At 46.4% G+C, this 57671-nt stretch carries 49 protein-coding genes, 1 pseudogene and 1 riboswitch (1 of these 51 running past the window's edge); of the genes and pseudogenes, 25 read left to right on the top strand and 25 right to left on the bottom strand.

The features are described 5' to 3' along the window. From ABDW16_RS16500 to ABDW16_RS16485, 4 genes are all read left to right on the top strand, one after another. Positions 1 to 1216, top strand: the 3' portion of a protein-coding gene (locus ABDW16_RS16500) for a molybdopterin cofactor-binding domain-containing protein (RefSeq protein WP_343671164.1). The gene continues 1079 nt to the left of window position 1, outside the view; the window shows 1216 of its 2295 coding nt (coding positions 1080–2295); the start codon falls outside the window, past its left edge; it ends in the stop codon at positions 1214 to 1216. 64 nt (positions 1217 to 1280) lie between these two features. Further along, positions 1281 to 2474: an XdhC family protein gene (locus tag ABDW16_RS16495; RefSeq protein ID WP_343671163.1), complete on the top strand. Its 1194-nt coding sequence runs from the start codon at positions 1281 to 1283 to the stop codon at positions 2472 to 2474. Beyond that, positions 2474 to 3079 (top strand): nucleotidyltransferase family protein, encoded by a 606-nt coding sequence (locus ABDW16_RS16490; RefSeq protein WP_343671162.1) that lies wholly within the window; start codon positions 2474 to 2476, stop codon positions 3077 to 3079. Before ABDW16_RS16495 ends, ABDW16_RS16490 begins: the two co-directional genes overlap by 1 nt. After that, positions 3072 to 4220 carry a cysteine desulfurase family protein gene (locus tag ABDW16_RS16485; protein WP_343671161.1) on the top strand — a complete coding sequence of 383 codons (1149 nt, stop codon included), beginning with the start codon at positions 3072 to 3074 and terminating at the stop codon, positions 4218 to 4220. The genes ABDW16_RS16490 and ABDW16_RS16485 overlap by 8 nt, the downstream gene beginning before the upstream one ends. A 3-nt stretch (positions 4221 to 4223) precedes the next feature. On the opposite strand, the gene ABDW16_RS16480 is transcribed toward ABDW16_RS16485, so the two are convergent. From ABDW16_RS16480 to ABDW16_RS16470, 3 genes are read right to left on the bottom strand one after another with little or no spacing between them, the layout of a single operon-like run. After that, positions 4224 to 6416: a molybdopterin cofactor-binding domain-containing protein gene (locus ABDW16_RS16480; protein WP_343671160.1), complete on the bottom strand. Its 2193-nt coding sequence runs from the start codon at positions 6414 to 6416 to the stop codon at positions 4224 to 4226. A 25-nt stretch (positions 6417 to 6441) separates the two neighbouring features. Next, on the bottom strand, positions 6442 to 7134 hold the full coding sequence (locus ABDW16_RS16475; RefSeq protein ID WP_343671159.1) for a hypothetical protein: 693 nt from the start codon (positions 7132 to 7134) through the stop codon (positions 6442 to 6444). Between the two features lie 21 nt (positions 7135 to 7155). Continuing rightward, positions 7156 to 7635, bottom strand: a complete 480-nt coding sequence (locus ABDW16_RS16470; RefSeq protein ID WP_343671158.1) for a (2Fe-2S)-binding protein — start codon at positions 7633 to 7635, stop codon at positions 7156 to 7158. A 404-nt stretch (positions 7636 to 8039) separates the two neighbouring features. Here ABDW16_RS16470 and ABDW16_RS16465 point away from each other — a divergent pair, with 404 nt between their 5' ends. Further along, positions 8040 to 8921, top strand: coding sequence for a helix-turn-helix domain-containing protein (locus tag ABDW16_RS16465; protein WP_343671156.1), 882 nt, complete (start codon positions 8040 to 8042; stop codon positions 8919 to 8921). Between the two features lie 92 nt (positions 8922 to 9013). Here ABDW16_RS16465 and ABDW16_RS16460 read toward each other — a convergent pair whose 3' ends face one another. Next, positions 9014 to 9592: a DapH/DapD/GlmU-related protein gene (locus ABDW16_RS16460; RefSeq protein ID WP_343671155.1), complete on the bottom strand. Its 579-nt coding sequence runs from the start codon at positions 9590 to 9592 to the stop codon at positions 9014 to 9016. 218 nt (positions 9593 to 9810) lie between these two features. On the opposite strand from ABDW16_RS16460, the gene ABDW16_RS16455 reads away from it, so the two are divergent. Then, positions 9811 to 10677: a sugar phosphate isomerase/epimerase gene (locus ABDW16_RS16455; protein WP_343671153.1), complete on the top strand. Its 867-nt coding sequence runs from the start codon at positions 9811 to 9813 to the stop codon at positions 10675 to 10677. A gap of 40 nt (positions 10678 to 10717) precedes the next feature. Here ABDW16_RS16455 and ABDW16_RS16450 read toward each other — a convergent pair whose 3' ends face one another. From ABDW16_RS16450 to ABDW16_RS16420, 7 genes are all read right to left on the bottom strand, one after another. After that, complete coding sequence (locus ABDW16_RS16450) at positions 10718 to 11752, bottom strand: site-2 protease family protein (RefSeq protein ID WP_343671151.1); 1035 nt, start codon at positions 11750 to 11752, stop codon at positions 10718 to 10720. 182 nt (positions 11753 to 11934) lie between these two features. Next, positions 11935 to 12285: a DUF6717 family protein gene (locus ABDW16_RS16445; protein ID WP_343671149.1), complete on the bottom strand. Its 351-nt coding sequence runs from the start codon at positions 12283 to 12285 to the stop codon at positions 11935 to 11937. 12 nt (positions 12286 to 12297) lie between these two features. Next, positions 12298 to 13092, bottom strand: a complete 795-nt coding sequence (locus tag ABDW16_RS16440) for a DUF1266 domain-containing protein (protein ID WP_343671148.1) — start codon at positions 13090 to 13092, stop codon at positions 12298 to 12300. A gap of 141 nt (positions 13093 to 13233) precedes the next feature. Continuing rightward, positions 13234 to 14859 carry a hypothetical protein gene (locus ABDW16_RS16435; RefSeq protein WP_343671147.1) on the bottom strand — a complete coding sequence of 542 codons (1626 nt, stop codon included), beginning with the start codon at positions 14857 to 14859 and terminating at the stop codon, positions 13234 to 13236. 174 nt (positions 14860 to 15033) lie between these two features. Continuing rightward, entirely contained in the window at positions 15034 to 15249 is a 216-nt protein-coding gene (locus tag ABDW16_RS16430) for a DUF2892 domain-containing protein (RefSeq protein WP_343671146.1), read from the bottom strand. A gap of 194 nt (positions 15250 to 15443) precedes the next feature. After that, the gene (locus ABDW16_RS16425) at positions 15444 to 16667 is read right to left on the bottom strand and encodes a hypothetical protein (RefSeq protein WP_343671144.1); all 1224 of its coding nucleotides are present in this window, start codon (positions 16665 to 16667) and stop codon (positions 15444 to 15446) included. Positions 16668 to 16677: 10 nt separating this feature from the next. Further along, on the bottom strand, positions 16678 to 17088 hold the full coding sequence (locus tag ABDW16_RS16420) for a hypothetical protein (RefSeq protein ID WP_343671142.1): 411 nt from the start codon (positions 17086 to 17088) through the stop codon (positions 16678 to 16680). A gap of 224 nt (positions 17089 to 17312) precedes the next feature. Here ABDW16_RS16420 and ABDW16_RS16415 point away from each other — a divergent pair, with 224 nt between their 5' ends. From ABDW16_RS16415 to ABDW16_RS16405, 3 genes are read left to right on the top strand one after another with little or no spacing between them, the layout of a single operon-like run. After that, a complete protein-coding gene (locus ABDW16_RS16415; RefSeq protein WP_343671140.1) occupies positions 17313 to 18869 on the top strand; it encodes an FAD-dependent oxidoreductase in 1557 nt (518 codons plus the stop codon). Then, positions 18856 to 19350: a CinA family protein gene (locus ABDW16_RS16410; protein WP_343671138.1), complete on the top strand. Its 495-nt coding sequence runs from the start codon at positions 18856 to 18858 to the stop codon at positions 19348 to 19350. The genes ABDW16_RS16415 and ABDW16_RS16410 overlap by 14 nt, the downstream gene beginning before the upstream one ends. Before the next feature lie 11 nt (positions 19351 to 19361). Then, entirely contained in the window at positions 19362 to 19928 is a 567-nt protein-coding gene (locus ABDW16_RS16405) for a hypothetical protein (protein ID WP_343671137.1), read from the top strand. On the opposite strand, the gene ABDW16_RS16400 is transcribed toward ABDW16_RS16405, so the two are convergent. Then, positions 19882 to 20760 (bottom strand): alpha/beta hydrolase, encoded by an 879-nt coding sequence (locus tag ABDW16_RS16400; RefSeq protein ID WP_343671136.1) that lies wholly within the window; start codon positions 20758 to 20760, stop codon positions 19882 to 19884. The genes ABDW16_RS16405 and ABDW16_RS16400 overlap by 47 nt on opposite strands. A gap of 91 nt (positions 20761 to 20851) precedes the next feature. Here ABDW16_RS16400 and ABDW16_RS16395 point away from each other — a divergent pair, with 91 nt between their 5' ends. Then, positions 20852 to 21577, top strand: a complete 726-nt coding sequence (locus tag ABDW16_RS16395; RefSeq protein ID WP_343671134.1) for a DUF4197 domain-containing protein — start codon at positions 20852 to 20854, stop codon at positions 21575 to 21577. Between the two features lie 64 nt (positions 21578 to 21641). Here ABDW16_RS16395 and ABDW16_RS16390 read toward each other — a convergent pair whose 3' ends face one another. The 6 genes from ABDW16_RS16390 to ABDW16_RS16365 all read right to left on the bottom strand — a co-directional run bounded on the left by ABDW16_RS16390 (position 21642) and on the right by ABDW16_RS16365 (position 28492). Further along, positions 21642 to 22976: an NAD(P)/FAD-dependent oxidoreductase gene (locus ABDW16_RS16390; RefSeq protein ID WP_343671133.1), complete on the bottom strand. Its 1335-nt coding sequence runs from the start codon at positions 22974 to 22976 to the stop codon at positions 21642 to 21644. A 268-nt stretch (positions 22977 to 23244) separates the two neighbouring features. After that, the gene (locus ABDW16_RS16385) at positions 23245 to 23778 is read right to left on the bottom strand and encodes a ferritin-like domain-containing protein (protein ID WP_343671132.1); all 534 of its coding nucleotides are present in this window, start codon (positions 23776 to 23778) and stop codon (positions 23245 to 23247) included. A 180-nt stretch (positions 23779 to 23958) separates the two neighbouring features. Then, a riboswitch (TPP riboswitch) is annotated at positions 23959 to 24057 on the top strand. Between the two features lie 12 nt (positions 24058 to 24069). Next, the gene (locus tag ABDW16_RS16380; protein ID WP_343671131.1) at positions 24070 to 24930 is read right to left on the bottom strand and encodes a hypothetical protein; all 861 of its coding nucleotides are present in this window, start codon (positions 24928 to 24930) and stop codon (positions 24070 to 24072) included. Beyond that, a complete protein-coding gene (locus ABDW16_RS16375) occupies positions 24920 to 25567 on the bottom strand; it encodes a hypothetical protein (RefSeq protein ID WP_343671130.1) in 648 nt (215 codons plus the stop codon). Before ABDW16_RS16375 ends, ABDW16_RS16380 begins: the two co-directional genes overlap by 11 nt. Then, a complete protein-coding gene (locus ABDW16_RS16370) occupies positions 25548 to 25934 on the bottom strand; it encodes a hypothetical protein (protein ID WP_343671129.1) in 387 nt (128 codons plus the stop codon). The genes ABDW16_RS16375 and ABDW16_RS16370 overlap by 20 nt, the downstream gene beginning before the upstream one ends. Positions 25935 to 26101: 167 nt before the next feature. Continuing rightward, positions 26102 to 28492 carry an ABC transporter permease gene (locus ABDW16_RS16365; RefSeq protein ID WP_343671128.1) on the bottom strand — a complete coding sequence of 797 codons (2391 nt, stop codon included), beginning with the start codon at positions 28490 to 28492 and terminating at the stop codon, positions 26102 to 26104. Positions 28493 to 28820: 328 nt separating this feature from the next. Between ABDW16_RS16365 and ABDW16_RS16360 the strand changes: the two genes are divergently transcribed. The 12 genes from ABDW16_RS16360 to ABDW16_RS16305 all read left to right on the top strand — a co-directional run bounded on the left by ABDW16_RS16360 (position 28821) and on the right by ABDW16_RS16305 (position 49595). Further along, entirely contained in the window at positions 28821 to 29333 is a 513-nt protein-coding gene (locus ABDW16_RS16360) for a hypothetical protein (protein WP_343671126.1), read from the top strand. 148 nt (positions 29334 to 29481) lie between these two features. Next, on the top strand, positions 29482 to 31329 hold the full coding sequence (locus ABDW16_RS16355) for a phage baseplate assembly protein V (protein WP_343671124.1): 1848 nt from the start codon (positions 29482 to 29484) through the stop codon (positions 31327 to 31329). 23 nt (positions 31330 to 31352) lie between these two features. Next, positions 31353 to 32747, top strand: coding sequence for a DUF3289 family protein (locus tag ABDW16_RS16350; RefSeq protein WP_343671122.1), 1395 nt, complete (start codon positions 31353 to 31355; stop codon positions 32745 to 32747). Then, positions 32747 to 33220, top strand: a complete 474-nt coding sequence (locus ABDW16_RS16345) for a hypothetical protein (protein WP_343671120.1) — start codon at positions 32747 to 32749, stop codon at positions 33218 to 33220. The genes ABDW16_RS16350 and ABDW16_RS16345 overlap by 1 nt, the downstream gene beginning before the upstream one ends. Beyond that, entirely contained in the window at positions 33220 to 33891 is a 672-nt protein-coding gene (locus ABDW16_RS16340) for a hypothetical protein (RefSeq protein ID WP_343671119.1), read from the top strand. The genes ABDW16_RS16345 and ABDW16_RS16340 overlap by 1 nt, the downstream gene beginning before the upstream one ends. Further along, on the top strand, positions 33888 to 37838 hold the full coding sequence (locus tag ABDW16_RS16335; protein WP_343671117.1) for a PAAR-like protein: 3951 nt from the start codon (positions 33888 to 33890) through the stop codon (positions 37836 to 37838). The genes ABDW16_RS16340 and ABDW16_RS16335 overlap by 4 nt, the downstream gene beginning before the upstream one ends. Then, complete coding sequence (locus ABDW16_RS16330; protein ID WP_343671116.1) at positions 37835 to 38926, top strand: hypothetical protein; 1092 nt, start codon at positions 37835 to 37837, stop codon at positions 38924 to 38926. The genes ABDW16_RS16335 and ABDW16_RS16330 overlap by 4 nt, the downstream gene beginning before the upstream one ends. A 106-nt stretch (positions 38927 to 39032) precedes the next feature. Beyond that, on the top strand, positions 39033 to 40865 hold the full coding sequence (locus ABDW16_RS16325; RefSeq protein WP_343671115.1) for a 7TM diverse intracellular signaling domain-containing protein: 1833 nt from the start codon (positions 39033 to 39035) through the stop codon (positions 40863 to 40865). 302 nt (positions 40866 to 41167) lie between these two features. Beyond that, positions 41168 to 44194, top strand: coding sequence for a TonB-dependent receptor (locus ABDW16_RS16320; protein WP_343671114.1), 3027 nt, complete (start codon positions 41168 to 41170; stop codon positions 44192 to 44194). Between the two features lie 19 nt (positions 44195 to 44213). Beyond that, positions 44214 to 45680, top strand: a complete 1467-nt coding sequence (locus ABDW16_RS16315; RefSeq protein WP_343671113.1) for a RagB/SusD family nutrient uptake outer membrane protein — start codon at positions 44214 to 44216, stop codon at positions 45678 to 45680. 100 nt (positions 45681 to 45780) lie between these two features. Continuing rightward, positions 45781 to 48123, top strand: coding sequence for a glycoside hydrolase family 3 N-terminal domain-containing protein (locus ABDW16_RS16310; protein ID WP_343671111.1), 2343 nt, complete (start codon positions 45781 to 45783; stop codon positions 48121 to 48123). Between the two features lie 47 nt (positions 48124 to 48170). Further along, the gene (locus ABDW16_RS16305; RefSeq protein ID WP_343671110.1) at positions 48171 to 49595 is read left to right on the top strand and encodes a glycoside hydrolase family 30 beta sandwich domain-containing protein; all 1425 of its coding nucleotides are present in this window, start codon (positions 48171 to 48173) and stop codon (positions 49593 to 49595) included. Between the two features lie 67 nt (positions 49596 to 49662). On the opposite strand, the gene ABDW16_RS16300 is transcribed toward ABDW16_RS16305, so the two are convergent. Next, entirely contained in the window at positions 49663 to 50292 is a 630-nt protein-coding gene (locus ABDW16_RS16300) for an HAD family hydrolase (RefSeq protein ID WP_343671108.1), read from the bottom strand. Between the two features lie 45 nt (positions 50293 to 50337). Here ABDW16_RS16300 and ABDW16_RS16295 point away from each other — a divergent pair, with 45 nt between their 5' ends. Both ABDW16_RS16295 and ABDW16_RS16290 read left to right on the top strand, forming a co-directional pair. Then, positions 50338 to 51051, top strand: a complete 714-nt coding sequence (locus tag ABDW16_RS16295) for an SMUG2 DNA glycosylase family protein (RefSeq protein ID WP_343671106.1) — start codon at positions 50338 to 50340, stop codon at positions 51049 to 51051. A 72-nt stretch (positions 51052 to 51123) separates the two neighbouring features. Continuing rightward, the gene (locus ABDW16_RS16290) at positions 51124 to 52089 is read left to right on the top strand and encodes an acyltransferase domain-containing protein (RefSeq protein WP_343671105.1); all 966 of its coding nucleotides are present in this window, start codon (positions 51124 to 51126) and stop codon (positions 52087 to 52089) included. On the opposite strand, the gene ABDW16_RS16285 is transcribed toward ABDW16_RS16290, so the two are convergent. After that, positions 52084 to 52740 (bottom strand): NAD-dependent epimerase/dehydratase family protein, encoded by a 657-nt coding sequence (locus ABDW16_RS16285; RefSeq protein WP_343671103.1) that lies wholly within the window; start codon positions 52738 to 52740, stop codon positions 52084 to 52086. The two genes, ABDW16_RS16290 and ABDW16_RS16285, sit on opposite strands and share 6 nt — an antisense overlap. A 121-nt stretch (positions 52741 to 52861) precedes the next feature. Here ABDW16_RS16285 and ABDW16_RS16280 point away from each other — a divergent pair, with 121 nt between their 5' ends. Beyond that, positions 52862 to 53227, top strand: a complete 366-nt coding sequence (locus ABDW16_RS16280) for a hypothetical protein (RefSeq protein ID WP_343671101.1) — start codon at positions 52862 to 52864, stop codon at positions 53225 to 53227. Position 53228: 1 nt separating this feature from the next. On the opposite strand, the gene ABDW16_RS16275 is transcribed toward ABDW16_RS16280, so the two are convergent. The 5 genes and pseudogenes from ABDW16_RS16275 to ABDW16_RS16255 all read right to left on the bottom strand — a co-directional run. Further along, positions 53229 to 54923: an ATP-binding protein gene (locus ABDW16_RS16275; protein WP_343671100.1), complete on the bottom strand. Its 1695-nt coding sequence runs from the start codon at positions 54921 to 54923 to the stop codon at positions 53229 to 53231. 1 nt (position 54924) lies between these two features. Beyond that, a complete protein-coding gene (locus ABDW16_RS16270; RefSeq protein ID WP_343671099.1) occupies positions 54925 to 56049 on the bottom strand; it encodes a sensor protein KdpD in 1125 nt (374 codons plus the stop codon). Then, on the bottom strand, positions 56042 to 56632 hold the full coding sequence (locus ABDW16_RS16265; protein ID WP_343671097.1) for an N-acetyltransferase: 591 nt from the start codon (positions 56630 to 56632) through the stop codon (positions 56042 to 56044). Before ABDW16_RS16265 ends, ABDW16_RS16270 begins: the two co-directional genes overlap by 8 nt. Positions 56633 to 56640: 8 nt before the next feature. Continuing rightward, positions 56641 to 57195 carry a potassium-transporting ATPase subunit KdpC gene (gene kdpC, locus ABDW16_RS16260; protein ID WP_343671096.1) on the bottom strand — a complete coding sequence of 185 codons (555 nt, stop codon included), beginning with the start codon at positions 57193 to 57195 and terminating at the stop codon, positions 56641 to 56643. Positions 57196 to 57206: 11 nt separating this feature from the next. Continuing rightward, positions 57207 to 57671 (bottom strand): annotated as a pseudogene (locus ABDW16_RS16255) (potassium-transporting ATPase subunit B); the annotation flags it as partial.

The following is a 57671-nucleotide window of genomic DNA, read 5'->3' as shown; positions in this document are numbered from 1 at the left end:
CCTTGCACATGCCACGCTTGAACCACCCAATGCCACAGCCGTCGTGAAGAACGGTACCTGCGAAATATGGGCCCCTACACAGAACCCCCAGGGTGCAAAAGACGCAGTCGTTGAAGCATTGGGACTCCCTGCTGATAAGGTAAAGGTAAATGTGACCCTGCTGGGCGGCGGGTTTGGCAGGAAGTCCAAACCAGACTATGTTGTGGAAGCAGCTGTGATAGCACAGGCTTCCGGCCTTCCTGTAAAAGTTCAGTGGACAAGGGAAGATGATATACACCACGATTACTTCCATGCAATGAGTGTACAACGCATAGTTGCCACCATTGATCAGCACAATAAACTGAGCGGCTGGAACCATCACATAGCCTATCCATCCATTGGTGCTACAGAAGATCTGAAAGCGCTGCAACCGGGTGATGGTGAGCTGATGCAGGGGCCAACGGATTTCCCCTTTGATGTACCAAATATCAAAGTAGAAACGCACGACGCTGCGGCACATGTCCGTATAGGCTGGTTGCGTTCTGTTCGTAATATCCCACAGGTATTTGCTATTGGCACCATGCTGGATGAGGTAGCGGTGGCAAGGGGAATGGATCCCGTTGCCAATGCATTGGACTTGTTAGGGCCAGACCGCAATATCACCTTTAGCGAAGAAATGGTGAAAGGTGCTTATCCCAATTATGGAGAAGATATTGCTGATTATCCATGGGAGGTGAGCCGCATGAAAGGGGTTATTCAGCGCGTCGCTACTGAATCCGGTTGGGGGGAGCAATTGCCTGCCGGTACCGGGATGGGATTTGCCGCCCACAAAAGTTTTCTGACCTACGTGGCCTGTGTCGTAAAGGTACAGGTCGATGCCAATAACCGGATCACCATACAGCAGGTTGACTATGCAGTGGATTGCGGTGTCGCGGTAAACGTTGACAGGGTTCGGTCCCAGTTCGAAGGTGGTGCGCAGTTTGCCGCCAGTCTGGCTTTGAAAAGCGCTATTACAATAAAGAATGGCCAGGTAGAGCAAAGTAACTTTGATGGTTACCAGATCATCAGGATGCCGGAGTCGCCCCGGGAAATACGTGTGCATATTGTGGAAAGCCAGGCAAAGCCCACAGGTGTGGGAGAACCACCGGTTCCTCCTTTCACGCCGGCATTATGCAATGCAATATTTGCAGCTACCGGGAAACGGATTTATAACCTGCCCATTGACCTGGGGGCCTGATAAAAACACAAGCAGGGCTATGTGCCAAATCATATCGCATCCGTCCTTTTAAACCGCTTTGGAGATGAAAGAAATTACAGCGATCATCCAGTCATACCAACTGGCTAAGCAATCCAATGAAAGGGTTGCACTCGCCACCGTAGTACATGTGGAAGGGTCTTCTTACCGGAAGCCAGGTGCCAGAATGCTGGTCACTGAAAAAGGGCAGATCACAGGCGCTATCAGTGGCGGTTGCCTGGAAGGAGATGCTTTGCGAAAGGCACTCCTTGCGATCGTTCAGCAAAAGAACAGGATCGTTACGTATGATACCACTGATGATGATGTCACCTTTGGTGTACAGTTAGGATGCAATGGTATCGTGCATATTCTTTTCGAATATATTGATTTTGCTGACCCGGACAACCCCGTGGAGTTATTACAACAAACGCTTGAGGCAGATCGGAAACCTGTTGCATTGTGCACATTTTTTTCTCCTCATTCTTCGGTGGATCAGCCGGGAACAGCATTGCTGTTCACAGGCGATACCCTGCACGGAAAGCTAACGGATGTTACAGCAGCGTTGAAAAAGGATGCTACCATTGCATTGAACGATAAAATATCTGCTATCAGGCAATATGTCCTCGGGAATCATGTTTATAGCTGCCTGATAGAAGTGATACAGCCACGGATCTCACTGATCGTTGCCGGTGCCGGAAACGATGCATTGCCTGTAGTAGCGGCAGCAAAGAGTCTTGGCTGGCAGGTCGTGGTTGCAGATGGAAGGTCTACGCATGCCAGCATCGCGCGTTTCCCGGAGGCAGATCGCATTATAGTGGGTAGTCCGGCGGATATTGTTCCACAACTTCGGATTGATGAATGGACAGCTTTTGTGCTGATGACGCATAACTACAATTTCGACAAGGCTATGCTGGAATCGCTGTTAGATCAGCGAACACCTTATATTGGTTGCCTGGGACCGAAAAAGAAGCTGGACAGGATGCTCAACGAAATGCACGAAGCAGGTGCTGAGATACGGGATGAGTACCTGTCAAAAGTGTATGGACCTGTTGGATTGGATATTGGTGCAGAGACGGCTGATGAAGTGGCGATTGCCATCATCGCAGAAATTAAAGCAGTCATGAACCATAAGGTGGGTACTTCCCTCAAATGGAAAAGAGCGCCTATTCATGACCGTTTTAATGGAGATCACCTTATACCTGTTCATAGGGAGGCATCATCTCCTAAAGACTTTATATGTGCGGTTAATCAAAAAGTATAATGTCGCAAACGGGGATCATCATTTTGGCTGCCGGTACGGCCTCCCGGATGGGAAAGCCGAAACAGCTTATACAATACGAGGGAAATTCTTTTATACGCCGCATCACGATGGAAGCTGTCAGGGAGCCTGCTCACCCGGTAGTGGTGGTATTGGGCGCTTACAGCGACGCTATCGTTCCTGAGATACAGGATTTGAAAATTCATATCGCCATCAACCATGCGTACCATACTGGTATGGCCGGGTCTCTGACCACCGGGCTCAATTTCCTGCTGGAAAAATATAACCTTGCGCAGGTAATATTCGTTGTGGCTGACCAGCCTTTTGTAACAGCAGATCTGTTTGCTGCAATGATCAATTGTAAAACTGTTTCAGGGAAAGGTATTGTAGCCTGTTCATACAGTGGTACAACGGGTACGCCAGTATTATTTGACGGGAAATATTTCCCCGCTTTGCGTGGTCTGACAAGGGAGGAGGGTGCAAAGAGAATTGTGCATCAAAATAAAGATGATCTTGCTACCGTCGTATTTGAGGCAGGTGCTATTGATATAGATACAGCAGCAGATTATAATCGGATAATATTTAACAAGGGTAATGATCATGCATAAGGCAATATATATGGACTATTGTGCCACCACACCCTGCGACCCGGGAGTGGTGGAAAAAATGTTGCCATTCTTTACCGGGGTATTTGGTAATGCAGCCAGTGGAGACCATATATTTGGCTGGGAAGCAAAGGAGGCCGTAGACGAAGCGCGTGAAAAGGTCGCCAGGCTGATTCACGGAAAGAGCAGTGAAATTACTTTTACATCCGGTGCTACAGAGGCTATCAACCTGGCATTGAAAGGGCTCATGGAGTCAGGAACTACCCGCGGTAAACATATTATCACAAACAGGGCGGAGCATAAAGCAGTGCTGGATACCTGTGCTTACCTGGAAGATAAGGGGTACGAAGTGACCTGGCTCGATGTGGATGAGCAGGGAAGTATATCACTGGAGGCCCTGGAAAATGCTGTCAGACCGGATACTGCAGTTATTGCCATTCAATATGCCAATAACGAAACGGGCGTTATCCATCCTGTGCGGGAAATTGGGAGCATTGCGCGGAAAAAGAATGTTTACTTTTTGTGCGATGCCACACAGGCAGTTGGTAAGATCCCAGTGGATGTGGTAGCAGATAAAATTGATATGCTTGCATTTTCCGGGCATAAAATTTATGGGCCGAAGGGAATTGGTGTTTTATATGTAAATAATCAGTCGAAAATCAACCTGTCCATTCAGCAGCATGGTGGCAATCACGAAAGGGGCCGGCGGAGTGGTACGCTGAACGTGCCTGCGATTGTCGGTATTGGTGAAGCGGCCAGCATCTGTCAGCAGGAATTGTCAACATCAACAGAAGGTATCAGGCTGGCTGGCCTGCGTAATCGGTTAGAAGCGGCACTATTGAGTGCTGTAGCGGGTATAAGGATCAATGGCGGAAAGGTAACGCGTTTACCACAGGTAACCAGTGTATTGTTTCCGGGCGTAAATGGAGAACAGCTGTTACTGGCAGTATCGGCACGACTGGCACTGAGCCGGGGAAGTGCATGTAGCAGTGCGCAGCGTATTCCTTCGCATGTAATAATGGCCATGGGATTGGGAGAGACCGCAGCCCATGACTCTATCCGGTTCAGCCTGGGTAGGTTTACCAAGGAAGAGGAGGTGGATGCAGCGGTGGGTATATTATGTAATTCAAATCTGATAACATAACTCCTATACAGCATTTAAGTCAAAAGGCAACTTTCTTATTCTTTTCCCAGTCAGATCATAAACTGCATTAGCAAGCGCAGGCGCAAAAGGAGGCAATGCCGGTTCTCCTACACCCCCTGCATTTTCTTCATTATCCATTATATGAACCTGAACGGGCGGCATATCCATTATCCTCGGTATCTTATAGTCATAGAAATTTTTCTGGTCAACCAGGCCGTCTGTAAACGTAATTTCGTGCATAGTAGCAGCGCCAAGTCCCATGATAATACTGCCTTCAATCTGCGCGTGGATGATGTCAGGATTTACATACCAGCCACAATCCATAACAACCCATACCTGATCAATTTTAACTCCCCCGGTAGCATTTCCTGAAACCTTTACAACCTGGCCTACAGTTGTACCAAAGCATTCTGTAATGGCCACACCATAGCCCTGTTTAGCCCCACGATTTTGCCACCCTGATATTTCAGCCAGTTTATCGATAAGTTTATGAACCCGTTCGTCAGGTAAGTGTTCCCTGCGGAATGCGAGGGGATCTTTTCCCGCAGCTATTGCCAGTTCATCTATAAAACTCTCGTAAGCAAAGCCATTTGTGGAAGCATATACAGAGCGCCACCACAGCACAGGCACGGGTAGTTCAAATGGCACATCAGCAATGGTCAGGTGCTGTATAGATTTTGTATATGGTTTTAAAAACCCTTCACTGACGCTACCGTTGGGTTTAGATCGGTCTGTGCTACTGAAATGACCAATATTCTGGCCGCAAAGGCGCACTTTCAGGGCACTGATTTTATCGTCGGCTACAACTCCTTCGCACCGGTAAGAAATGCCTGGGCGGTAAGGCCCCTGGGTGGCATCATCTTCGCGGGTCCATACAACCTGTACGGGCCCCCCAAGTTCTTTGGATACTACCGCTGCTTCGAAGGGATAATCCATAAATGCCTTCCTGCCAAAACCTCCGCCCAGGAATGTCAGGTTCACTTTTATATTTTGCCAGGGAATACCAAATTCAGCGGCTATAGCATCCTGTACCATTTCCGGCGATTGTATCGGGCCCCATATCTCTACTGTATTATCCGTTTTCCATTCTGCGATGCAGTTGACTGGTTCCATGGCATAATGCGACTGGTATGGTGTTTCATATACTACGTCCAGGTGAGTGCCGGCAGCAGACGCAATAGTACCTGTCGCATCGCCCTGGGTTTGAAAAACCAACCCTTCCCGGGAGGAGAGCAGCTCCCGCTGGCGTTTGTAAATATCTGCTGTATTGACGTGTTCAAAGTGACTATCATCCCAGGTTACTTTCAGGGCATTCTTTCCCTTAATTGCCGCCCATGTGGAATCTGCGACCACAGCGATACCTTCGCGCCAGGTATTAAATACCTTCATTCTTACTTTGAATACTTTTTTTACACCAGGTGTTTTTAGTGTAGCAGAAGCATCGTAGGTGCTAATGGTTCCCCGCATGCGGGGGTTGCGTAGTACAGTTGCATACAGCATACCGGGAATGCGCTTATCGAGTCCGAAAACAGCACTACCATTTGTTTTCAGGGGCGTATCAATCCTTTTAACGGGTTTCCTGATCAATTTATAATCAGCGACAGGTTTTAATGGGATGTCTTTGGGTGGCTCCAGTTTGGAGGCGGCCACAACCAGCTGTCCGTAATTCAATTTATTGCCGGAAGGTTTGTGGATGACTGTACCTGATGCTGCATAACATTCCGTGGTGGGTACATTCCATTGTGCGGCAGCTGCCTGTATGAGCATGATCCTGGCTGTCGCGCTAAGTTTAAGCAGTTTTTTATAGCTGCCGCGGATAGTTGAGCTACCGCCTGTAGTTTGCCCGCCATACAAGGTTCTGTTGCCGGGAGCAAATGATACCTGGATGGCATTCAGGTCTACTTCCAGCTCTTCGGCAATAATTTGCGGAACGGAGTGGTAGGAGCCTTGTCCCATTTCTGCCCGGTGGTCAAAGAGTGTGACCTTACCATTCGTATCTATATGTATCCAGGCATTCAGGGGAATGTTACCGGTTTCTTCCTCTTCATTGGCAGAAAGCATATTTACGATCTGTCCGCTGGCGGGAAAGTATATACCCAGGAAGAGAGAGGCAATGCCGAGTCCCGATGTTTTTAGAAAGTCTTTGCGGGATACTCCCCCGGATAAAGTATCAATATTTTTATCTGCATTTTTCATGTTGCAAGTTTTTCAATTGGAGGGCTCAGTTTACCGGCGGTGCGTAAGCACCGGTCTTAATCCATTCGATCCATGCTTTTTTAAAAGCTGCATGGCTCATGGGAGGCAGGGTTCTTCCTTCGCCCATGTTCCAGCCTGAGAGCACTAATCCATCATCTGCATGAGCGATGAGTTGTTGCATATTTTTATGGCCATTCTGTGCGGGATCTACCAGTTGCTTTGCAAGGTCATGCGCTGACCGGCCTTGAAAAACCATTTTCATATCTGCGGGTGGCAGGTGCCAGTTTGGATTGCCGGGCGGAGTATGCACGCCAGGTGTATTTTCAGGCTGGTGGCAATTAGCGCATTTCATAGCAAAAAGACCTTTACCATCCGCCCCCCGCTTAGGATACATGGTGTGCAAATGATTATCGTCGCCCTGTAGTGGAATATCTCCTGCCGGATGACAGTTCATGCAGCGCGGGCTCATGAGTACGGAATATACCTTGCTGAATGCTTTGATGGAGGCGATGCTGTCTTTCCCTGAAGGCAGGTTGTCTTTCCCGATAGCTACGCTGCCTTTCCCTGAGGCTATGTTGTCTTTTCCATTAGCTTCGCTATCCTTCCCGGAAACCACGCTGTCTTTCCCCGTAGCCATAATATCATGATCGCTTACGTTGTAAAACGACATCCCTGCAAGGGCAATAATACCAGCATAAATAAGCAGTTTGAACTTCATGTTGAGTACAGATTAAGTGAGCTATTTACCAGGCCCTTGCGGGGTGTTTTGCTGTAACGACGCTGCCAGATGAATGGCTTTTCTGATCCTCAGATAGGTACCACATCTGCAAATATTACCAGCCATCGCATTGTCAATATCTTCATCAGTAGGATTGGGTTTTTCTCTCAATAACACAGCTGCTGACATGATCTGCCCGGAATGACAATAACCGCATTGGGGTACATCTATTGTAGCCCAGGCCTGTTGCAAAGGGTGATCATTTAATGCAGAGAGCCCTTCAATGGTGGTGACATGTTTACCAGATACCCTGCTTAATCTGGTAATGCAGGATCTGACTGCTTCGCCATCCAGATGTACGGTACATGCGCCACATTGGGCAACACCACAACCATATTTGGTGCCGGTAAGGCCGATAATGTCCCGTAATGCCCAAAGCAGGGGCATGTCAGGGGAAGCATCCAGCTGGCAGGCTTTATTATTGAGCGTAAAAGAGATCATAGTCTGGGTCTTTAACTGCAAGTATAGGCAAAATAATAAGCAGAGATATCAACTCGTAGTTAAGAATATCAAACATATAATTAAGATAATCAAATATTGCAGGATGGCTGGTTTGAGCGTTGTTTGATATTCTTAACAGATTGCCTGTAAATCATATTTATGGAAAGATGGACGGAAGTAATTTTGTGATGAATGGCACGATCTCTTTCAAAAAGCGGTACTTAATATTTGAAATAGAATGGCAATAGCCACTATTTCAATCCTGGGAGTAGGTTGCTCCCGTATATATGGGTGTAAGCGGCCTCCTTTTTACAAGGGAGGCATCTTTAACTATCTTAAAAATGAGTCAGCAACAGCGCCCGGACAGTGGCTTTATGTGCAATAATTCTTCTTAACTTTATTTAATGATAAGCAACACCTTACGTACGGTATCTGCCTATAATAATGAGCTGAAATTGAAAGGCTTTAATGTGTTTCAGATAGAAGCCGACGGGAATGCTACAAAAGTTTATAGCAGAAAGGATTTCTACAAGATCTGTCTGACTACAGGTAAAAGCCTTATCCATTATGCTGACCGGAGCTACGAAGCAGACGGGATCATACTTTTTTTTGGTAATCCACATGTACCTTATTCCTGGGAAACGCTTTCCAGTCATTATGTAGGTTATACCTGCCTGTTTTCCGAAGATTTTTTAAAAGGGGCAGATCGTTCTGAAAGTTTGCAGCATTCACCTTTGTTTAAGATAGGAGGAACCCCTATTATGAATATCTCTCCCGGGCAGCGTGAATATTTGAATGCTATTTTTCTTAAGATGATTGAAGAGCAAAGTGCTGACTACGCTTTTAAAGACGATCTGATCCGGAATTATATCAACATCATTATCCATGAGGCGTTGAAAATGCAGCCTTCGGAAAACTTTGATATGAAGAAAAATGCTTCTGGTCGACTTGCTGCTGTGTTCCTCGAGTTGCTCGAACGCCAGTTTCCTATTGAAACAGTTAAACAGCCTTTGCAGTTAAAAAGTGCAGTTGACTATGCAAACGCACTGGGTGTGCATATTAATCATCTGAACCGGACTATAAAAGAGATAACCGGAAAGTCGACGACTACGCATATTACAGAGCGTATTATTAGTGAAGCAAAAGCGCTTTTGCAACATACTAACTGGCCTGTTTCTGATATTGCTTACTCGCTTGGATTTGATTATCCCACCTATTTTAATAATTTTTTTAAACGATTGACAGGTGTAAATCCTACCGGGTTCCGAAACCAGAAGGTTATTTAATAAGCATGACGACTGATCCCTTTTATTTTAAATGATTAATCATCTATAGTGCCGGATCAAAAAAGCAACTACTACTTTTTTCATTTTATGTACTAATTGTTGATAGATTTAATAACTTTTGCAGGTATACCGGCTACCACAGTATTGGCAGGTACATCCCTGCTTACCACCGCACCTGCTGCAACAACGGCATTTTCACCTACAGTCACTCCTGGCAGAATGATAGCACCCGCACCAATCCAGGCGTTGCGTTTTAGCAGGATAGGGTTACACTGCATGCCGCGGCGAGTGGCCGGTTCCAATGGATGATTTTCCGTAACCAGGTTCACTTTGGGCCCGATCAGCACATGATCTTCAAGCGTAATTCCCCCCATATCCAGGAAGGAACAGCCATGGTTAATAAATACGTGTTTGCCGATGGTAATGAAGCGGCCAAAGTTTGTATGGAAAGGAGTGAAGACAGTTGTCGTCTCGTCCAGTGAAGTACCGATAATTTCGCTCAATCTAAGGCGTACCTCTGCTATACTTGTCGAAGCATTCAGCGCAGGAGAGAGCGCCATTGTGCGGGCAACAATTTCATCTACCCGGTAAAATTCCGGATCATGGAGTGGCACCAACCTGCCCTCTTTTAATCTTTGAAAGATGTCGTTCATGCTGCAAAGTTCCATCATGATGCCCCCTGCAGGTTAACGAATTTCAATCCATTCCTTAAGAATTTCAAATCATGGTTGCGCTGAAAGCGCCGGGGTTGGTTTCGGTAAGTTGTAACAAGGCTTTTGCTTCACAAATGCCCTTGCAAAAGTCAGCCCTATACCATTCACTGTTTGCATAATTCACATTTCCGCCTTATTTTGTCTCTCCCGGAAACTTATTAAAACTTAATAAAAGTATGACCACAAGAAGAACTTTCCTTACCCAGGCAGGCCTGTTGGGCGCCGGATTGGCGTTCGGACTCTCGTCGAACCGTTTACTGGCCGCTGGTAAGATCAATGCAAAAGCAGGTTTGCAGCTCTATTCCCTCCGCGAAGAATTACCCAAAGATGTTAAAGGCGTGATCGCAAAAGTAGCTGCTGCCGGCTACAAACAAGTTGAAACCTACGGCTATAGCAAAAAGAAGGGCTTCTGGGGACTTAGCGCCCAGGAGTTTAAGGCCCTGCTCACCAAACATGGCCTCACCAGCCCGAGTGGACACTACGGCCTGGAGTCAGAACAGGACCAGGATGATGCAATCGAAGCGGCAAAAATTCTGGGCCAGGAATACCTGACCATGCCATACATCGATGAAAAGAAGCGTAAAACCGCCGCTGATATCAAAAACCTTGTAGCTGAAGTAAATAAACTGGCTGAAAAAGTGAAGAAACATGGTCTGAAAATGGCGTACCATAACCACGACTTCGAATTCAAAACTGTGGATGGTGTAATGCTGTATGAAGAACTGCTGAAAGGTACCAACCCTGCGCTGGTGCATTTCGAAATGGATATTTACTGGGTAGTGCGTGCCAAACAGGACCCTGTTGCCTGGATCAACAAATACCCTGGCCGCTTTACCATGGTACATGTAAAAGACATGGATAAGGCTAACCCTGAACTGAACACCGAAGTTGGTAAAGGTAGTATTGATTTCAAAGCCATCTTTGCAAAAGCAAAAACTGCCGGTCTTAAATATTATATCGTAGAACAGGAGAATTTCTCCATCGATCCTTACGAGAGTATTACAGAAAGCGCAAAATACCTGCGCACGGTATTATTCGCATAAAATAAGAAGAGCGGTTGCTACAGCAACCGCTCTTCTTATTTTATGCAAAGCTGGTTAAATATTCTTTCACCGTTTCCCTGCTCACAACCCCTATCAATCTCCCATCTTTCACGACCGGCACCTGTGCCAGGTGTTCTTCCGGCAACTCATCCCAGCAATCAAAAATGGTCATATTCCCATTCATCAGTTTCGCATCCTTGTCCATCATGGTATACACTTTCCTCCTGTAATAGCCGGGTGCCTGGCTGAAGTGAATGACCTGGCTGTCAATAATCCCTATTGGAGACTGGTTGTTCAGCACCACATAAGAGCGGTGATGATCACCCATCAGGTAAGCATTGGCTTCTTCCATAGTAAAGGAAGCATTCACTGTTTTGAAGTCGGTATTCACAATGTCGCCCAGGCACACATTCTTTATGTTGGGTTTCAGTACCAGTCTCTTTTCAGTAGCTCCCATCAGCAGCAGGTACAATCCAAAGAAAACCAGCCAGCGGTTCAGTGTCACAGTGCCGCCAACGAAGAACAGCACCCCCAGTATACGGGTACCCATCAGTGATGCATGCGGAGACAGGAGTCTTTCCATATCCATCGGAAAAGCGGGAAGCAGGTTAAACACCACGAGCATTACGTTGATATTATGCAGGAATACCAGGTAGTTATTGGGTGTGATATTGAATACCAGCTGGTGTGTATCCCAGAATGGTATATAGTCATCCAGGAATGGCAGCAGCAGCAACGCAATGACCAGGTTCACAGCAGGGCCAGCAAAGGTAATCAGTAACTGATCCCTGGTTTTTTCAGGCCGCATAGCGATTGTAGGCAGGCCGCCGGTAGGCAGCAAACGGATATTTTTGACAGGTATGCCGGCATGCATACTCGCCACGGTATGGCCCAGTTCATGCAGCATGACACAACCGAAGATAGACAGTATGCCCAGGGCTGTCCATCCTATACTCTGTGAATCGCCTCGTGAAATGATCGGAACAAATAGTATCCAGCAGCTGACCAGCAGAAAGATCCAGTGTACCCCCACCGGGATACCCTTAATGCGGAAGAGTTTGACGGCGTTTCTCATATGGCGTTTATTTGATACAAAGCTATCTTTTAGGGGGCTGGCATACTATGATGTTGGATGGTTTATATGATGACGGTCATTACCATTTATAAAAATTTCTGGCAGGATAGGAGGGAGCAAAACATACGGTGGCAATGCAGTGCATTGCCGATCCGTATGCTTCGCATTATTTGCATATTCTATCAGGCAGGATAACCCACATAAATCTGCGGTGGTAATCCCTTAAACACAAACTCTGTTACCCCACATAACCACATGGGATGATTGATTTCAGTACCCTTGTAGTAAGGCATCATATAGATACCACCTGTGACGCTGTCCTGAAGGTTTTCTGTAAGGTGGAGCACATCTGCACCTTCAAAAGGTTCGTCGCTTAGTTCCAGGTACACTTCATTTGATTGATTGCTCACCGTATCGAGCATCGTGTCGGCACCTTCTACCATTTGCAGGGCTTCAATGCCATCTGTCCATTCCGGTAGGTCTATATACCAGCTACCTTTTTCAGTTTTGTAAAATCTAAATGTCTTTTTCATCTTCTTTCGTTTTTACCAGGACAGTTGGATCCAGGGACTTTCGTCCTTCTCCAATAGATATCCGGCAATTGCAGCTACATCCCGGTTACCGGAGTGGATACCTCCCCACATGGCACGACCGAGCACATAACTTTTAGCATAAGATCCCCAATCTGTATAGGTGATGTGGGCCAGTTCACTGGCGGCGTCAATGAAGGCCCAGGCTTCTGATTCAGTGATAATGCGGGCTTCGAGGCAGAGTCTTGTGAGGAAGACGAGCCGGCCACAATCCCAGCCGATCAGACCGTATTTCAGAATATCCTGTTCGTCGTGAAGAATACCGTCCTGCAGCAATTCAGGCATCGTATCTATCAGGTTATGCAGTTGGGAATACGCTTTTTCCTTCTCTTCTTCTTCCTGAAAACTTTGATCTATAATCCCTTCCTGCCCCTCTGCCGTCCGGGCCATCAGGGCCCTGTAAATAGCCGGCAGGTAATAGCGAAACCCTTTATCCCGCAGGTAGACCAGTTTCGCCCTGGCCTCATCCGCGGATTTCAGTTTCCAGTAGCTGTATAGCAGGGTGCCGGTTACATACGATCTGTCCAGGCCTGTGGCCAGGGTATTGATATACGCATGCGTCATCTCGCTGTAAATGGCGCCCAATGCTATTTTCCTGTACTGGTTGTCTGTCAGGGTGCTATGCTCGTCACGGTATATCGGGGTAAATGGTTGCTTCTTTTTTTTAATTGAAAATAAAGGTAAAACCTTCGTATACACGAAATAACCCACTACGACGCCGATGATGAGCCAGGTCAGGATAGTTCTCATGATAATCAGAAAATTAAATAGGAAAACTGGGTGCTAACAATTCTCAAAAATTCTATTACATGTCCCTATGATTTAAAAGCAAGATAGGGAATAATTTATTCCCAAAAAAAATGGACGCCGGAAAAGCGTCCATTTTTATGATTATTGTTTGCCATAACAATACTTCGACCAGTCTATTCCTACCGTTCCTGCTCTTTCTTTTGCAGTTGACAGTGAGGCTGAATTATACCACTTCGTATGAATATCTGCAGCACCACTCACGCCACTTACCAGTTGCAACCGGTAATCATATTTCTTTTTCCTCGTTGCATCGCCATTATACGTATAATCTGTATTGGTTATAACTGCTATGACTACACTGTTTGCAGGTGCCTTGTCCAATCGTAAAGTACAGGTGCCGCTGCTCACATACGGACTGTACACCGGTACCCCTGTGGTACTGCGGTATACCAGCTGGCAGGTCATGTTCTGGCCAATAGGCTGAAAGTTCACTGACACAGTCGTTCCGTTTACTGTCAGCGGAATCTGGTTCGCCCCTGACCATCCCGGCAGGGTGAGGGTATCCGGGGTCAGTGTGCCGCCGCTGTTAGTGGTTTTTACATACGGTGTAGCAATCCAGGCTGCCGGGTTTAACCAGCTGGGCTGCCACTCTGCTGCAATCGACATTCCGAAATCAGCATTCAGCAATGCCAGGCATGCATTCTTCCATTTCCCGAAATCTACCGTGGCCTGTTTGGCCCTGTATTCGGTAATCAGTCTGCGCATCTGGGTATCACCCAGGCCAGATGCCATCCCATCCAGGATGCGGTTGCTGGCATAGCGCCAGATCCAGGGTACAGCGCCATCTCCCAATACATTGCCTACAAATGTAGGGAAGGTACTGCTGTACTGGTGCCCGCCTAAAAAATTGCGCCAGGTACAAATCTGCTGCGAGCCATTGAACATGTTCACCCCTTCGGCCGAAGGGCCGCCAAAGCTGCCATCCTGCAGCCAGCCGCTGTAACATTCAATGGGCATAAACGGTGCAATGAAATCCGTTCCATTCAGGAATCCGAGCGAACTGAAATTGTTGGACCTCCTGGCATCGGCTGTTTGTTGCAGCCATACATCTCCACCTTCATGGAACCATGCGGCATTTCGGGCTCCGGGCAGGTCGGCGAGTACTGCGTGAATGCCTTCATGAACCATCGCTCCCTGCTGGTACGCAGCATCCGAAGCGGTATTAGACGGATCAAAGGCATACACCGGGTAGTAGGAGGCCAGGATCATGGGCCAACTGGTGCCATTGTAATAAATAGCACTCTGCCAGCCGCCTAACTCTGTATTGGCAGCATTGTCTGTACAGAGGCCGGAGCCATAGAGGTACACGGCGCTTTTATAGCCCTTTTTAGCCCTCAGATCCGGTGGCCAGCCCATGGTGTCACGGAAGTAAGCAAAGTCTTTGTTCAGTCGTGCCAGCATGGGTGTAATTGCGGCACTGGTCACTTTGGAATTCTTGTTAGGCCCCCAGCGGAACGTCCACCAGTCTGACGATTGGGTACCTACCACCTGCGGACAGTCATTCAGTATATTCGCAGGCATGGTGAGTGATGGATACTCACTTCTGAAATTGTAATTGAGCGTGGGAGAGTACGTGGGCCAGGTATAAGCATCTCCTACAGCGGCTGCTACAGCCAGTTGATTGTTTTGATCGGGGCGGTCAGATTCTTTTTTGCTACAGCTGAGCGCAAGGCATGCTACAGCCATCAATAGAGACAGGCGTTTCATAGTTGTTCTTTTGAGGGTTTAAAATTGAATGACCAAGATTATCGAATTATTCAGGTACGGAACTCCTGCTTTTTACCTGCTTACACCTGCATTTTAACCAGTATACCCCCCAAAAAAGAAGAAGCTGCCATCTATGAAGATAGCAGCTTCGTTATTGTTGTTATGACAAGTACATTAACTCCGCGCGGGCTCCTTAGGTGCCTCATGTTTTGTTTTCAGCCCCAGCAGCGAATACAAAGGGCAGAAGCCAGTTAGGCTGGTCAGCAGAAGAATAACTGCTATGATCATGAAAAGGCTGTCTGTAAGTATCTTGTTGTAAAACAGGAAGATGGTGATGATGGCTAGAACCACGCGGATCAATCCATCAACTGTACCGACATTTTTTTTCATAGCGTTTAATTTTTAAATCAGTTTAAAGGTAAAAGAAATAAAGCAGTGGAATGGTGATGTTCGTCATTGATAGTAATGATTATGGTGGATACTATCAATGGAAGTTTTCTATAGAATGTAATCGTGGAATCGTAATACCTGAACGTTGTCTCTCGTTGCTAATATACAAAATAATTTAAAAAACAACGTTTCGATTAATTTTTCACTTTCCTTTCTCCACCAAATCCTGCTATGAAGTTGATCGCTGCTATTAAATTGCCGCCCTTACTGATTGCCCCGTCAAAATTCCGGCCAAAAGAGAAGGTCACCTTCCTGTTTTTCGCCACCTCATATTCTGTGCTCAACACCAGCCGCCATGACGGATCCAGCACACTGCTGCCAATTACACTGCGGTATAGTCCCTCACCACTCAGTGTAAATTTATCATTCAGTGTACTGAGCAGAAAACGCGCGCCCACATCGAATGTAGATGCATGGTCTGCACTGATTTTGCCTTCAGGGTCTGCAAAAACCACTTCGGGATGATATAGGTAGCGGGCTATAAACATGGAGGTAATCCCTTTATTCCCGTTTTCATACCCCCCCGTGATCCATGCGCCTGCTTTATTGACCAGGCTATTGTCGAAGCGATTGTCGGGGAAGTCGGCCACCATACCGGTGGTGAAATCCAGGAATACACCTTTGCGCTCAGTGGGAAATGCAGCTGCAATGGCTTTGGCCCGCTGAAATGGTTCCGTAGTAGGCAGAATGTCCTGCTGGATAGAATCCCTGCGGCTATCCAGGTCGCGGTAAATGGCGATCAGTTTGCGGATGCTATCCCGCTTTACATCTACCGGCAAGGTCGTATTGGCACCCAGTGCCGCACGCAGGTCCATGACGATCTTCAGCGAATCATTGAGCATATTCGGCGTTTCATATGCCTTTAGCAGGTCTTCCTGCGCCTTAATCAGCTCCCAATACGCCTTGCGGGTAGTAGTAGACCATTTGGGCCTGATAATGGCAAATTTGATCCCGATAGCGACTTTCGTTGTCTTCAGACTATCCACATCTTCCTGCCCGTCCGGCCCCATATGTGTAAAGCCCGCAGAGATAGTAAATGATTGCAGAAAGGCGTGTTTGCTGCTGTCAAAATCCTTCAGCGTATACTTCTTTGCACCCCACAGGAAGGGGGCAATTTCAAAAGCATAGCTATTCGGAATGGCCGTCAGATTATTTGTTGCATTCTGTACTGATAACCGGAAACTATTCAGATCAGAAGGCCGTTCAATCGCACTGGTAGAGATGCCCAGCATATTAAAAGCCGGCGATACCGGCGATTTCAATACATCCAGTGTAATGGTGGTGTCAATATTCAGCTGGGCCTTTGCGTTCAGGCATAGCATGGCCAGTATCACGACTATAAATGGTATTCGTTTCATGAGGGTGGTATTAAGAAAAGTCAGTGAAGAAAATTGTGATTTTGTAAGCGGCAGAATCACCCTGTTCCTGCACTGTTCTTTCCATTTTGTACCGGTAAGGCACTACACCGCCGGTGAGGGAGAAGTCAAGACTGGTGAGATTCGAGGTAGTAGATACATCGGTGATGATGGTATATACTTCCAGGAATTTGTTGACGAGGGAATTGCCGGTGCCAATAGTAAAATTGGAGATGGCGCCCTGGATATTGCTCCCTTTCCTGCTGGAATCAACAATCACATCGGATACAGCAGATTGCCCGGTGGTACCGGGAAATAAGTTCATTACAATAGGGCTGTCAGTGTGATCTACGTTGTACTCATCGTAATGAGTGGTCTTGCCGGTGGTATCGGCAAAAACCTTTTTTAGTGGCGTAATAGACATGTCTCGATGTTTTGGTTTTAGCTACAGCTTTAGCAAGCTATATTTTGGGGTTTGAAAGAAAAATTGGTTGATGCAAAATAAGCATTCATTCATTTTTTATAAAAATAAATAATTTATTAAATTTATTACACATTTAATCTTTTTGACAAAAGAGACCCCCACCCAAATCTGACCCTGTCCGGCATAAATTATGGTACTAGTTATTAGAATCAAATCCGGAAACTATGATATCGAGAGATGCATCCACTATTAGTTTATGGCAGGGAAACATAGACCCCTTTCAACCCACGTTGACGGCTGATCACAATGCGACATATGATGTAGTTATCGTAGGCGGTGGCATTACCGGTCTTACAACCGCTCTTTTATTGCAGGAAGCAGGTAAGCGCTGCCTGTTGCTGGAAGCTGCGAACATTGGGTTTGGTACCACCGGTGGTACAACTGCACACCTGAATACGATTTTAGATACTTCTTACGATCAGATCGAAAAGAACTTCGATAAGGAGAGCGCCGGGCTGGTCCGGGAATCAGTAGGGGCTGCCATTGGGCTGATTCAGCAAAATGTTGAACGTTTCAGTATCGACTGTGGCTTTAACTATACAGATGCGTATTTATTTGCGCAGCATGAAAAGCAGGCTGAAGCACTGGATATTATTGCCAAAGCTACGCGCGAAGCAGGAGTGAACATTACCATGCAGGATCAGCTGCCTGCAGCTATCCCATTTGCAAAAGCATATAAAATTACTGATCAGGCCAGTTTTAATCCATTGCCCTACATATATGGACTGGCCCATGCCTTTGAGAAAGCCGGCGGCGTGATCGTACAGGATTGCAGGGTGATTGAAATTCACAATACACAGCATATCAAAGTAGATACCTCTATTGGTGAATTCACTGGTATGAATATCGTATATGCGACACATATACCTCCGGGCATTAACCTGCTGCACCTGCGTTGCACACCTTATCGTAGTTATGCTATAGCAGTCAGACTGGCGGACAATGCTTATCCAAATGCATTGCTCTATGATATGCATGAACCTTATCATTACTACAGAACACAGGTAGTAAACGGAAAGAAATACCTGGTTGTCGGGGGCGAAGATCACAAAACCGGGCACGTTGAAAATACAGATCAGTGTTTCCGTAACCTGGAAGCCCTGGTCCGCGAACAGTTCAACGTAAAGTCAGTAGACTATAAATGGTCCTCCCAGTTTTACGAATCTGCAGATGGATTACCTTATATCGGCTACATGCCCGGGCAGCCAGACAATGTGTATGTAGCTACGGGCTTTGGTGGCAATGGCATGGTATATAGTGGGGTAGCAGCGATGGTGATCCGGAATATCATCGTGGGTAAACATCGTGCCACTGAAAAATTGTTTGATCCTAACAGGATTAAACCGATTGCAGGGTTTACGAATTTTCTGACTCACAATGCCGATGTGGTAAAACTTTTCTTCGGCAAGCTATTCCCGGCTTATAAGCTCATGGAGCTGGCAGAACTGGCACCGGGTCAGGCGCAGGTGGTCAGCTATGAGGGGCACCGGGTAGCCATGTACAAAGATGAAAGTGGTAAGCTGCACGCCGTAAACCCGGTATGTACCCACCTAAAATGTGAGGTAAGCTGGAATATGGCAGAAAAATCATGGGATTGCCCCTGCCATGGTGCCCGCTATGACGTAGACGGCCGTGTGCTGAATACGCCGGCAGATCGTGACCTGGAGCACCTGGATATTTCGCACGATACTTCAAAGGTGGAAGCGCATGAACACATTTGATCTGGATCTTATCAATAATATCAGGGATCTGCTACTTGAAAAAGGTCAGACTGTAGCAGTGGCCGAAAGTGTCACTTCCGGTCACCTCCAGTTGGCCCTTTCTTTGGCAGACCAGGCCTCCAGCTATTTTCAGGGCGGCATTACGGCATATAATATCGGGCAGAAGTCGAGGCATTTACACATTGATCCGATCCACGGTGAGCAGGTAAATTGTGTTTCCAGGCAGATAGCTCAACAAATGGCGGATCATGTCTGTTACATATTTACAGCCTATTGGGGACTGGGGATTACTGGTTATGCTACCAAAGTTCCGGAACAGGGCATCAACGAGCTCTTTGCTTATTACGCAATCAGCAAAAATGGCCGAACGTTGGCCCATGGTAAAATTACAGCAGGTGAGGATGCAGCCCCGATGGAAGTGAGGTATTATTTCACAAATCAGCTGCTCTCTCATTTTGTAAATGTTATTGTATCACCTTAAATACAATAGTTATGAAAAAGAGTGGAATTAACATGTGGGTGGCTGTGCCTGCTATATTGTTTGTATTCTCACTTTTTGGGACCTATTTTAGCTATGCAAAGGCACAGCAACATTCTTCTTATTTTCCGGTGATGTACGTGTGTATTGGATTGGCGATCTGTTCATTTTTCATGGCGGCAATCATGCAGAATGTAACAATCCAAAAGAAGCCCCGGTACGCGCCTATTCCTTTCAGTACCGATCATTCAGAAACATATTATTGTATCTACACCAGGGGCAAACGCCGCTATGATGTAGATTTCATAGAAAATATTGCAGACAGAATTGAACATATTGAAGATGAAAATGATCCCACTATAAGGGAACAAATTGCCAAACTCTTCGATCCTGAGCGCAAAGCACCGGTACTACTGCCAGCGGAACTGACCGATGGGGAAGAAGTGTACCAGCGCCCATTGAAATCCAGTCAGCTGGTGGATAATATCACCCGTAATGACCGGCATTTTGCATTGCTCACTTTCGATGATCGGTCTACTGCGGTGGTCGTGAGGCATGAACGGCATGAACAGGAGGTATAATATGGCTATCGATCATCCAGTTGGTCAACAGGGATGGCCATGCCTTTAAGGAGAGCAGATCCGTTTTGTAACCCATATTAAAGGCATGATCTCCATTGGCGAAGATATGTGCTTCTACAGGGACCTTTGCGTCCCTGTAGGCGCTTAATAAGGTGACAATGGGAGCGGAACAGCAGGCATCATTGTTAGCCACCACCAAAAACGCTTTCGGCGCATCAGCAGGCACTGATTGGGGAATACCCAATGGACCGGGATAGGCCAGGATCTGGAAATCCGGCTTACCGTTCAACCTGTCTACAGGATCTTGCGCATTTTTATCACCATCACCGCGGGCATAAGCTACCTGCGTCACAACTTCCCCTCCGGCGCTAAAGCCCCACATACCTACGCGGGCAGTATCTATTCCCCAATCCTGCGCATGACTACGCACCAGTCGCATGGCGCGGTAAGCGTCCTGTCGCACTTCTTTTTCAAGTGAATAGGTAGAATCTTCCCTGAACAGGCGATACTTGAGAATAATGGCGGCAATGCCCAGCTCATTCAGGTACCTGGCAGGATTCACCCCTTCAGAATTATAGACCAGCAACCGGAATCCGCCGCCGGGGCAAATGACTACTGCTGCACCTGTCGCCTTTTCCTTAGGGGGAAGGTAAACCGTGATACTGGGATTATGGATGTTCTTTACATAGTAATCTTTGGCTATTTCCGGCTCGTTTTTGCGGTTTTCATAACCGGGAGCACCATTGGGCCATAAATGCATCACAATGGGCGTATCCTGCGCGTAAGCGAGGCAGGGGAGCAGGAGGCAAAGGAAGAGGTAAATGCGTGACATGGCATATAAGTTAGCTATTTTTCCGCAATATGATGTACATATAAATGGCGTAATATATCTTTGCAGCCGTCGAGTAAATTAATACTGTACTATGAAGCGTCTTTTTCTTGTATGCCTGGGCATTTTATGCTTTTCTACCAGCTGTGAAACCTCGCAGCAGATTTTACAAAATCTTCCTGCTGTAGCCGGGCAGCCTACATCTACACAGATCGCAGCCGGTCTGAAAGAAGCACTGACTATTGGCACACAAAATGGTACGAACCGCCTGTCTGCTGTGAATGGGTTCTTTGCAAATGCCGCCCTGAAAATCCTGATGCCGCCGGAAGCGCAGAAGGTAGAGTCTACCTTGCGTAACCTGGGTATGGGTAGCGTAGTAGACAAAGCAATTCTGTCTATGAACAGAGGTGCTGAAGAAGCAGCTAAATCCGCTACACCGATCTTTGTAAATGCCATTAAGCAAATGAGTATTACAGATGCTATTGGTATTCTGAGAGGAGGTAACAATGCGGCGACCAATTATTTCAAACAAAAAACGACTGCTGACCTGACCAATGCTTTCAAACCCGTGATTGCAGAGGCATTGAAGAAAGTGGATGCTACAAAGTATTGGGGGGATGTATTTTCTCTCTATAACAAATTTTCCAGCACACCTGTAAATACCGATCTTTCTGCTTACGTAACCGAAAAAGCGATTGCTGGTATTTATGTAGAAGTAGCTGCTGAAGAAGCGAAGATCAGGCAGGATCCTGCTGCACGCGTAACTGATTTGTTGAAGACTGTATTTGGCAGCACGCTGGCGCAGACAAGCAATAAATAATTTAGTTTCCCTGCCCCTCAAAAGAAAACGCTTTTACCGAAGGTAAAAGCGTTTTCTTTGTCATTTATACCAATACTTTTTCTGTAACCTTTTCTACCGGGATGTTTTCCTTCGGCTTGCCAATAATCGTCCCAAACCCCGCATCGTTCGTGAAATACTTCCACACCCAATTAATCAACACCACTATTCTGTTCCTGAACCCTACCAACGACATCAGGTGTACAAACATCCATATCAGCCATGCCCTGAATCCCTGCGTCCGGATCTGTTTCTTAAACACCATCAAATCTGCCACTGCATGGTTCTTCCCAATTGTTGCCATCGTTCCCATATCATTGTATTTAAAAGGCTTCGGTTCCTTCCCGGCTTCCCATCTCTGAATATTACGGCCTAACAATTTGCCCTGCTGTATAGCCGGCTGCGCCAGCATCGGGTACCCATGAGGTGCTTCCTCCGTCACCATCGCCGCTATATCCCCAATCGCAAACACATTATCGTAGCCTGCCACCTTACTATACTCATCTACCTTTATCCTTGAATCCAGCATACATTCTTTAGACAACCCTTCTACCGGTAAACCAGCTACCCCGGCAGCCCAGATCAATGTTCTCGTACACAATTGCTCTCCCGTACTCAACTTCACCCCGAATCCATCATAAGAAATCACCCTTCTGTTTAACCACACGCGTACGCCTAAGTCATTCAGCATCTTCAACGCCTCTCTCGATGCCGCCGGCGACATTCCCTTCAGGAGCTCTCCACCGCTCTGAATCAGGTGTATATCCATCTTCACAAAATCCAGCTCTTTATAATCCTTCGGAAACACGTGTCTTTTCAGCTCACTCAGCGCGCCTGCTATCTCAACTCCCGTAGGCCCGCCACCTACAATCACAAAGTCCATCAGGCTATTCAACTGCACTTCATCTTCCACCTGCAATGCTTTTTCAAAGTTGCTGACAATGGTATTTCTCAACAGCAATGCATCTTCCAGGCTCTTGATACTAATCGCCCTCGCTGCAATCTCCTCATTCCCATAAAAATTTGTGGTAGCACCCGTCGCAATCACGAGGTAATCATACCGGATCAATCCGATAGATGTTTCCACCGTCTGACTGGCAGTATCAATTTCCCGCGCTTCCGCCATGCGGAAAAAGAAATTCGACTGTTGCTTGAAGATTTTGCGGTAGGGGGCTACAATGGAGGGCGCTTCCAGGTTGGTAGTAGCTACCTGGTACAATAAAGGCTGGAAAGTGTGGAAGTTATGTTTGTCTATCAGTACTACCTGCAAGTCTGTTCCGGCAAGGGACTTCGCTAATTCCATCCCACCAAATCCCCCGCCTATGATCACTACTCTTTTCTTACCTGTTGTTGCTATTTTCGTTTGACTTAATAAGACCACGCTATTGAATTTTAGAATGTGAATCAATGATATGGCAAACTGCCGGGCGCAATTTGATACCAAAGATAGTACCATTCGACTAATAGCCGTCCTAGGAGAATTCCCTATTATTGTTTATATTATCGGGTTTTTTGTACTAATTCTAATGCTGATTTGATAAAAATAGATCAGGTAGGGTTAAAAACAGATCATTTCTCTGTCTTAAAATGAAGATTTTCCAAAAGATAAGGCCTTACCTTTTGGAAAATCTTATAGAAACTTCCGGAGTTTATTCTATTTCCTGGCTCGCCTTATAATTAACGTCATTCTCCGCTATCTGTGTCAGCTTCGCATCTGCCGCCTTTTCTTCTTCCAGGGTCTGGCTCAGTATTGTCGCGGCCTCGTTATACCCCAGGGTAGCGGCCAGCGTTACCAATCCACCATACGTTGCTATCTCGTAATGTTCTGCCTTCTGACAGGCAAATATCAACGCCACATCCCGCTGACAGGTATCGGTTTCTGTTTCATCAATCAGGTCTTCCCCTTCTTCCAGAATTCCTATGATGGCATGACATTTCTTTGTATCCGCTTCTTCGCCAATCAGGTCAAATACATCTTCCAGTCTTGCTACATGATTTTCAGTCTCTGCCAGGTGACTGTCAATAGCATTTTTCAGTTGACGGGTAGTTGCTGCCTGGCTCAGCTTAGGCATTGTTTTTACCAATTTTTTCTCTGCCCAGTAAATGTCTTTCAACTGGTCAATAAAAAATTGCTTCAGTTTGCTATCATACGCCGTAGGCGCATTTACGGTTGTAGTTGCCATAAGAATAGTTTTCTTATAGGAGCGGAAAAATAATGCCACCCAAAATGACGCGAAAAATGGAGTCCTCATCAGTGATTTACTGCCCCAAAAAGACACAATTCGTAGTAATAAAACCCCTGAAAAACCGGCAAAATCCCTTTTAAATGGCTGGCACGATTCTTTCACTATATTAATCGAAAGAAAGTTCAATAGGGGTGGTTATAGCAATTAAACCTGAGATAATACCCTTAGTACCTGCTCTGGGTAATGCCAGCGAAGGAAAAAAGAACTTTCGACAAGGCCTTCGGTGTTCTATGCCGAAGGCTTTTTTCTTATTCTTTCAGGGTCTATATAAGGGGTGTAGTAAGCACAGAGGTTCAGCAGGATCATCATGGCTGAAAAGAAGAACAGCCCCATGAATAATGCGATAAATAAATGGAGACAAACTATTGCCCCCAGCCACCACATCCGTGTAGCCCGTATATTCATACCTATACAATAAGCCATCTCCAGAATAATGGTGCCCCAGCCTGCTACCAGAAAGAAAGGGGTATTTACCAAAAAGTCCAGGCTAAACAAACTGTAGTAGTTATGACTGTGCAGGGTCTTCCATAATGCTTCTCCGTTTCTCCAGGTCACCCCGATCACCTTGTCAAATCCCGAAAAGAAATAGGCAATACACAAATGTGCTTTCAATAAAACTAACCAATGCTCATGTACAGGTGCAATGATAAATTTTCGCAACCTATTATCTACCGAATAAATATATCCCACAGGAAATATACAGCAATAGAACAACGCGATGGTGGTATACCCATCCACCCCATACTCATACAGGTGTATGGACTTCAACAATAATAATTGCAAAAACAACGATAGTACGGCACTCACCCTTGTACAAAACCCAAGGATCAGGCTTACTAACGCTAACGGGTATGCAATTCGGCAAATCCATAATAATGTCTCATATTGTATGCCCGCATAATGCTGCAGGCTGATGAGGGTAGGACTAAAATGATCCGTCGCTGTATCCATGATGTCCGGGTAAATATACCCTTTGAATGAATACAACATGTCGAAATCCGGCTGTATAGCCAGGAAATGGAGTAAAGCAAAACCCGCCATATTTACCCGGAAAAAGAACAGCCATCCGGGATACGTCTTATTGCGCATGTGGAGTCAGACTATAGGTACCGGTCACTAATTTCGTAAGCTGGTATTCCCGGGGTGTACCTGCACGTACTGCCTGCAGGGTAGGGAACTGCAATACATTGTAACTTAAAATTACAGTACTGTCTACACAGCCGTGCTGCTGAAACAAAGTGACAGCAATATTTTTAAAGACAAGGTTATTATATTCTCCCAGCAATCCTCCGGGCAGACTATCGCGTGCATCCGGCTTAATAAAATCATCCGTCAGTGCATTGGCCATTGAAAAAAACCTGAGTGATGTCTCGTACGATCTGAAATCAGCAGTAATAGGCGTACCGCCACATTCACCAATCAATATTCCATTGGATCGTACATTGATGCCAAAAAAGCCGTACCCGGTTTCTGCCCCGGTATAGCGGCCATAATAGCGTATAGGTTTCGCTTCCAGAACGGGCGTTAGTTTCTGCACCACAAGAGATTCCCCCGGTGTATGATGAAACTCATGGTATGCCTTGTAGGCACTGACACTATTGATGACAATGATAAGGAGCAGGTGTGCAGCCATCCATGCATACAGACCCCGTTTGCGAAACAGCACGATGGCTGGCTGATTGCGTGCCAGCCATCGTTTGGGTCTGTTACCTGGCGGCTGGTGCATAGCGGCTCATGATCTCGTTTGCTTTAACCACTTCTTCAGGCAGCGTTTTAATCTGCTTCCAGAAAATGAACTTGGTAGATACCCAATCTTTGTAAATTGAGTTATCCAGGATACCGCCCATCCTCCTGTTCAGCGGATTGTTGGAGGCAATAGTGATTTTGCCGCGGCCGAAATCCTTAATACCATAGTGTTCTGCTACTACACGTTTAATTTCTTCCTGGTCAGCTACAGACACGCGCTTGCTGGCAACTTTGGAAACAGTGTAGAGGTGTGTGCTTACCCGCTTTACGCCGGGTACCTGCTGGAATGAGAATGACAATAATAAAAGTGCAGGGGCGCACAATGAAAGCAATAGAAGCTTTTTCATACAGTGAAGTTTTTTGGGATTAATTTAAGGGCAAGTTAGGGGAATTTAATTATATACCAATCAGGTATTTATACCTGAAGTTGTCCACAAAAAAGCCACTTTTACCTTTGGCAAAAGTGGCTTTTTGTTCGGAGCAGGTCTTTGCAGACGGCTTTCTGAAAAAGACGTTATTCCGTTTTTAAACTCTTTACCGGATTCATCATCGCTGCCCTGATGCCCTGGAAACTCACCGTTAATAATGTAATGAGCAGCGCACCACCACCTGCCACTACAAACGTCCACCACGGCATATCTGTACGATAGGTATACTTCGCCAGCCACGCCTGCATTCCTATATGTGCCAGTGGCATTGCTATCAAAAATGAAATCGTTACCAGTATAATAAACTCCTTTGACAGCATCCCCCATAAATTGAATATAGAAGCACCTAAAATCTTGCGTATGCCCAATTCTTTCGTGCGCTGCTCCGCCATAAACGAAGCCATGCCAAACAGTCCCAGGCAGGAAATAAAGACTGCCAGCAGAGCAAAAATTCCAGCCAGTTTTCCCACCCGTATCTCGTCTTTAAATTTGTCAGCATATTCAGCATCTGCAAATTTATAGTTCACGGGGCTTTCCGGATCATACTTCCTGCACACTTCTTCTATCAGCGCCACGGCGGCTACAGGACTACTCTTTGGGTTAATCCGTATGTTGACGTAGTTATCCCTGAACTTGTCCCTGATATAAAATATTGTAGGCATTACCGGCTCATATGGATTTACCATCACCATATCACGTATTACACCCAGGATCTTAAACTGGTGGTCGCCCCAGGTAATAAACTGCCCCACGGGATCCTTCAGGTTCATATATTCCACTGCCCTTTGGTTTATCACCATACCATCAGAATCTGTGGGCATACCTGCATCAAAGTTTCGCCCGGCTGTAAACTGCCAGCCCACAGCCTTTCCATATCCAAAGGTGATCCCGATATTGGCAAATTCCACCGTCATGTTCGGATCTTTCCCCGTCCATCTCACGCCACTCGTATTGTTATTTACCGTCGTTGTGGCACTGGTTGAAAACGCTACTTCATCGATCTTACCTGATGCCATCAGCTCATGGCGGAATGCTTCAAAATGATTCGCAATTGCATCTGTAATCGTTGGCAGGGTTATCAGACCTTCCCGGTCATATCCTACCGGCCGGTTGCGTGCATGCTGTATCTGCCGGAATACCACGATAGTACCAATGATCAATGTAACGGATACACTAAACTGCAGTACTACCAGTACCTTTCTCGGCGTAGAAGCAGCCTTGCCTGCCTTGTATGCCCCTTTCAATACCTTTACCGGCTGAAAAGAAGACAAATAAAACGCCGGATAACTACCCGCTATCAATCCTGTTGCCACTGTAAAGGTCAGCCCCGCCAGCCAGAACAAAGGACTGGTCCATGGCAGCACAATTTTCTTATCTGCCACTTCATTAAACGCTGGTAACAGGAGTAACACAAATGCAATGGCCAGGATATAGGCAATCCCCGTCACAAACAAAGACTCTGTAAAAAACTGCGCTACCAGCTGTTGGCGCATAGAACCGATGGATTTGCGGATGCCCACTTCCTTTGCCCGCTTTTCACTCTTCGCTGTACTCAGGTTCATAAAGTTGATACACGCCAGCAATAATACAAACACCCCGATAATTCCAAACAACCACACATACTGCAGACGATCGCCTACAGCTACACCGTTCTTAAATGTCGAATACAGGTGCCACTGACTCATAGGATGCAGCAGGATCGTAGGTTCATACTGCCTGGTAAAAGCATCCACCTCTTTCATTGCCACATCAGCAATCTTTGCACTCACTGTTTTCATATCCGCATGATCAGCCAGCTGCACATACAATTGATAAGAATTGTCCCCCCAGTCATCTTTGGAAGTGGGTTTTACGAGGCCCGGGTTATTGATATAATACGACCATGGCGCTATAAATGATATTTCATTAAAACTGCTGTTATATGGAAAGTCTTCATACACCCCCGTCACCTTAAAGCTCTGTTCATTGTCCAGTTTCACCAGTTGTCCCATCGGGTCCGCATCCCCAAACAATGCTTTCGCCACCGTTTGTGACAGCATCAGCCCATTCGGATCTGCCAGCCCCTTCTGGTCTCCGCGCACCATTTTCAGGCTAAACATTTCCGGCATGGAAGCTTCCATGAAATTCCCTTTTTGCAGGAGCTTCTTTTCGCCCACCGCTAGTACATGGCCCCAGTTCCAGGAGCTCAGTGACATATTCTTAAAATAATTACCGTAACGCTCCTTCAGGGCATTTGATAAGGGGATACTCACTACATTACGGGTTTTGATCTCGCCATTGAATGCCTCGCTCTTATATACCTGGGCAATCCGGTCATAATGCTCCGGGAACCGGTCATAAGTAAATTCATCCCTGATCCATAATCCAATGAGCATAGCAACCGTCATCCCGACAGATAAACCGGCGATATTGATAAAGGAATGTACCTTGTTTTTAAGCAGGTACCTGATAGCCATTTTTATGTAGTTCCTGTGCATGGTGTTGGATTAAATGTTGCTGCAGGCAGAAAAACCTTGCCAGAAAGAAATATACTCATTTTCAATTAATTATAAACTGTTGCCTGTCCGTTTTTGGTACATCCGGTGTCCGGCTATAGCATAACTATACTATAGCTATAGTGTTATCAGGGTACTATAAGGGCACCAAAAGGGCACCTCAATATCCCTTGGGATAATGAGGTGCCCTTTTGATACCCTTATAGTGATCTTTTGGAAGTAAGGCTATAGTGAACCTATGATCTGTTAACACCGTATTAACGTTATGGTATTCTCCTCCGCCTTACCTTCGGCCTAACCCCCCTGTAACATGGAAATATATATTCGAAAAATCGGAGATGCCGGTGTTTGTGTAGAATTGCCTATGCTGTCTGCCACCCCACTCGTCAAATTATGGAAAGAACGTATGATAACAGACCTGTTGCTCATGGCCTTTTCAAACAGACCCGCCACCCTTGTATCTGTGAATCCTGCAACGGATGCCATCGGGTACCAGTTTCCCTACCACCTGGTAGTCTCAGGTGGAAATAGTTACCTTATTAACAATATGGACAGCTGTGATTACCATGACCTGGTAAAGGCAGGAGAAAGCCCGGATATGATCCAGGGATTACTAACTGTAGTAGCTGGTGTGGAAAATTATCAGTTTAAAAACTACTTCCCCAATACGGAAGATGCCTTTTTACAGGTTAAAAATGAACTGTTTTTCTGTAGCCCTGATGGTTATCGTGTATATTGGCTGAATGCAAACCGTGAATACCCTGAACTCCTGGAAGCGATCAATGATATTGCTACTTTTTATGAAATGGTAACTGCCTTTTAGATTAGACTTATAATCTATATTTAATCATTAATAATATTAAAATTATGTCTGTTTAAACAACAGATTCAAAATTTTTTTATAATTTCGGGTCGTTTGTAAGTAATTAACCTATTTAGTTAACCGCATACCATATCAATTTATTGAGCGAATGGCTTTATATACCCAAACCTCTGTATCAATAGGAGATGAACAATTCAGGCAATTTCATTCCCTTTATCTGAAACAGTCCATAACAGGGCATCACACCCTGGAAATCAAAATTGGCTACGACTGGCTGCTTAAATTAGGAAAAGATCCTGTCTCTTCCGGGCAATCCTTTTTAGGGAAAGAAGTACGCATGACGGTAGAAAGCATGGAAGCCTCCGGCAATGGTACGCCTTTGTCTTTCAACGGCATTGTCACATCCGTTACTTTCGGTAAGGAAAGCAACGCGATCAATGGTCATTGCACCGTGTATGCATCCAGTCCTACCATTCTGCTCGATGGCAATCCGCATATGCAGTCATTCGAAACACAGAACCTGGCCAGCATTGTCAACACTGTGTTGAAGACCAGCAGCGCCTTTCCCGGCACTCCCGAAGTGAACCCCGGGTATACCACCCAGCTCAAATACATTGTACAGTATAAAGAAACCGGCTACCAGTTTTTAACCCGCTTATCACAGCGCTATGGAGAGTGGTTTTTTTATAATGGACAACGCATCATATTCGGGAAAAACACCCCGCAAAAGATAACCCTGTATCACCAGGTGAACCTTGTTGAATATAATATCTCACTTAGAGCAGTGCCCAACAACCAGGCCCTGAAAGGGCAGGAGTACCGGAACTATTCTGATGTGGATTTCAATACCAATACTATCTCCACCGGTAGCGTAGATAACTATACGCAAAACGCAAAAAACGTCAGCGATAAACTCTACAACCGCGCCTTTACTTACAAAGTTCCTCACGCTTTTAGCAGCAATGCCAAAGAAGAACTGGAAAATACCGGTAAGCGCCAGCAACAGGCACAAATGGCCCATATGGTGCAGATCAATGGCCGTAGTAAAAGCACTGCCCTGCGACTCGGCGATACCATCAGCATCCAGGAAAATATCTTCTCTACCGCCGATCATGGAGAATTCTTCCTCACCGCACTGGAACATTTCTGTGATGGCAATGGTGAATACTATAATCGCTTCGAAGGCATACCTGCAGCTACTGCCGTACCACCCATGAACATCGAAAATATTCCCTGGTGCGAAGCACAAAGCGCCGTAGTAGTTGAAAATTTCGATCCTAAAGGCCTGGGCCGCGTACGTGTTCGCTTCAACTGGCAAAATGGGATGACGCCCTGGATCCGCCTTATACAACCACACGGCGGTGGAGACAAAGGTTTTTACTTCCTGCCTGAAACAGGCGAAGAAGTATGGGTAGATTTTGAAGGCGGTAACCCCGAAGCACCCTACATTACCGGTACCCTCTATAACGGGGGCGGTAAGGCAGATTATGGGGATGCAGACAATAACGTAAAAGCTATCAGAACCCGCAGTGGTCACACCATCCGCCTCGATGATACCGCCGGCCAGGAGTTCATTACCATCAACGACAAAGGGGGCAATACCATCGTGATGGATACCAATGGTCAGAACATCTCTATCACCGCCTTACAAAACATCAGGATACAGGCCCGGAATATCAATATTCTCGCCGCTGAGAGCGTAGATGTGACAGCGGGTACCTACCTGAGTAACAGTGCCGGCTACGACCTGACTGCCAGTGCAGGTATGAACATTATGCACAATGCCGGCGACAGCATTACCCAGTATTCTGTCAATGACTATAAACTGAGTGCAACCAACATTACCAAGATTGCTTCAGAAAATATGGACGTGCAGGCCCGGAGCATTGAAAAAACGGCCGAACAGGTAAAAGTGGACAGCTCCAAAGAGGAAATGACCATCAACTCCGGAAAGTCCGTCGCCATCAAGAGCGCAGAGAAATCCAAACTATTCTGACCCTCATCTTTAATTGAAAAACCATGGGAGATAACAGTACGGGAAACCTCGTCATTGTCGCCAAAAACTATACTGAAAACGGGGAGAAAGTCCGCTGGAACAGTGCTGGCGAAACTGCCCTGCAATCCGGCAAACGGATCAATATTCACGGTAAACAAGGCGTTTCCTTTCACAAAAATGACCCCGTGGTACTAAACGCCGGCACTACCATCAAAGTACTGAAAGTAGAAGGACCCAAAAGCGTTGTAAACGGGAATACCTACGAATTCAAAGCAACTTCTTTTAGTGAACAGGTACCTGACAACCAGCTCCGGCTGGTAAGCTGGGCTTTTTCGTTCGATGGCGGCAAGACCATCACGCCTTTCAAAACTGGTACTACCCGCGTGGAGAAAGGCGTGGCCTATAAATCTATCACAGTAGATGGTAATACTGTGGATCAGGAAGTAAGTGTCTATGCCTTTTTCCGCAAGCCGGATACGAAGGTTGTAACCACTACGAAAATCATTTACCTGCCACTGGTGGTAGATGTATATCGTACTCCCGGCCTCAATGAAGACGGTACGGATATTGCCAATGATATGGCCTTTGGAAAAGGTGTGGCCAAACGACCCGTATATACGAAAGGAGAGGTGGATGCCTACAAAAATTCTTATGTCAACGACGGCTTTGATGTAATAAAAGATGCGAAGTACGCCAATGCCGCCAGCGGTGCCACTTACAGCGCTATCTACAACGAAAAGCAGATCCTGGATACCGGCTACCTCATGCAACTATCCAATGCTGCAGGTAATGACGATGCCCTGTTCCTCGACTTTAGGGTAATGGTAGAAACCATGGCCCGGGGCGATCTGAATGACAACATCAAGGCCATGATCAATAAGTTCCAGAAGAATGAGGGCGGGGTGTATGAAAATGCCAAACTCACTGCTGCTGCACAGGCCAATCCTTCTACCCAGCGCTTTTGTATGGGCATAGAAGATGAGATGGCAGAGCGCATCAAAAAGGCAGGCGGGGAACTGATTACCATGGAAGATAAGAAGGTGTATTCCGGTAGTGAAGCTGGTTACAAAACTTCCCATCCATACGGTCATCCATCATACCCTTACAGCAGGGACTACAACCTGTTAAAAGGCCTGACCATTGCGGTCAATGATGTGTGGAGTTACAAAGTAACCTTGCTGAGTTTTAAGCAAACCGGCGACACATACAAAGCCCGGTACGAAGTGCAGCTATGGGACCACTTTGGTCTCGACCTCCCTGATATGGAAAAGTTCTATTCCTGGGGCGCCGGCTTCCGTGCATGGTTCCTCTTACAGCATCTCAGGGGGTACAGACCATTCTTAACGAAAATGCAATTTACAAAGGAATTTTCCGGCAATATACACGAGGGTGCGCAGGAAAGGAAAAATAAGCGATAATGAAGTATACTTTCATACTATTACTAAGTTTGGGACTATGGGCCTGTACATCGAAACCTACAGGCGTTCGTGTTATATACCTGGACAAGCTGGATCACAAAGCTGAAGTGGAAGTAAACGGGCAGTACGGTCCCGGTTATTACCGCTTCGCACTCATTGAAAATGCACCTGCCGCTGCCGACAGCCTCAAACAAATTATTCTGAAATATTGCGATAGTGCAGTGAACAAGCAGGATGTGGAAGCACATTACATTCGTTACTTCATACAGTTTTACCGGTTGTCAGACAATACAAAAAGTTATCTGAAAGGTAAGGAAGACTACTGGGACATACACAACGATATCAAACAGGAGCTGGAAGACTACAAGGGTGAATACCGTTTTGAACGTTGCAGCACAGATTCTCTCCACGGCTTGTGGACAATGGAAGTCAACGGTAAAACCGATACGCTGGACAATAAATGTACACAGTAATGGGCATCTTTAACTTATTTGGCAAGAGAACGCCCCGTGTGGAAGTCCTGACCCCCGTGGAATATACTGTGAAAATACAATACCCTTCTGTACTGGAATATACCATGACTGTGAGCCGGATGAAGGTGGAAGATGATCACCAGATTTTCTTCCAGTTTGACAGGGGCGAAGTGATGGTAAATGGAGACGCTGCTTCCGATTACCTCGCTGCAGACCTGGCAGCACAATGCGGGCAGGTACTCTACCCGTTGCAGGTGAGTGTAGCTACAGGCGGTAGTATCACGGGGATTTTTAATCACCCTGAAATATTGAAAAGATGGACGGAAAAGGAACCCCGGTTGCAGGAATATTTTGCAGGTCCCGGGGCGACTGAATATATCAGTGCCACCGGCAAAGCCCTGCAGGATGAAGGCGCCGTACTACGTGCCCTGCAACAGGATTTGTTCCTTACCTGCTGGTGTAACCTGGCTACGGGTGGTAAGCGTACGGCTTACCAGCTAGTTCCTTTCAGGGAGCCGGTACCCTATGAACACGACATTCAGTTCACTGTGAATAAACTGACTAAAATGATTGATACCATCACTGCCGAATGGCATTTTGAGCAGGATGGTAGCCCCCGCCGTACCCAACTCACGGCTGTTTGTAACCCGATTAAAGCAACTGTAGTATGAGTGAAAAACACTTTGTAGTACAGGGAGCTACCTGCAAATGCGATTATGGTGCTTCCCCCGATAAATTGAAGATATCCTCCAATGACCGTGACTATATCAACGATGGTAGTGGAGATGCTAAACCTATTGCCAGTACGAAAGACATTGGCCAACCCCTGGAGGCTAAAACATTTGGCCGCTGTAGTAAGGTGAACAGTGGCTGCAATGTGAACATTACCCAATGGGATGGTTTCTACAATAAAATCACGCTTACCAACGGTGGCAGGATTCTTACAGAAGATAGCAAGGCTACCTGTGCAGTGGGGGGTAATCCCTGCATCACCATCATCAATCACGGACAGGTGGCCCAGGTGAGCAGTGCACACTTTGATAATGTGGAGGTATCAACCATGGCAGCCCTGAACCCCATGGCGGCACCACCCGACAATAACTTACAACTCCCCAGGGTAAAATCTATCGAAGGGAAAGCCGCTGCTGCCTCAGCACCTGAAGTGAGTGGAAAGAAGATACCCGAACTGGTAACCCGAGTAGATGAAGATGTAATCTTTAAAGTAAAGGAATATTTCAATCCCGGCAATGCAGATAAGGCAAAGGTGAGCTGGAAAGTATTCAAAGGACACGGGTTCTCTGAAACAGGTACTCTGATCTTTGAAACTATCGGACCTGATTTCAAAATGAACTTTGATACGGTAGGTACCTACAGGGTAATGGCTTATGGTGCTGATGGCAAAGGAGATCCGACCTGCTCTATCGACGTTACAGTGGCGGTGAATAAACTGAAAGATGAATTCAATATGAACGGATTGCTGGGCCATTTTGTAAAACAGCAGTACCGTGTGAGAAGAGGGATGAATGTAACTGTCAATGCTGTATACGAAATAGATCCACCTACTGCTGAAGAGAAGCAGCAGGTATCTATGCAGGTAACTGATATGGCAGGCAATATCATCGCGGCTACAGCGGCAGGTACAGACAAGATCACTTTTAAGGTAGATAACTCTGCTGCTACCTATATTGTGACAGCAAGGATGGGTGAGCAGGTGGTGACAAAAGAAATGAAGTCAGAAGCCAATGGGGTAGTGGCAGTGACGAACGATCAGCAGGCTACCGTGATCAGGCCTCGTACCAGCATGTCTTTCCAGGTAAGTGAGATGACCTATACCACTCAACTGGAAGATTTTGAAGCAGGGCAGATTAAATGGCAACTGAATGGAAAGGATGTAGGTACGGGTAAATCCATCACGCTGGATGGCAACCTGTATTTTGCTGAAACGGGTCAGTATGTAGTAGAAGCCTATGTGTTTGCAGCAGATGCCTGGAATGCGAAGAAGAATGCGCCGGCTGCCCATAAAAAAGACGACTGGCAGTTTGAAGTAGCGCACAATACCATTACTGACATCCGGGAAGAAAATAATAATAAGAACTGGATAGTCGGTAAGAAATACAATGTAGTCGCTACGACAAAGATGCCTTATGATGCAGCAAAGGATGGACCATTTACCTGGTCGCCGGCGCTGGGCAAGGGCGATAAGATTGCGGGTGTGTATGCTGCGCAGAAAGGGAAGGCTTATGTGACAGCTACATTGGGTGCATCCCAAAAAGTACTGGAAGTAAATGCAGATTTTGCAAAGATAGATGCCTGGTATTTTGGCGATAAAGAAGGTACTTACAAAGCGAAGGCGGGTTGGAATGAGACGCTTAAGATGATCATCAAGAGCGAAAATGCGGCCAATGAAGCCGTAGAACTGCACATCCTGGAGGCCAACAAGCATTCAGCGCCAAACTATATTTTAGGGCCTAAAAAGGGCACTTTTGGGGCAGATGGGGTATTGAGTATTGAGGTCAATACGAATGACCTGAAGAGCAAGCTGAGTGAATTATGGTTTGAAGGGGATGAGTATGATGTATTCTTTGTGCTGCTGCCAACCAAATCAGGGTTGCAGTTTGACGGGGTAAAGAAAGTGACCTGCAACGGGAAGGAATATATTTTTCCTGCAAAGGAAAGTAACATGAGGGGGAATGAAACGGGCAAATATGTGTACATCAGCAAACGCCCGGAGGTGGTAGATGTGAAATACTTTGAACCTGGTGGCAACCTGGCCTACAGGGTATACAAGTATGGTGAGAAAATTGATATCAGGATCCAGACGCGTAACCTGGCAGGAAAGGAACTGACGGTGGAATTCTGGGACAACCGGTACAAGCTGCCGGATGAGAAGATGAATGCAGATAAGAAGGTAAAGCCAGACAATACTGAACTAGTCACCATTCACCTGGATACCAATGAGCTGAAGCATGCCAATAAAGCAAGGAATGACGGGTACAGTGCTTTTTACCTGATTATTAAATCTGATGAGGCGAAAACCTTCATGTATCCTAAAGAGGTAACGGATGAAGGGCAGCATTTTCCGAACCAGGTTTATTTTTTCCAGCATTTGAAAATGTCTGATGCGCATGCAGGGGAATGGAGTCAGCTGGCAGATAAGAATGCGCCTGCAGTACTGAAGGATGAACCGGCACCGAAAGCCCCGGCTGGTTCAGGTTGTCCGAATTGTAATGATAAGGTGACGCTGGCACAATTGCAAAAGATCTTCCCCAAAGCAAAGAAGGAGGACCTGACTGTGATAGCCGCCAATTATACAAAGTACATGGCGGAGCTGGGAATGAATACGTGCTGGAATAAGGCGCACTTTTTTGCACAGGTGTATGGGGAGTCTGGCGACGAACTGGATGTATCGACCGATGAAAATTTTAATTATTACTACAAGGAACTGGGCAGGTTTGCGGCGTTCAGAACGGCAGAAGGAATAAAGAAGGCAAAAGAGTTAGGCCGGGCCACAAAAGAAAATGTAAATGGGCTGGATGATAATGCGCAGGCGAAAGTAGCTAATTATGCTTACGGGCCACAGTCTGCCAAGGGTAAGGAATTGGGAAATACAGATGAAGGGGATGGCTGGAAATTCCGTGGAATGGGGCCTTTGCAGCTGACCGGCAGATCGAACTATACCCAGGCAAATGCTTATACAAGTAAAGAAGGAGGCAATATTGTAGACAATTCGGAATTGTTAAGAACAGATGTTAAGATTTCGGTGCTTTCCTCTATGGCCTTCTGGAAAATTATAAAGATCAATTATGCGGCTAACAAGCAAAAGAATGTAGATATTATCAGTGGAATGGTGGGTGCAAACCAGGACAGGGCTGATGGCGAAACAGCCTGGGGAATTAAGAAAAAGTCATTTGAAAAAAATACATCTGTTGTATTCAAAGTGCCGGAATGTAAATTTGGAGAGGTGGTGCCGGAAAAGGATTGTAACAGGTATAAAGTTGATGTAGATAACCAGGATGTGGTGCTTGAATATACAAATCCAAATTCAAAGCAATACCGGTACGAAGTATTCGTTAATAAAAAGTCCGTATATGTAAGGTATATTAATGCAAATGATGTAGAAGTATTGACCAAGCAGGGGCGGGCAAAGACCCGGTTGCTCGAGTTTCCTGAGACGGGACCCAACTGGGGCCGTTTTGGCTCAAGAGATACCGGTGGAGACAACTGGGCTTCGCCCGAAATGGCAGCCCGATTGTTTGGCTATTTCTTTAACCTGCCTGTAAAGGGGTATGATGATACCCTGTACTATAATGATATTTCAGCAAATGATGGCCGGAATATCGGGCATAGTTCGCATAAGGTAGGCGTAGATATTGATATCAGGTATCCGGGTAGCACGAATAAAAGTGGCAAGGTATTGTGGTCTGACGCAGCGAAGGCATTCCCTACAACAGCTGATTTTGTTGCGAAACTGGAAGCTTTGCTTGAACTGGCTGATAAATGGAAATTTGTAAATAACTATGTTTATAAAGATAAGATTAAGTTTTCGAGTGGGGACTATGCAACCGTGCATCAGGACCATTTTCACCTGGGAATAAGATCTTCAAATAATAACAAATGAGGCATTTAATTTTTATAGCAGGAGTGATCGGAATTTTCGGTTGTGAACCGGCCACAAAGGGCGGGCAACAACAGGAGAAGGATACCACTCAAATAACACAGAACAACGAAAAGGAAGTAATTATGAACAACCCCGAATTGCACAGGCAGGATAGTTTACAGGGAAATTTAAATGATGAAGGCGGGGGAAATTATCGTTACCAGGAAAAAGATATGGATGTGGCGCTGCCAATAATCGCAGAGATTTTGAAAATTAAGGGTTACCAGCCTCCTGCAAAAGATGTTTTTCAGCAAAAGTTGCACGAAATATTTGCAGAGAATTTTAGTGCAGGTAATAGCTGCCGCATGAAGGAATATGGAAAATTTACCATGCTTTGGGAAGGGCAGGGAGGAGATCGGGACTATGAATTTCCAATAATGACATACGATATGGCAGCGTCTAAGGAGTTTGGTTTTATTACACGCATACCTTTGATTGCATCGCTGGGCACTTTTGTAGATAATGATCATTTTAAAGTGAATGCCAATAGCGCAATGGCCCAGGGTCTGGTTGCAAGGAATAAGTACCTGTTTAATGACAGTAAGGCTGATCTGGCCATATTATTGAATAACGATAAACAGTTTTTGATTTCCCTGGTTGAGGCTTATGGTTATACAAAAGAGCCAAAGATCAATGACCTTGTTATGAACGAGTACATGAAGGGCAATGATGATGGTATTAAACAGGTACCGTACATCATTTTTAAGCAAGGCTGTAATAAGCAACTGGTGATCAGGGAAGGACTGTTGAACTGGATAAAAGAACACACCGATAAGGAAGAACATAGGATGTTGGACGCGGTATATTACTATGTGTACCATCAGTTTGAAAATAAAGGCGAGTTTACCCTGAATGAGAAAAGGAAGATGGCGGCCTATGTAGATAATATTTTCATTCCTTTGAAGGAAAAATTTGGTGGCCCGGGTTGGCCGACGACTGAATTAATTTTTAACCTGGAGCCGGTTGATCATGGCATCCAGGATTATCTCAAACAACAGAAATATTATAACTTACCGGAAGTAAAGAAACTGTATGGCATGTGGGATTAAGGCCTCGCCCCCGGCAGCCACATCTATTACCCCCAAAAGAAGAGGATAAGATTTTTACCATCGCAGGGCCTACGGCAAAAATGAAATAACCGTACTTTTGTTCCCTATGCGTAATTGGTTTTTATGGGGGGTATGGCTGTTTCTGGCCACTATTGCCAAAGGGCAGGAAGTAGTGCATATTGACAGCTCGCTGAATGAACATATATTTACCTATGCCCAGATCGAATACCTGAACGACCCGCATGGCAACCTGCGCATCCACGATGTGACACAGCCAGCCATGCAGGCACAGTTTCGCACCAGCCAGGAAAGCACCCCTCAGAACAGGGAACTGGGCGCGGTTCGCTGGTACCGCATCCGCATTGGCCATAACAGGGAGGCCGATAAATACTATTTACTGGAATTCTTTGACCAGACTATTGACGACATCACCGCCTATCTGCCAGATACCACGGGGCATTTCAAGGAAGTTCATATTGGTGCCAAATACCCTTTTGAGCAAAGATGGTTCCGCCACAAGAACTTCGAAATCCCCCTCGACAACCTCCGGCAGGACAGCGCCGTGTATTATTTCCGGATCCAATCCTCCCAGACGGCGGATATTATTATCGTACTCCGCTCCATCGACCGGTTTGTAAGCTACGCCCTGTCTGAATACCTTACTTTCGGGATCTTCTATGGCATGATCCTCATTTTCAGCTTTTACAACCTGATCATGTTCATTGCCATGCGGCAGCGCCAATACCTTTATTATGTATTGTATGTGATGAGTGTGGCACTGTACGAGCTCTGCACAGACGGCATTGCGTATCAATGGCTCTGGCCCAACTGGCCCCTCTGGAACCAGCAGGCGTTTGCCTGGCCCCTGCTTACCATGAGCATCTTCGCCTTGTTGTTTACCAGCAGTTTATTGCACCTCAAGGTCCGGCAGCCGTTTTTGTACCGCCTGATCCAGGTGGTGATTATCGCCAGGTGCATCTATTTCCTGGGGTGTTTATTCATCAATCCTTATTGGTTCAATTATAAGTTTATAGAACTGCTTCCCCTGGCTGTCGCTTTCTATACAGGTATCCATGTCTGGGCCAAAGGCTACCGGCCGGCCCGTTTCTTTGTATTGGGGTATACCTTCCTGTTCCTGGGCTTTATGCTCAAGTTTTTTATCATGCTGGGGTATACCTGGCTGAATTTTGGGGCCATCAGCTATTATAGCCTGAGCTGCTGTTTTATATTGGAAATGTTTTTCCTCAGCTTTGCCGTGGGTGATAAAGTACGGTTGTTAAAACGCAAGCGGGACAAAGCCCATCGCCAGATGATACGCCAGATGACGGAAAATGCCCGTTTAAAAGATAACCTGAACAGGGAACTGGAAGCCCAGGTTAAAGCCAGGACTAAAGAAATTTCCGAGCAGGCGGCAGAAATCTCCCGTATGAACGCCCTGCTGGAGCAGCACAATAAGCAGCTGCAAACAAATGTGGAAGAGGTGAGTCGTGCCCGCGCCCTCTCTACCGCCCTTGACTTTGAGGAATTTAGCAAGATTTATCCTGACAAGGAAAGCTGTCTCCAATTCCTGGCAGACCTGAAGTGGACAGGCCCCTACCATTGCCGCAAGTGTGGGAATGATAATTTCTATCCCGGTCACCAGCCTTTCAGCCGCCGTTGCACCAAATGTAGCTATGAGGAATCTGCCACTGCCTATACTATTTACCAGAATATCCGTATTCCTATTAATAAAGCCTTCTATCTCACCTTTTTAGTTTATAGCAGCAAAGGGAAGATCTCTTCCCATAAGCTGTCAGGGATACTGGAAATCCGCCAGAGTACCTGTTGGTCTTACGCCTCCCGCATTATCAAAATGATGGATGAAAGGAAAAAAGCACTCAAAAATGCCAATGGGCAGGGATGGAGTTTACTGGTTTTGGACGATAAAGAGGATGGTTGACCGCATCAACTAATTATTTTTTTACTTATTATAAGTGGTATTAAACCGTATCATGGGTATCCACCCAGATATAGGGAAAATTGTCATGTAATGCATCATTATCAAGCTTTTTAAAGCGTATTAATGAACGGTACTGAAGCGTATCAATTTTTATATAACTTGCTTAAAGTCAACTATTTATGAGAAAATATTTTTGATCGGTACCTGTAAATACCCTTAACTTTATCCCCATGAAACGTTATGAATTCAATTGATACAGTCGTATCCTTTTCCACAAATTCAAACTGAAGTAAACACACATTATGAAAAAAAGGGTAACATTCCTGACAGCCTTCCTGTTAATGTTATGCTGCCAGTTGTTCGCACAGGGAAACAGCAACATCAGGGGACAAATCAAAGACAGTAAAGGAAATGCCTTGCCTGGGGTCACCATCAGGGTCAAGGGCACCAATCAGGGAACCACCAGCCAGGGCGATGGCTCTTTCAGCCTTACTGTTCCCGGCACTGCCACGTTAGAGGTTTCTTATGTAGGCTATGCTTCCCAGGAGATTGCCGTAAACGGCCGCTCCACTATTAACATCACTATGACAGATGGTAAAACCGACCTGGGCGAGGTAGTCGTGATCGGCTACGGTACGCAGAAGAAACAGGACGTAACATCTGCTATTGCCTCTGTATCTACCAAAGACATTTCCAGCCGCCCGATCGTGAGCGCGGTAGAAGCCATCACCGGCAAAGCGCCAGGTGTACAGGTTTCTGTTCCTTCCGGCCAGCCGGGTGGAGATCTCTCAGTAAGAGTGCGCGGTATTGGTAGCCCGAATGGCGGTGAACCACTCTACGTGGTAGATGGGGTGCTGGCCAGCGATATCAAAACCATCGACCCGAACACCATCGAGTCTATCAGCGTACTGAAAGATGCCTCCGCTGCCGGTATCTACGGTGCAGCCGGTTCTACAAACGGGGTGGTGATGATCACGACCAAGCAGGGTACCAAAGGTGCTATGAAAGTAGATGCCAATGTGTACACTGGTATGCAGCAGATCGTAAAAAAACTGCCGGTGCTCAACAATAGTCAATGGGTAGACCTCATGACTGACATTCATGGTACTACACCAAGCCTGCCTTCTTATTACAACCTGGATTCCACCAACAATAACTGGCAGGATATCATTTACCGCAAGGCCATGCAGACAGGTGCCAACGTGGGTATGAGCGGCGGTTCTGACAAGGGTACTTTCTATTTCAACGTAGGTTACCTGAACCAGGACGGTATTATGGTCGGTTCTAACTTCAACCGTTATTCCGTAAAACTGAGCCTGGATCAAAAGCCAAAAGAATGGCTGCGCATAGGTGGTAACGTAAGCTACAACCGCTCTTATCAGCGCTCTACTCCGCAGAATGCTTCTACACAGAACGGTGGCGCCGTGATTGCCGCCCTCGTGACACCCGAATATATTCCGATTAAGATGCCTGCGGGCTCTCCGTACCCCGGCGTGTATGGTTACAGCAACTTCTTCTCCGGCGATAACCCATTGTCTGATATCTGGCAGGCCGACAACAAGACCATTGCCAACAACCTGCTGGGCAATGTGTACACCGAGATTACCCTGCCATTCAACATTAAATATCGTAGCCAGTTCAACGCCATTATGGAAAACTCCCGCTACGACTGGTTCCTGGATCCTTATTCCAGTCTGTATGGGATCTCCCTCACTGGTGCAGGCCGTGAAAACACATCTGAAGTGTTCCGCTACAGCTGGGATAATACCCTGACCTACGACAAGCATTTTGGTAAACATGCGCTGAATGTAGTAGTCGGTTCTTCTGCACTGGAAGAGAAAATCTCAACTGGTAGCCAGTATGGAACCGGGTTTGCTTCCGGTTCCGTGACCACCCTGAATGGTGCAAGTACGAACTATTCTATCAGCACCGGCAGGTACAACTGGACCACGAATTCTTATTTTGGTCGTGTGATGTACTCCTATGCAGATCGCTACCTGCTGACCGCTACCCTGCGTGCAGACGGTTCCAGCCGTGTAGGTACCAATAACAGGTGGGGTACCTTCCCTGCGGTATCCCTGGGTTGGAAAGTGAGCCAGGAGAAATTTATGGAGAACGTGACCTTTGTGCAAAACCTGAAGATCCGTGCTGGTTATGGTGCTACCGGTAACCTGCCTCCATATACCATGCTGTATCCTACTTATAGCCTGCTGAGTGCCGGTTCTGCTTATTCCTACAGCTCCGGTGCGGCTAGTCCGGGTGTGAGCCCTAACAGCCAGATTGGCAACCCGAACCTGAAATGGGAAAGTGCCAAGCAAGCGAACATAGGTTTTGATGCGAGCTTCCTGCAATCAAGAATCACCTTCTCTGCTGACTATTACTACAAGAAAGTGGACGACATGATCTTTACCCAGCAATTGCCACTCACCACGGGCGGTGCTACCACGGCTGTGAACCTGCCTGGTCACGATATCAACAAAGGTGTGGAACTGAGTGCGAGTGCTGTAGTAGTAGACAAGAAAGACTGGGGCTGGGATGTGAGTGCGAATATCTCTTTCAATAATAACAAGATCACTGGTATGGATTCCACCACTTCTTACCAGACGGGTGGTGTAAGTGTAGGTGGTAGTAAACAACCTATTTACACAGGTCTGATCAAGAATGGTTATTCTCTCGGTACTTTCTGGGGTTACAAAGCAATGGGCGTAGATCCGCAAACGGGCAACATGGTGTACAGCGCCAACATGATGGACCTGGGCAATGCACTGCCTAAATATACTTACGGTATCAATTCTAATTTCCACTACAAAAACTTCTCACTGGATGTATTGTTCGACGGGGTACATGGCAACAAAGTGTACAACGAAACCCGTATGGAAATTGAAAACCTGACCGGTTATACGAACGAAAGCGCATCTGTACTGCGCCGCTGGAAACAGCCGGGCGATGTAACAGACATTCCACGTGCAAAGGATAACGGTACCACCAATGCAACAGCGGCTGCATTACTGCAAAGCCAGATTGCAAGCAACTACGTGGAGGACGGTTCCTTCTTCCGCCTGCGTAGTGCTACCCTGGCTTATAACTTTGATGCATCCCTGCTGAAACATATTGGTATTGCAGGACTGCGCGTATATGCCACTGCTCAGAACCTGTTCACCATCACCAATTATAAAGGATACTATCCTGAGATCAATGGTTTTGGTACAGGTACCAACAACCAGGCTACCAATGCCGGTTCCAGCGCGAGCCTGATGACACTGGGTGTAGACAATGGTACGTACCCTGCTGCAAAGACCTATACCCTGGGCCTGAATGTACAGTTCTAACCGCTTTAATCCTGGAAACATGAAAAAACAATTCTTATATACGCTTTCTTTCGCCATGGCATTTGCTGCCTGCAAAAAGAGCTTTCTCGATAAAAAACCTGAATCTGATCTGAGCACCGGTAGTTTCTATGCCTCTGCTACAGATGCGGAAGAGGGGCTGACTGGTGCTTACCGTACTATGGCCAATGGCAACTTCTTCCAGTATGATAACATGATGAATACAGACGGCCGGTCTGATAACTGCTATGTAAACGGTGATAACACTGCGGCGGAACAACCATTGGAAATGTTTACCTACGTGGCGACAAATACCAATATACAGCGCGACTGGCAGGAATTGTACAATAACATCCGCGCTGTGAATGCGGTGCTGGATGCAGTACCGGGCCTGAACTCTGACGAGTGGGCTGGTACGACCCGCAAATCCCAGATACTGGGTGAAGCCCGTTTTCTGCGTGCCATGAACTACTACTGGTTAGTGACTGAGTGGGGCGATGTACCACTGATTACTTCAGAAGATAACGGGGGTGACTATTACCCTTCCCGTGCCACCAGCACGGAGGTATATGCGCAGATCATTACAGACCTGGTGTATGCTGACAGTACTTTGAATGCCTCCCCTTACAATGGTCAATATGGCCGGGCTACCAAGGGCGCTGCCGATGCAATGCTGGCCAGAACTTATGCGCAGATGGGCGACTATACTAACTGTCTTGCCTATGCCAATAAGGTGATCAGCAGCGGTACTTATTCACTGGTGGGCAACTATGCAAATTTGTGGGGGGCTGCTAATAAGAACAACAGTGAAGCGATCCTGGAGATCCAGTTTTCCGGCAGCACGTATAGCTTCTGGGGTGCGGAGATGTTCGCTTATGTAGCATCTGATCAGTGGGCAAAACGTAATATCGGTTCCTATGACCTGGTGCAGGCATTCAAGGCGGCCGGCGATACACTGGCCCGCTACAAAGCAACGTTCAACTGGCAGGTGGCCAATGCGAGCTTTAACAGTCCCGCAGCGGCATGGGATTATACCAAAGAGGTGCCGTTTATGAACAAATTTCCGGATCCAAGTGGCTGGAACAGTACCGATAATATCACTTTATTGAGACTCGCGGATATTATTTTATTAGCAGCAGAAGCGAATAACGAGTTGGGCAACACGGCGACTGCCACTACCTTACTGAACCAGATCCGTACCCGTGCCGGCCTGCCAAATACCACGGCGACTACAAAGACCGATCTGGCGAATGCCATCCTGAACGAAAGAAGACTGGAATTGGTGAACGAATGTACCCGCTGGAATGACCTGATGCGTGCAGAGAAAAATGGGTATGTGAATGTAGTGACCCTGATGAACAGCCAGAAAGATGAATCCGGAACAACGATCAATTATGGCGTGAATACTGACAAGCATCAGTATTTATTCCCCATTCCACAACAGGACAGGTTGTTGAACAAAAATCTGACCCAGAATACAGGATATTAATCATTGTTTAACCTGTAAAAGGGGGCTATCTTCTCAGCGGGAATGTGCTCAATTCCCGCTGAGAAATATAAACTATAGCGACTCTAAAACACACAACAACATGCATTTTGGAAAACGTCTGCTGACAGTTGCACTGGTGGGTGGTATGATATGCCCGCTTACACAGGTGCACGCGCAGAAAAAAGCAAAGGCAGCGCCACCCGCAAAAGTGGTTGCTTATGATTCCGCGACTATTAATGCAAGGGTAGAAGCTTTGCTGGCAAAGATGTCTCTCGAAGAAAAGGTAGGCCAGATGGCACAGATTACGCTGGACGTAGTGGGGAAAGGACCGAACCGTTTCTCGAGCTTCGATCCGCTGGTAATCGATACTGCAGAGATGCAGAAAGCATTGGTGAAGTACAAAATCGGTTCCGTACTGAACACTGCAAACAACAAGGCACTCACCCCACAAAGATGGTGGGAGGTAGTGAGCTATATTCAGCAGGTATCTATGAAAGGTAATGCCTTGCAGATACCCGTGATTTTTGGTATTGACGCTATTCATGGTGCTACTTATACAGCAGGAGCTACATTGTTTCCGCAGCAGATTGCGCAGGCAGCTACCCGCAACAGGGCACTGGTGCGCAAAGGTGCAGAGATCACTGCTTACGAAACCAGGGCAAGCAATACCCCATGGGTATTTTCGCCGGTGCTGGACTTAGGTGCAGACCCACGTTTCCCGCGCATATGGGAATCATTTGGAGAAGATCCATACATTGGTGCACAGATGGGACATGAAATTGTGAAAGGCTATGAAGGGGAGAAGAACGATGTGCATGATGTGACCCACGTAGCAGCGAGCATCAAGCATTTCCTGGGTTACCAGGCACCGGTATCAGGTAAGGACCGTACCCCTGCGAACATCAGCAAACAGCAACTATATGAATACCACCTGCCTGCTTTTAAGGCCGGGGTAGAAGCTGGTGCGCATACCATTATGATTAACTCAGGTCAGATCAACGGTATTCCTGTACATGCGAACTACGAAATTCTTACAAAATTACTGAAAGAAGAGCTGGGCTTTAAAGGACTGGCTGTGACTGACTGGGCAGATATTGAGAACCTGTACCGTCGTGATCATATAGCTGCCAGCGATAAGGAAGCCATTATGCTGGCGATCAATGCCGGTATTGATATGTCTATGATTCCTTACAACTATGAACCATTCTGCGATGGACTGGTAGCATTAGTGAAGGAAGGAAAAGTGCCACAAGCAAGAGTGGATGATGCCGTGCGCAGAATTCTGCGTGTGAAGTTTGAACTGGGACTGTTTGAAAAACCGGTAACTAACTATAAAGACTATCCTTTATTTGGCAGTAAGGAGTTTGAAAAAGCATCTTATGATGCAGCCGCAGAGGCGATTACTTTGCTGAAGAATGAAGGCAACATACTGCCACTGGCAAAAGGTAAGAAGATACTGGTAACTGGTCCGAATGCGAATGACATGCGTACACTGGATGGCGCATGGAGCTATAGCTGGCAGGGCGAAAAGGTGCCACAATTTACTACGCAGTACAACACTATTCTCGCCGCCCTGAAAAAGAAAGCAGGGGCAGAGAATGTGACTTACATTCCTGGCGTGAGCTACAAGGCAGATGGCAAGTGGTACGAAGAATCACCTGACCGCCTGGCAGATGCAGTAGCCGCTGCAAAAAATGCGGATGTGATTGTGTTGTGCCTGGGTGAAAATTCTTATGCAGAAAAACCTGGTGACCTGAATGACCTGTACATTGGTGATGAGCAGACTACACTGGCGCAACAACTGATTGCTACCGGTAAACCAGTCGTGTTGGTCCTGACAGAAGGTCGCCCGCGTATCATTAGCAGGTTTGAGCCCGGTGTGAAAGGTGTGGTACTTGGTTACCTGCCTGGCAACTTTGGTGGCGATGCCATTGCAGATGTACTGTATGGGGATGTGAACCCCTCCGGTAAATTGCCATATACCTATCCCCGTTATCCAAATGCACTGATTGGTTATATCCACAAGCCATCTGAAGAGCAGACAAAGGCAGAAGGAGTGTATAACTACGAAGCAGATTACAATCCGCAGTATGCATTTGGTACAGGGTTGAGTTATACGACTTTCGAATATAGCAACCTCCATGCTGCAGTTGATAACCGTACGGTGAAAGTAAGTGTGGATGTAAAGAATACGGGTAGCAGGGCAGGTAAGGAGGCGGTAGAAGTATATACGTCAGACCTGCTGGCTACATTGATTTCTCCGGATGTGAAGCGGCTGCGTGGGTTTGAGAAAATATTGTTACAGGCAGGCGAAAGCAGGACTGTGACCTTTGAGATTCCAGTAGCGCAATTAGCATTTGCGGGTGTGGATGGTAAACCAATATTGGAGCCTGGTGATTTTGAAGTGCATGTGGCGAAACTGACCGCGAAGTTTAAATTATAATTCATGTGGGGGGCGTAGCGGCCCCCACATCATTCAACTTTCCTATCATGAAGTTATGGTTGTATGCCGGATGTTTAGCATCGGTACTGGGAGGCTGTGCCCAGAAAAATGAGAATGCAACAGTTTTCCTGACTACGGGAGACGAAAAACAATTATTCCAGGAGCAGCCCTTGTTAAAATCGGTAAAGGATACCGCATTACTAAACCTGAGAATAGATACCAGCCAGCAATACCAGGAGATAGAAGGTTTTGGTGCGGCTATGACCGGGTCATCGGCATATGTGATGCAGCAATACATGACTGCACCTAAGCGCAAAGCACTGCTGGATGAATTGTTTGATGCAGAAAAAGGGATCGGGATAAATTATATCCGTCTTTCTATCGGCGCATCAGATTTCTCTTTGTCGCCTTACAGCTATGACGATATGCCTGTCGGTAAGCGGGATGATAGTTTGCAGCATTTCAGTATCGCAAAGGATACGGGGGCTTTGATTCCTGTTTTAAAGGAAGTGGTGGCGATTAATCCCGGTATTCATATCATGGCCACACCCTGGAGCGCACCGGGATGGATGAAGACGAGTGATAAACTGGAGGGTGGTTCATTAAGACCTGATGCTTATGCTGCGTATGCGGAATATTTTGCAAAATATATCCAGGCATTGGGGGCTGAAGGTATTAAGGTGACCAGTCTGAGTGTACAAAATGAGCCGCAATATGAGGCTGCCTATCCCACTATGAAGATGACGGCGCCAGCGCAGTTGACCTTTATTAAGGATCACCTGGGGCCAGTGTTGCAACAAAAGGGTATTAACACGGAGATATTATTGTTTGATCATAACTGGAACAGCCCGGAATACCCGATTTCTATTTTAGATGATACTGCGGCGGGTAAATATGTAACGGGTGCGGCTTTCCATTGCTATGAAGGGGCTGTAGGGGCCATGAGCCTTGTGCATGCCGCTCATCCTGACAAGGGGTTGTATTTCACAGAGTGCTCAGGTGGTAGCTGGGCGCCTGACTTTGCGGGCAACCTGAAATATATGGTTGGCAACCTGATGATAGGGACTGTGAATAACTGGTCAAAGAACGTATTGCTCTGGAATATGGCGCTGGATGAGCATAATGGGCCTACAACCAATCAACCCGGGCCGGCGGGAGATAGTGTAAACCGGGGATGTATGACGTGCAGGGGAGTGGTGACCGTGAAGTCAGACAGTGGTACGGTGATAAGGAATGTGGAGTACTATGCGCTGGCGCATTTCAGCAAGTTTGTACGGCCGGGGGCGAAAAGGATTTATTCTGCGCATCCGGATTCCCTGGAGAATGTGGCCTTCCTGAATAAGGATGGCAGCCGGGTGCTGGTGGTGTTGAATAGCGGGGAGCAGGCAAGGGCCTTTTCTGTGCAGGATGGGGACCGGGTTTATAAATATGAGCTAAAGGGGGGAGCTGTGGTGACATTGAGTTGGAAATAGTTGAATGCAAAAAGCATCTCCTTTGTGGAGATGCTTTATATGTAGCCTCCCATATCGGGAGGCTCTTTTATTGTGGCGGGAGGCCAAGCCCCCATTCTTTTAATTTCTCAACTGTCTTTGTGTAGTTTTCGTGCAGGAGACCATTGATCCCCAGGCCTTCGGCGACGTGTATGAACATGGCGCGGTCTTCGATGTACAGGACCTCCTGTGGCTTTACGAGGGCGATATCGAGGGCCATACGCCAGATATCGGCATCGGGCTTGCGGAAGTGCACGAAGCAGGATGAGATAAAGAAGTCTACGAATTTGTCGATACCGAAGGTACGGATGCGGTATTCATTGAGTTCCCGGCCTTCGTTGTTGACGATTGCGATCTTCAGTTTGTAGTGCTCTTTTAACTGGCAGATCAGGTCTATCATTTCAGGATAAGGGGTGGTACGGCTGTACATGAACTCCTTGAAATCATTCCTGGTAAAATCCCTGTGTTCGTAAAAGACAATTCTTGTGAGGTATTCGTCCAGTGTCAGCTTGCCTTCTTCGTAGGTGTCGAAGGTGAGGTGATGGCGTTCTTCCAGTTCTATAATGTCCAGATCGAAAATCCTGGCTGCTTCTTTGCGGGCTGCACGGTCCCAGCCGTTGCTTAATAAAACCCCACCGATGTCCAGGAATAGCGTCGTAATCTTTGCCGAGTGCTGCATGGTTTTAAAGTTATGTACAACTAAATTATTAATTATTTTCGGTTCATGAAAAAGACCTTCGCAGATCACGTGATCGATTTTAATACCAACTTACAGTATACAGGCAAGTTGCCCAGTGGCATCCGGATTATGAACCCCTTTCGTGAACAGCCGCAGGTAATGGATATTATGCAGCAATTTTACCGCCGGTTTTATGGAGATCAGCACCCCAGGCAGATTATTATGGGTATTAATCCGGGTCGCTTAGGTTCAGGTGCTACGGGGATTCCTTTTACTGATACCAAGCGGTTGCAGTCGGTGTGTGGTATATCCATTTCCGGTATACAAACACATGAGCCCTCGTCAGTGTTCATTTATGATGTAATTGCTGCGTACGGGGGAGCGGAGAAGTTTTATCATGATTTTTATTTTGCGTCGGTGTCGCCGTTGGGGTTTACTGCAGTGAAGGAAGATGGAACAGAGATCAATTATAATTATTACGATAGTGCGGAGTTGACGAAGGCAGTCTATCCTTTTATGGTGGAGAATATAAAAAAGCAATTGGAGTTTGGGGTGGATCGGAGCGTGTGTTATTGTTTGGGGACGGGGAAGAACAGCCAGTTTTTGATAAAATTAAACGAGAAGGAGGGGTTTTTTAAGAAAATTGTACCGTTGGAGCATCCGCGGTTTGTGATGCAGTACAGGGCGAAGCGGAAACAGGAATTCATTGATAAGTATTTAGAGAGTTTTAACGCGCACCCACTTGCTTTTTCGCGATAAAAAATTTAACTTAAGTTATTATTGTTTGACCCCATAACTTATTATTGTTTAACCCCAAAACCCGACCCCGCTATGCCTGACTTTGTATTCATGTTCGCCGGCCATGGTAGCCAATATTATAACATGGGCGCTATGTTATACCACAGCAATGTATTTTTCAGGAACACGATTCTTCACCTGGATAAGGAAGTTCGTAACCACACGGGTACTTCGGTGGTTGAATACCTTTATGGCAGGCGTTTCAATGCTGAGGGTGTTTTTGACGACATCCGGTATACCAATCCTGCGCTCTTCATGGTCCAATACGCCCTGGCCCGTTTGCTACAGGAAGAACTGCTGGTAAAGCCAGACTATGTACTGGGTAGCAGTGTAGGTGAGATGGTGGCGGCCGCCGTGAGCGGTATGGTATCGCCTGCGGATATGCTTACTGCTATGATAGACCAGGCACGGATTATTGAGCGGCTGTGCACCCGGGGTGGAATGATCTCCATTTTAGCAGATCCTGCTATTTATGAGCAGGAGCCGCTATTGTATGAAAACACCACACTGGCTGCGGTGGATCATAAAGGACATTTTACCCTGGCGGCAGATGACCGTACTTTGCTGGCTGTACGGCTTTGGCTGGACAGTCATGAAATATCTTACAGCCAGTTACCGGTGCGTTATCCATTTCACAGTCCGCTGATGGAGCCTGCCCGGGGGCCATTTATCCGTATCATGCAGCAACTGCGTTACAGCGTGCCGGAGGCGACTTTTATTTCAGGCATTCAATCTGCTCCTGTGTACCAGTTAGATGCGGACTATTTCTGGGATGTGGTGCGTGAACCCATCGCTTTTAGTGCTGCTATTGAAAGACTGGAAAATGCCGGCCCTTGTTTTTATATAGATTGTAGTCCTTCGGGGAGTTGCAGTAACCTGCTTACAAAGACATTATCACCTGCATCTGCTTCGGTGAAACAGGTGATTATGAGTCCTTTCGGGCAGGAGATTAAACATCTGCAGGCATTGCTGCAAAAACGGCAGGCGTATTCATTATGATTGTGCCAACGCAACTATGTCTTTCACTTCTATTGTCTTTTTAAAGTAACCTTTCTCCGTTACTTTGATCATTGCTTTGCCCAATTCTGCCAGTGTGCAAAAACCATTTTTAAATAATGCGCGGCCTATCGGGTAGATCCAGTCAATATATTTATACCCTTTCAGCACGTGCCGGGCGCCTTTATCTGCCCGCAGGAAACCGGGGCGGAAGGCAAATACCTGTTTGAAAGGGAGTTTCATGAGGTCGTTTTCGGTTTTGCCTTTTACCCGTGCCCACATGAGGCGGCCTTTTTCTGAACTGTCTGTACCGCTGCCGGATATATAGCAGAAGGTCATGCCCGGATCTTGTGCGCTAAGTACTTCTGCTACATGTAGGGTCAGTGTATAGGTAGCATGGGTATAATCAGCTTCACTTTTGCCAATTGAAGTCACCCCCAGGCAAAAGAAACAGGCATCATACCCCTTTAGCTGATCGGCAACAGGGCGGATATCAAAAAAGTCAGGATGGATGACTTCTTTTAATTTAGGATGCGACTTGCCAAAGGGTTTCCGGGCAAAGGATACGACTTCTGTGACCAGTGGGTTGCGGAGGCATTCTTCCAGTACGCCTTCGCCTACCATACCGGTGGTACCGGTGACGATTACTTTCATATTTACTGCTTTTAGTAAGGTATTCAAATGTACGATACTTCACCCTTGAATTTGTCCGCTTCACCGGAGAAAGAAGGTCCCTGTTGGGTAAATTTCAGTCTATTTGCTGTAAATCTAAAATATGAGAAACAAAGTTGGATTAATCGCATTTTTTGTATTGTTTTTGGGCCTGTGCCAGGGGGCGTTTGCACAGGATAAGCAGTTTGCAAAAACAATGACTGATTCAATGCAGGTGCACTTGTCACTGAATGATGATCAGTATAAGAAGGTGTATGATATTAATACACAGTTTTTGACAAAGATGGCGGGGATTAAGCAGGCTGGTGGCGGTAAACTGGCTAAGTTACAGCAGTTTAAAGCTGCAGACCAGGAGCGGGATGCAGCGTTGAAACCCGTGTTGACCGATGACCAGTTTAAGAAATTCCAGGAGAATAAGAAGGCAAAAAGAGCGGAAATGAGAGAGAATTATAAAAATAGTAAAAGCTGAGTTATACTGCTATGGGAAGACTAAACCCAAAGGTGGCACCTTCCCCCAATTTACTGTTTACCCATATCTTTCCCCCCTGGGCTTCAATAAACTCCCTGGATATAGACAAACCTAACCCGGTACCCGTTTTTTCAGGCGTACCAGGCACTTTAAAGTACCTGTCAAATATTTTAGGCAGGTACTTTTCGTCTATTCCCCTGCCATGATCGGCCACTGTAAAGGAGATATTATTTTTGTTGACGGCAGTGGTCAATACAATTTCATCATCTTCGGGTGAATACTTGACTGCATTCGTGAGGAAATTCGTTAACACCCATGCTGTTTTTTCCGGGTCTGTCAGCATTTTACAAGGTGTGGCAGCCTGTTCAACGCGGACCCGGATATTTTTTTGCTGGGCTAAAAAGCTCACTGTGCTGGTGGCATTTTCAATGATGATCGCAGGGCTGACGGGGGCTATCTTCAACTGGATATGTCCTGTTTCTACCTGGCTCATATTCAGCAACTCACTGGTGATCTTTAACAGCCTGTCTGAATCGTCTGTAATGCTTTTAATCAGTTCTTCCTGCTCTTTGTTGACATCGCCTATCCGGGAATCTGCCAATAGCTGTGCGCTCATTTTAATGCTTGCAATAGGCGTTTTTAATTCATGGGAGATAGTGGCAATGAAGTTTGTCTTTGCCTCATTCAGTTCATGGAAAGGGGTAATATTGCGCAGTACAATTACCTGCCCGATCACGCGTTCATTGTTATCTACGTTAATTACGTCTAAATGAAAGTAACTCTCTTTATTATCAGCAAAGATCTTTAATTCTTTTTCTTTACTCTTTTCCTGTAGTAAGCTGCGCATCAGGTCATTCTGTAATGCTACGTCTGGTGCATATTTGCCGGCAATCTCCATTTCTTTGAGACCTAATAGTTTTTCAGCTACCCGGTTTGCAAAGAGAATATGGCGGGTATCATCGAGCCCGATAATGCCATCATTCATCTGGTTGATGATGGTGTCAATACGGGACTTCTCGAATTTAATTTTTGCGAGATTACTATGCTCGTATTCATTCAGTTTCTCCGCCATGGTATTGAAAGCCTGTGCGAGTTCGCCGAATTCATCGTGTTGACTCAGGTGTATTCTGCGGGAGTAGTCTTTATTGACAATAGATTTGATCCCTTCTGAGAGGGCATTGATCGGCTCACTGATAATGCCCGGAAAGTTTACCGCCAGTGTAAATGCAATCAATGAGAGTAATGAGAAGATGATCATCTGCCAGTTACTAAAGCGCTTTGCATTGGACATGGCGGTGCTGTTCTTGGCAAAGATGGCCTGTTGATTGGCAGTATTAATGAGGTATATTTTCTCTCTTAACAGTTGCTGCAGGGAGTCATTGCCCGGGGAAGCTTTTAATTTTTCAAAAAGATCTCTTACCGCAGCCGTCGCTTCTCCTTCTCCGGGTTCGGTGATGTTCGCTTCCTGCCGGGACAGGTTTTGCTCAAATGTTTGAATGCTTTTGGGATCTTTGCGAAACTGTTCCAGTGTCTGCAGCATATTGTTGCTGTAGACCAGGGTTTCATAATTGTCTTTTAATACAAGATGTGCATCCTTCTTCATCAGGTTGATAGAGAAGATGCCGAGCAATCCGGATACAAGGATGGCCGTAAATAAAAACCCAATGCCTATACTTAATTTTGTTTTCAGGCGCATCTTATGACAGAATTACGATGTCAATATCCGATTCGGACAATTTACCCAGCAGCTGGGAAAATACAGCTGTATTCATTACCATCCCTAATACACTGAGGTGCGGTTTACCCATGCAGATGGTGGTAATATTCTTTTCTTCGGCTGTGACCATAATCGTTTTGGCAATATTACTACTTTTTACTTTCAGTACTTCTCCGCCCTGCTCCATGGCAAGTTTGAAATTGTTGATCAGGTGGCGCTGGGAGGCCAGTTCGATCCTTTCCATATTTTCCCGGGGCGTCTGCACGTACAATACGTAAAAGCGGCTATGGTAGTACGCTGCCAGCCTGGCTGTTTTCCGGATCACCTTGCGGGCAATGACATGGTTGGTGCTAATGCAGGCCAGGAATCGTTCACTGCGCAGGTGGGCGGTGCGGGGGAGGGCCGTTTCTATTTTACGCTCTACCTGCGATGCCACTTCTTTCAATGCCAGCTCGCGCAGTTGTAAGATCTTTTCCGGCTGAAAGAAGTTCTTCATCGCTACGGCAATCTTGTCCGGCGTGTAGATCTTTCCTTCCTGCAGGCGGGTAATGAGTTCATCGGCGGTGAGGTCGATATTCACTACTTCATCGGCCTGTAGCAGGATGCTGTCTGGTATCCGCTCCGATACATCAATGCCGGTGATGTTTTTCACTTCTTCCTGCAGGCTTTCGATGTGCTGGATGTTCACGGCGCTGATTACATTGATACCGGCATCCAGGATCTCTATTACATCCTGCCAGCGTTTTTCGTTTTTACTGCCTTCGATGTTGGAGTGGGCCAGTTCATCGATGACTACCACTTCGGGGTGCAGGTTCAGTACTGCCTGCATATCCAGTTCATCCAGCATTTTGCCTTTATAAAAAAGCTGGCGGCGTGGTATAACAGGCAACCCCTCCAGTAAGGAGTGGGTTTCGGGCCTGTTATGTGTTTCTATGTATGCGATCTGAATGTTGACACCGTTCCGCAGCAGGGTTTTTGCCTCCGTGAGCATGCGATAGGTTTTGCCTACACCGGCACTCATGCCGATGTAGACTTTAAATTTTCCCCGTCGGGACTGACGGATCAGGTCCAGGAAATGTTGGACATTATTTTCTTTTTCAGTCATGGATGGTAGCTACCAGTTTTTCACTGTAAGGTGTGACTGCATGTTCCTGCGGCGTATACAGCATGGCCGTACAGATACAATGTTTAAATTCTTTTTTTTGTAAGATGTCGTAGTTGACACAACCTTTACATCCTGCCCAGAAGTTTTCATCCCTTGTAATTTCACTGAAGGTGACGGGCTCAAAACCCAGTTTGGTATTCATTTTCATAATAGCCAAACCACTTGTGATGCTGAAAACTTTTGCAGCAGGGTACAATTCCCGTGATAAGCGAAAGATCTTTTTCTTGATCCTGGAAGCAATACCCTGGTTACGGAACTCAGGGTTGACGATCAGGCCGGAGTTAGAAACGTATGCTCCATGCCCCCATATTTCAACATAAGAAAATCCTACCCAAACTTTATCGGCCGTTATAGCTATGACTCCTTTTCCCTGCCTGATTTTGTCAATGATAGTGGATACGGGTCTCCTGCCTATTCCGGTACCCCTGGCTTTGGCCGAGGCTTCCATTTCATCAGTAATTGTAGCGGCATATTGAATGTCAGAAAGGGTGGCCTTTCTGACGATAATCCGGTCGTGTTCCATTGTCCTTACTATTTTAACGCGTCCAGCGCGATATTGAGTTTTAATACATTGATTTTATCTGGTCCTAACCATGATTTGTCGGTGTGGTCAGCAACTAATTTTTGAATAGCTGCTTCTTCCAGGTGACGGGCAGCAGCGATCCTTTTTACCTGGATCTCTGCAGCAGCGGGAGAGATGTCCGGATCGAGACCGCTACCGGAGGCAGTTACCAGTTCACTTGGAATGTCGGCCTGTACGGTGCCTGGATTGTGTGCCAGGAAGGTATCAATACGTTCCTGCACTGTTTTCAGGTAGTCAGGATTGCTGGCAGCCTTGTTTGAACCACCGGAACCTGCAGCGTTGTAATCAACGGCAGATGGACGGCCCTGGAAGTATTTGTCGTCGGTGAATTTCTGGCCTACATTTTCATAGCCCACCACTTTGCCGTTTACGGTAAGTGTGCGTCCTTTACCATGGCCCATAGCAAAGTGTGCGACACCTGCAATGAGCAGGGGATATGCTACACCGAGTACTAATATTAAGACCAGGGTGAGTTTTATAGATGGTAAGAGATACTTTTTCATGATTACATTTTTTACATAAAGATTGACAGGAACAGGTCTATCAGTTTGATACCGATGAAGGGGATAATCACACCACCCAGACCATAGATGAACAGGTTTCTGCGCAACAGTGCGCTTGCACCAATCGGCTTGTAAGCAACTCCTTTCAGTGCCAGTGGGATCAATGCCGGGATGATAATGGCATTGAAGATCACGGCAGAGAGAATGGCGCTTTCGGGGCTTTTCAGGTGCATAATGTTCAAACCCTGCAGCGCTGGTATTGCTGTCACGAACAGTGCAGGTACGATGGCGAAATATTTAGCCACGTCGTTGGCAATGGAGAACGTGGTGAGTGTACCACGGGTCATGAGTAGCTGTTTGCCAATCTCTACGATCTCAATGAGTTTGGTAGGGTCATTGTCCAGGTCTACCATGTTGCCAGCTTCTTTGGCTGCCTGTGTCCCCACAGCACGCCTCACCGGCAACTTTAATACCTT

This window comes from Chitinophaga sp. (assembly GCF_039596135.1).
Taxonomy (GTDB): domain Bacteria; phylum Bacteroidota; class Bacteroidia; order Chitinophagales; family Chitinophagaceae; genus Chitinophaga.
This window is presented reverse-complemented; position numbering and strand designations above follow the sequence as displayed.

Coding starts and splice junctions, on each gene's coding strand:
- ABDW16_RS16495 (WP_343671163.1), top strand. CDS start 1,281: ATGAAAGAAATTACAGCGATCATCCAGTCATACCAACTGGCTAAGCAA.
- ABDW16_RS16490 (WP_343671162.1), top strand. CDS start 2,474: ATGTCGCAAACGGGGATCATCATTTTGGCTGCCGGTACGGCCTCCCGG.
- ABDW16_RS16485 (WP_343671161.1), top strand. CDS start 3,072: ATGCATAAGGCAATATATATGGACTATTGTGCCACCACACCCTGCGAC.
- ABDW16_RS16480 (WP_343671160.1), bottom strand. CDS start 6,416: ATGAAAAATGCAGATAAAAATATTGATACTTTATCCGGGGGAGTATCC.
- ABDW16_RS16475 (WP_343671159.1), bottom strand. CDS start 7,134: ATGAAGTTCAAACTGCTTATTTATGCTGGTATTATTGCCCTTGCAGGG.
- ABDW16_RS16470 (WP_343671158.1), bottom strand. CDS start 7,635: ATGATCTCTTTTACGCTCAATAATAAAGCCTGCCAGCTGGATGCTTCC.
- ABDW16_RS16465 (WP_343671156.1), top strand. CDS start 8,040: ATGATAAGCAACACCTTACGTACGGTATCTGCCTATAATAATGAGCTG.
- ABDW16_RS16460 (WP_343671155.1), bottom strand. CDS start 9,592: ATGATGGAACTTTGCAGCATGAACGACATCTTTCAAAGATTAAAAGAG.
- ABDW16_RS16455 (WP_343671153.1), top strand. CDS start 9,811: ATGACCACAAGAAGAACTTTCCTTACCCAGGCAGGCCTGTTGGGCGCC.
- ABDW16_RS16450 (WP_343671151.1), bottom strand. CDS start 11,752: ATGAGAAACGCCGTCAAACTCTTCCGCATTAAGGGTATCCCGGTGGGG.
- ABDW16_RS16445 (WP_343671149.1), bottom strand. CDS start 12,285: ATGAAAAAGACATTTAGATTTTACAAAACTGAAAAAGGTAGCTGGTAT.
- ABDW16_RS16440 (WP_343671148.1), bottom strand. CDS start 13,092: ATGAGAACTATCCTGACCTGGCTCATCATCGGCGTCGTAGTGGGTTAT.
- ABDW16_RS16435 (WP_343671147.1), bottom strand. CDS start 14,859: ATGAAACGCCTGTCTCTATTGATGGCTGTAGCATGCCTTGCGCTCAGC.
- ABDW16_RS16430 (WP_343671146.1), bottom strand. CDS start 15,249: ATGAAAAAAAATGTCGGTACAGTTGATGGATTGATCCGCGTGGTTCTA.
- ABDW16_RS16425 (WP_343671144.1), bottom strand. CDS start 16,667: ATGAAACGAATACCATTTATAGTCGTGATACTGGCCATGCTATGCCTG.
- ABDW16_RS16420 (WP_343671142.1), bottom strand. CDS start 17,088: ATGTCTATTACGCCACTAAAAAAGGTTTTTGCCGATACCACCGGCAAG.
- ABDW16_RS16415 (WP_343671140.1), top strand. CDS start 17,313: ATGATATCGAGAGATGCATCCACTATTAGTTTATGGCAGGGAAACATA.
- ABDW16_RS16410 (WP_343671138.1), top strand. CDS start 18,856: ATGAACACATTTGATCTGGATCTTATCAATAATATCAGGGATCTGCTA.
- ABDW16_RS16405 (WP_343671137.1), top strand. CDS start 19,362: ATGAAAAAGAGTGGAATTAACATGTGGGTGGCTGTGCCTGCTATATTG.
- ABDW16_RS16400 (WP_343671136.1), bottom strand. CDS start 20,760: ATGTCACGCATTTACCTCTTCCTTTGCCTCCTGCTCCCCTGCCTCGCT.
- ABDW16_RS16395 (WP_343671134.1), top strand. CDS start 20,852: ATGAAGCGTCTTTTTCTTGTATGCCTGGGCATTTTATGCTTTTCTACC.
- ABDW16_RS16385 (WP_343671132.1), bottom strand. CDS start 23,778: ATGGCAACTACAACCGTAAATGCGCCTACGGCGTATGATAGCAAACTG.
- ABDW16_RS16380 (WP_343671131.1), bottom strand. CDS start 24,930: ATGCGCAATAAGACGTATCCCGGATGGCTGTTCTTTTTCCGGGTAAAT.
- ABDW16_RS16375 (WP_343671130.1), bottom strand. CDS start 25,567: ATGCACCAGCCGCCAGGTAACAGACCCAAACGATGGCTGGCACGCAAT.
- ABDW16_RS16370 (WP_343671129.1), bottom strand. CDS start 25,934: ATGAAAAAGCTTCTATTGCTTTCATTGTGCGCCCCTGCACTTTTATTA.
- ABDW16_RS16365 (WP_343671128.1), bottom strand. CDS start 28,492: ATGCACAGGAACTACATAAAAATGGCTATCAGGTACCTGCTTAAAAAC.
- ABDW16_RS16360 (WP_343671126.1), top strand. CDS start 28,821: ATGGAAATATATATTCGAAAAATCGGAGATGCCGGTGTTTGTGTAGAA.
- ABDW16_RS16355 (WP_343671124.1), top strand. CDS start 29,482: ATGGCTTTATATACCCAAACCTCTGTATCAATAGGAGATGAACAATTC.
- ABDW16_RS16350 (WP_343671122.1), top strand. CDS start 31,353: ATGGGAGATAACAGTACGGGAAACCTCGTCATTGTCGCCAAAAACTAT.
- ABDW16_RS16345 (WP_343671120.1), top strand. CDS start 32,747: ATGAAGTATACTTTCATACTATTACTAAGTTTGGGACTATGGGCCTGT.
- ABDW16_RS16340 (WP_343671119.1), top strand. CDS start 33,220: ATGGGCATCTTTAACTTATTTGGCAAGAGAACGCCCCGTGTGGAAGTC.
- ABDW16_RS16335 (WP_343671117.1), top strand. CDS start 33,888: ATGAGTGAAAAACACTTTGTAGTACAGGGAGCTACCTGCAAATGCGAT.
- ABDW16_RS16330 (WP_343671116.1), top strand. CDS start 37,835: ATGAGGCATTTAATTTTTATAGCAGGAGTGATCGGAATTTTCGGTTGT.
- ABDW16_RS16325 (WP_343671115.1), top strand. CDS start 39,033: ATGCGTAATTGGTTTTTATGGGGGGTATGGCTGTTTCTGGCCACTATT.
- ABDW16_RS16320 (WP_343671114.1), top strand. CDS start 41,168: ATGAAAAAAAGGGTAACATTCCTGACAGCCTTCCTGTTAATGTTATGC.
- ABDW16_RS16315 (WP_343671113.1), top strand. CDS start 44,214: ATGAAAAAACAATTCTTATATACGCTTTCTTTCGCCATGGCATTTGCT.
- ABDW16_RS16310 (WP_343671111.1), top strand. CDS start 45,781: ATGCATTTTGGAAAACGTCTGCTGACAGTTGCACTGGTGGGTGGTATG.
- ABDW16_RS16305 (WP_343671110.1), top strand. CDS start 48,171: ATGAAGTTATGGTTGTATGCCGGATGTTTAGCATCGGTACTGGGAGGC.
- ABDW16_RS16300 (WP_343671108.1), bottom strand. CDS start 50,292: ATGCAGCACTCGGCAAAGATTACGACGCTATTCCTGGACATCGGTGGG.
- ABDW16_RS16295 (WP_343671106.1), top strand. CDS start 50,338: ATGAAAAAGACCTTCGCAGATCACGTGATCGATTTTAATACCAACTTA.
- ABDW16_RS16290 (WP_343671105.1), top strand. CDS start 51,124: ATGCCTGACTTTGTATTCATGTTCGCCGGCCATGGTAGCCAATATTAT.
- ABDW16_RS16285 (WP_343671103.1), bottom strand. CDS start 52,740: ATGAAAGTAATCGTCACCGGTACCACCGGTATGGTAGGCGAAGGCGTA.
- ABDW16_RS16280 (WP_343671101.1), top strand. CDS start 52,862: ATGAGAAACAAAGTTGGATTAATCGCATTTTTTGTATTGTTTTTGGGC.
- ABDW16_RS16275 (WP_343671100.1), bottom strand. CDS start 54,923: ATGCGCCTGAAAACAAAATTAAGTATAGGCATTGGGTTTTTATTTACG.
- ABDW16_RS16270 (WP_343671099.1), bottom strand. CDS start 56,049: ATGACTGAAAAAGAAAATAATGTCCAACATTTCCTGGACCTGATCCGT.
- ABDW16_RS16265 (WP_343671097.1), bottom strand. CDS start 56,632: ATGGAACACGACCGGATTATCGTCAGAAAGGCCACCCTTTCTGACATT.
- kdpC (WP_343671096.1), bottom strand. CDS start 57,195: ATGAAAAAGTATCTCTTACCATCTATAAAACTCACCCTGGTCTTAATA.